Origin of the sequence: Streptomyces sp. NPDC056479, assembly GCF_042795335.1 — a bacterium.
Classification (GTDB): Bacteria; Actinomycetota; Actinomycetes; order Streptomycetales; family Streptomycetaceae; genus Streptomyces.
Genome location: NZ_JBHTRZ010000007.1, coordinates 169,672 through 227,342, shown reverse-complemented (window position 1 = coordinate 227,342; position 57,671 = coordinate 169,672). Strand labels below are relative to the sequence as shown.

Annotated in this window: 43 protein-coding genes (2 of these 43 only partly in view); 24 read left to right on the top strand and 19 right to left on the bottom strand. The window is 70.3% G+C overall.

Annotated elements, in window-relative coordinates; translation table 11 throughout:
* Both ACFQ6S_RS27320 and ACFQ6S_RS27315 read left to right on the top strand, forming a co-directional pair.
* On the top strand, positions 1–423 hold the end of the coding sequence (locus ACFQ6S_RS27320; RefSeq protein ID WP_383415056.1) for an L-serine ammonia-lyase. Its footprint begins 945 nt before the window's first position; 423 of the gene's 1,368 nt are visible here — the last part of the coding sequence; the start codon falls outside the window, past its left edge; it ends in the stop codon at positions 421–423.
* A gap of 94 nt (positions 424–517) precedes the next feature.
* Entirely contained in the window at positions 518–1,075 is a 558-nt protein-coding gene (locus ACFQ6S_RS27315; RefSeq protein ID WP_383415053.1) for a GH25 family lysozyme, read from the top strand.
* A gap of 46 nt (positions 1,076–1,121) precedes the next feature.
* Here the strand turns inward: ACFQ6S_RS27315 and ACFQ6S_RS27310 are convergent, their stop codons facing one another.
* On the bottom strand, positions 1,122–1,340 hold the full coding sequence (locus ACFQ6S_RS27310; protein ID WP_383415050.1) for an EF-hand domain-containing protein: 219 nt from the start codon (positions 1,338–1,340) through the stop codon (positions 1,122–1,124).
* A 123-nt stretch (positions 1,341–1,463) separates the two neighbouring features.
* On the opposite strand from ACFQ6S_RS27310, the gene ACFQ6S_RS27305 reads away from it, so the two are divergent.
* A complete protein-coding gene (locus ACFQ6S_RS27305) occupies positions 1,464–2,111 on the top strand; it encodes a GNAT family N-acetyltransferase (protein WP_383415047.1) in 648 nt (215 codons plus the stop codon).
* 4 nt (positions 2,112–2,115) lie between these two features.
* On the opposite strand, the gene ACFQ6S_RS27300 is transcribed toward ACFQ6S_RS27305, so the two are convergent.
* The 6 genes from ACFQ6S_RS27300 to ACFQ6S_RS27275 form a co-directional block, all read right to left on the bottom strand.
* On the bottom strand, positions 2,116–3,297 hold the full coding sequence (locus ACFQ6S_RS27300) for a hypothetical protein (RefSeq protein WP_383415045.1): 1,182 nt from the start codon (positions 3,295–3,297) through the stop codon (positions 2,116–2,118).
* Between the two features lie 196 nt (positions 3,298–3,493).
* Positions 3,494–4,552, bottom strand: a complete 1,059-nt coding sequence (locus ACFQ6S_RS27295) for a hypothetical protein (protein WP_383415042.1) — start codon at positions 4,550–4,552, stop codon at positions 3,494–3,496.
* A gap of 115 nt (positions 4,553–4,667) precedes the next feature.
* On the bottom strand, positions 4,668–5,171 hold the full coding sequence (locus tag ACFQ6S_RS27290; RefSeq protein WP_383415040.1) for an ATP-binding protein: 504 nt from the start codon (positions 5,169–5,171) through the stop codon (positions 4,668–4,670).
* A 299-nt stretch (positions 5,172–5,470) separates the two neighbouring features.
* Positions 5,471–6,238, bottom strand: a complete 768-nt coding sequence (locus tag ACFQ6S_RS27285) for an enoyl-CoA hydratase/isomerase family protein (protein WP_383415037.1) — start codon at positions 6,236–6,238, stop codon at positions 5,471–5,473.
* 174 nt (positions 6,239–6,412) lie between these two features.
* On the bottom strand, positions 6,413–7,651 hold the full coding sequence (locus ACFQ6S_RS27280; RefSeq protein WP_383415034.1) for an Ig-like domain-containing protein: 1,239 nt from the start codon (positions 7,649–7,651) through the stop codon (positions 6,413–6,415).
* 180 nt (positions 7,652–7,831) lie between these two features.
* Positions 7,832–9,070 (bottom strand): Ig-like domain-containing protein, encoded by a 1,239-nt coding sequence (locus ACFQ6S_RS27275; RefSeq protein WP_383415032.1) that lies wholly within the window; start codon positions 9,068–9,070, stop codon positions 7,832–7,834.
* 156 nt (positions 9,071–9,226) lie between these two features.
* On the opposite strand from ACFQ6S_RS27275, the gene glgX reads away from it, so the two are divergent.
* Both glgX and ACFQ6S_RS27265 read left to right on the top strand, forming a co-directional pair.
* Complete coding sequence (gene glgX, locus ACFQ6S_RS27270) at positions 9,227–11,491, top strand: glycogen debranching protein GlgX (protein WP_383415029.1); 2,265 nt, start codon at positions 9,227–9,229, stop codon at positions 11,489–11,491.
* A 116-nt stretch (positions 11,492–11,607) separates the two neighbouring features.
* A complete protein-coding gene (locus tag ACFQ6S_RS27265; protein ID WP_383415027.1) occupies positions 11,608–13,020 on the top strand; it encodes a sulfatase in 1,413 nt (470 codons plus the stop codon).
* Here ACFQ6S_RS27265 and ACFQ6S_RS27260 read toward each other — a convergent pair whose 3' ends face one another.
* The 4 genes from ACFQ6S_RS27260 to ACFQ6S_RS27245 are packed head-to-tail and all read right to left on the bottom strand — an operon-like array spanning position 13,021 to position 16,600.
* Positions 13,021–13,665, bottom strand: coding sequence for a response regulator (locus ACFQ6S_RS27260; protein WP_383415024.1), 645 nt, complete (start codon positions 13,663–13,665; stop codon positions 13,021–13,023).
* Complete coding sequence (locus ACFQ6S_RS27255) at positions 13,658–14,911, bottom strand: sensor histidine kinase (RefSeq protein WP_383415022.1); 1,254 nt, start codon at positions 14,909–14,911, stop codon at positions 13,658–13,660. The genes ACFQ6S_RS27260 and ACFQ6S_RS27255 overlap by 8 nt, the downstream gene beginning before the upstream one ends.
* Before the next feature lie 25 nt (positions 14,912–14,936).
* A complete protein-coding gene (locus ACFQ6S_RS27250) occupies positions 14,937–15,671 on the bottom strand; it encodes an ABC transporter permease (RefSeq protein WP_383415019.1) in 735 nt (244 codons plus the stop codon).
* On the bottom strand, positions 15,668–16,600 hold the full coding sequence (locus ACFQ6S_RS27245) for an ATP-binding cassette domain-containing protein (RefSeq protein WP_383415016.1): 933 nt from the start codon (positions 16,598–16,600) through the stop codon (positions 15,668–15,670). The genes ACFQ6S_RS27250 and ACFQ6S_RS27245 overlap by 4 nt, the downstream gene beginning before the upstream one ends.
* A gap of 205 nt (positions 16,601–16,805) precedes the next feature.
* Here ACFQ6S_RS27245 and ACFQ6S_RS27240 point away from each other — a divergent pair, with 205 nt between their 5' ends.
* The 8 genes from ACFQ6S_RS27240 to ACFQ6S_RS27205 all read left to right on the top strand — a co-directional run bounded on the left by ACFQ6S_RS27240 (position 16,806) and on the right by ACFQ6S_RS27205 (position 30,938).
* A complete protein-coding gene (locus ACFQ6S_RS27240) occupies positions 16,806–18,590 on the top strand; it encodes an ABC transporter ATP-binding protein (RefSeq protein WP_383415013.1) in 1,785 nt (594 codons plus the stop codon).
* A complete protein-coding gene (locus tag ACFQ6S_RS27235; protein WP_383415010.1) occupies positions 18,587–20,440 on the top strand; it encodes an ABC transporter ATP-binding protein in 1,854 nt (617 codons plus the stop codon). Before ACFQ6S_RS27240 ends, ACFQ6S_RS27235 begins: the two co-directional genes overlap by 4 nt.
* A gap of 33 nt (positions 20,441–20,473) precedes the next feature.
* Positions 20,474–22,189: an ABC transporter ATP-binding protein gene (locus tag ACFQ6S_RS27230; RefSeq protein WP_383415008.1), complete on the top strand. Its 1,716-nt coding sequence runs from the start codon at positions 20,474–20,476 to the stop codon at positions 22,187–22,189.
* 113 nt (positions 22,190–22,302) lie between these two features.
* The gene (locus tag ACFQ6S_RS27225) at positions 22,303–24,054 is read left to right on the top strand and encodes an ABC transporter ATP-binding protein (protein WP_383415005.1); all 1,752 of its coding nucleotides are present in this window, start codon (positions 22,303–22,305) and stop codon (positions 24,052–24,054) included.
* A gap of 75 nt (positions 24,055–24,129) precedes the next feature.
* Positions 24,130–26,160 carry an NAD(+) synthase gene (locus ACFQ6S_RS27220; RefSeq protein ID WP_383415002.1) on the top strand — a complete coding sequence of 677 codons (2,031 nt, stop codon included), beginning with the start codon at positions 24,130–24,132 and terminating at the stop codon, positions 26,158–26,160.
* 272 nt (positions 26,161–26,432) lie between these two features.
* Positions 26,433–28,475 (top strand): M4 family metallopeptidase, encoded by a 2,043-nt coding sequence (locus ACFQ6S_RS27215; RefSeq protein ID WP_383414999.1) that lies wholly within the window; start codon positions 26,433–26,435, stop codon positions 28,473–28,475.
* Positions 28,476–28,686: 211 nt separating this feature from the next.
* Positions 28,687–30,351, top strand: a complete 1,665-nt coding sequence (locus ACFQ6S_RS27210; RefSeq protein WP_383414996.1) for a M4 family metallopeptidase — start codon at positions 28,687–28,689, stop codon at positions 30,349–30,351.
* 71 nt (positions 30,352–30,422) lie between these two features.
* Complete coding sequence (locus tag ACFQ6S_RS27205; protein WP_383414993.1) at positions 30,423–30,938, top strand: DUF1990 family protein; 516 nt, start codon at positions 30,423–30,425, stop codon at positions 30,936–30,938.
* A gap of 43 nt (positions 30,939–30,981) precedes the next feature.
* On the opposite strand, the gene ACFQ6S_RS27200 is transcribed toward ACFQ6S_RS27205, so the two are convergent.
* The gene (locus ACFQ6S_RS27200) at positions 30,982–33,609 is read right to left on the bottom strand and encodes a glycosyltransferase family 1 protein (RefSeq protein ID WP_383414991.1); all 2,628 of its coding nucleotides are present in this window, start codon (positions 33,607–33,609) and stop codon (positions 30,982–30,984) included.
* A 353-nt stretch (positions 33,610–33,962) separates the two neighbouring features.
* On the opposite strand from ACFQ6S_RS27200, the gene ACFQ6S_RS27195 reads away from it, so the two are divergent.
* From ACFQ6S_RS27195 to glgB, 5 genes are all read left to right on the top strand, one after another.
* Entirely contained in the window at positions 33,963–35,165 is a 1,203-nt protein-coding gene (locus ACFQ6S_RS27195) for a S8 family peptidase (RefSeq protein ID WP_383414988.1), read from the top strand.
* Positions 35,166–35,427: 262 nt separating this feature from the next.
* Complete coding sequence (locus tag ACFQ6S_RS27190) at positions 35,428–37,539, top strand: maltotransferase domain-containing protein (protein ID WP_383414985.1); 2,112 nt, start codon at positions 35,428–35,430, stop codon at positions 37,537–37,539.
* The gene (gene treS / locus ACFQ6S_RS27185) at positions 37,536–39,236 is read left to right on the top strand and encodes a maltose alpha-D-glucosyltransferase (RefSeq protein WP_383414982.1); all 1,701 of its coding nucleotides are present in this window, start codon (positions 37,536–37,538) and stop codon (positions 39,234–39,236) included. The genes ACFQ6S_RS27190 and treS overlap by 4 nt, the downstream gene beginning before the upstream one ends.
* Before the next feature lie 83 nt (positions 39,237–39,319).
* Positions 39,320–40,765 carry a maltokinase gene (locus tag ACFQ6S_RS27180; RefSeq protein WP_383414979.1) on the top strand — a complete coding sequence of 482 codons (1,446 nt, stop codon included), beginning with the start codon at positions 39,320–39,322 and terminating at the stop codon, positions 40,763–40,765.
* The gene (gene glgB, locus ACFQ6S_RS27175) at positions 40,762–43,401 is read left to right on the top strand and encodes a 1,4-alpha-glucan branching enzyme (protein ID WP_383414976.1); all 2,640 of its coding nucleotides are present in this window, start codon (positions 40,762–40,764) and stop codon (positions 43,399–43,401) included. The genes ACFQ6S_RS27180 and glgB overlap by 4 nt, the downstream gene beginning before the upstream one ends.
* A gap of 64 nt (positions 43,402–43,465) precedes the next feature.
* Here the strand turns inward: glgB and ACFQ6S_RS27170 are convergent, their stop codons facing one another.
* From ACFQ6S_RS27170 to ACFQ6S_RS27150, 5 genes are all read right to left on the bottom strand, one after another.
* Positions 43,466–45,697, bottom strand: coding sequence for a HelD family protein (locus ACFQ6S_RS27170; RefSeq protein ID WP_383414973.1), 2,232 nt, complete (start codon positions 45,695–45,697; stop codon positions 43,466–43,468).
* Positions 45,698–45,874: 177 nt separating this feature from the next.
* On the bottom strand, positions 45,875–46,189 hold the full coding sequence (locus ACFQ6S_RS27165; protein WP_383414971.1) for a thioredoxin family protein: 315 nt from the start codon (positions 46,187–46,189) through the stop codon (positions 45,875–45,877).
* A 14-nt stretch (positions 46,190–46,203) separates the two neighbouring features.
* Positions 46,204–46,590, bottom strand: a complete 387-nt coding sequence (locus ACFQ6S_RS27160; RefSeq protein WP_383414968.1) for a MerR family transcriptional regulator — start codon at positions 46,588–46,590, stop codon at positions 46,204–46,206.
* 29 nt (positions 46,591–46,619) lie between these two features.
* The gene (locus ACFQ6S_RS27155) at positions 46,620–48,017 is read right to left on the bottom strand and encodes an AAA family ATPase (RefSeq protein ID WP_383414965.1); all 1,398 of its coding nucleotides are present in this window, start codon (positions 48,015–48,017) and stop codon (positions 46,620–46,622) included.
* Between the two features lie 337 nt (positions 48,018–48,354).
* Positions 48,355–49,740 carry a cation:dicarboxylate symporter family transporter gene (locus ACFQ6S_RS27150; RefSeq protein ID WP_383414962.1) on the bottom strand — a complete coding sequence of 462 codons (1,386 nt, stop codon included), beginning with the start codon at positions 49,738–49,740 and terminating at the stop codon, positions 48,355–48,357.
* A 200-nt stretch (positions 49,741–49,940) separates the two neighbouring features.
* Between ACFQ6S_RS27150 and ACFQ6S_RS27145 the strand changes: the two genes are divergently transcribed.
* The 5 genes from ACFQ6S_RS27145 to ACFQ6S_RS27125 all read left to right on the top strand — a co-directional run bounded on the left by ACFQ6S_RS27145 (position 49,941) and on the right by ACFQ6S_RS27125 (position 55,906).
* Positions 49,941–51,821 carry an ATP-binding protein gene (locus tag ACFQ6S_RS27145; RefSeq protein ID WP_383414959.1) on the top strand — a complete coding sequence of 627 codons (1,881 nt, stop codon included), beginning with the start codon at positions 49,941–49,943 and terminating at the stop codon, positions 51,819–51,821.
* A gap of 2 nt (positions 51,822–51,823) precedes the next feature.
* The gene (locus ACFQ6S_RS27140) at positions 51,824–52,522 is read left to right on the top strand and encodes a response regulator (RefSeq protein ID WP_383415859.1); all 699 of its coding nucleotides are present in this window, start codon (positions 51,824–51,826) and stop codon (positions 52,520–52,522) included.
* Positions 52,523–52,681: 159 nt separating this feature from the next.
* Entirely contained in the window at positions 52,682–54,055 is a 1,374-nt protein-coding gene (locus ACFQ6S_RS27135; protein ID WP_383414956.1) for an extracellular solute-binding protein, read from the top strand.
* Between the two features lie 49 nt (positions 54,056–54,104).
* Positions 54,105–55,061, top strand: coding sequence for a carbohydrate ABC transporter permease (locus tag ACFQ6S_RS27130; RefSeq protein WP_383414954.1), 957 nt, complete (start codon positions 54,105–54,107; stop codon positions 55,059–55,061).
* Positions 55,062–55,066: 5 nt separating this feature from the next.
* Positions 55,067–55,906 carry a carbohydrate ABC transporter permease gene (locus ACFQ6S_RS27125; protein WP_383414951.1) on the top strand — a complete coding sequence of 280 codons (840 nt, stop codon included), beginning with the start codon at positions 55,067–55,069 and terminating at the stop codon, positions 55,904–55,906.
* On the opposite strand, the gene ACFQ6S_RS27120 is transcribed toward ACFQ6S_RS27125, so the two are convergent.
* Complete coding sequence (locus ACFQ6S_RS27120) at positions 55,896–56,342, bottom strand: PPOX class F420-dependent oxidoreductase (protein ID WP_383414948.1); 447 nt, start codon at positions 56,340–56,342, stop codon at positions 55,896–55,898. The genes ACFQ6S_RS27125 and ACFQ6S_RS27120 overlap by 11 nt on opposite strands.
* Positions 56,343–56,519: 177 nt before the next feature.
* Here ACFQ6S_RS27120 and ACFQ6S_RS27115 point away from each other — a divergent pair, with 177 nt between their 5' ends.
* Positions 56,520–57,266, top strand: coding sequence for a helix-turn-helix domain-containing protein (locus tag ACFQ6S_RS27115; protein ID WP_383414945.1), 747 nt, complete (start codon positions 56,520–56,522; stop codon positions 57,264–57,266).
* 45 nt (positions 57,267–57,311) lie between these two features.
* On the opposite strand, the gene ACFQ6S_RS27110 is transcribed toward ACFQ6S_RS27115, so the two are convergent.
* Positions 57,312–57,671 carry the final stretch of an ATP-dependent 6-phosphofructokinase gene (locus ACFQ6S_RS27110; protein ID WP_383414942.1) on the bottom strand. The gene runs 666 nt beyond the window's last position, so 360 of the gene's 1,026 nt are visible here — the last part of the coding sequence; its start codon lies off the right edge, out of view; its stop codon occupies positions 57,312–57,314.

The window sequence follows — 57,671 nt, the reverse complement described above, 5'->3', positions numbered from 1 at the left end:
TTCCTGCTGGCCGCGGGCGCGATCGGCATGCTCTTCAAGGAGAACGCGTCCATCTCCGGCGCCGAGGTCGGCTGCCAGGGCGAGGTCGGCTCGGCCTGCTCGATGGCGGCGGGTGCCCTCGCCGAGGTCCTCGGCGGCAGCCCGGAACAGGTGGAGAACGCCGCCGAGATCGGCATGGAGCACAACCTCGGCCTCACCTGCGACCCCGTCGGCGGTCTGGTCCAGATCCCCTGCATCGAGCGCAACGGCATGGCCGCGGTCAAGGCGGTCACCGCGGCCCGCATGGCGATGCGCGGCGACGGCTCCCACAAGGTGTCCCTGGACAAGGTCATCAAGACCATGAAGGACACCGGCGCCGACATGTCGGTCAAGTACAAGGAGACGGCGCGGGGAGGGCTGGCGGTCAACATCATCGAATGTTGACAATTCCACGTCAGGTACGCGTCAGCCGTGCCACGGTGGGGCATACACCCAGTCCAACTCCTCTCCCCCCACCGGCACTTCCGGGAGTCCCCCCATGATCCGCGGCATCGATGTCAGCGCGTACCAGTCCTCCTCCTACGCCACCGACGGCCTCTCCTTCGTCTTCATCAAAGCCACGGAGGGCCGCTCCTACATCAATCCCAAACTCACCGCCCAGACAAAACGCGCCCGCGACGCCGGCCTGGTCGTCGGCTTCTACCACTTCCTCTGGCCCGGCAACCTCTCCGCCCAGGCCGACTACTTCGTCGGCAAGGCCCCCGAGAAGGCGGGCGACATCCTCGCCGTCGACTGGGAGACGACGAGCGAGGGAACACACGCGAGCAACGCGGAGAAGGACCTGTTCATCCGGAAGCTGAAGGAGAAGCGACCGAACAATCCGGTCATTCTCTATGCAAACCGGCACTATTGGCTCAATGTCGACACGACGTCATACGCCGGTGACGGCCTCTGGATCGCCGACTACGTGACCGCGGGCAAGCCCCGCATCCAGGCCAAGTGGCGCTTCCACCAGTACACGGACGACCCGCTGGACAAGAACGTGGCGAACTTCGCCAGCAAGGCCGCACTGCGGGAGTGGGCCGAGAACGCATGACGAAGGGGCGCCCTTCCTCTCAGGGAGGGCGCCCCTTCGTGGGGCGTCACTTGCTCAGGTGGGCCCAGAACTCGTCGAACGACAGGAGCTTGTCGCCGTTGAGGTCGCGGCTCTTGATGATCGCCTCGGCGACGGACTCGGTGACGTTCCAGTCGCCGCCCTGGGCCAGAGCGGACTTGAACTCGGCGGCGGTGATGGTGCCGTCACCGTCCGCATCGATGCGCTCGAACTGCTTGCGTGCTTCCTCGATGTCGATCTGCGCCACCGATCCGCCCCTTTTCGTCGTACCTTGATGTCTTGCTGACGGAAGTCAGATTAACCGGCCACGTGCGCCTCCAGTGCGGCGACCACCGGTCAGTCAGTGGGTGGAGACTCAAGGAGCGCGACGATGACGGCCGTGGCGGAGCGGAGCCTGCGGGACATTCTGGACGCGGTCGCGCGGGGTGCCTTCCCGCCCGCGGACGGCCGTACGACCGTCGTGCCCCAGCCCTCGCCCCGGAACGCGGGCGTCCTCGCTTTCACCGCGCACTCCGTCGTGTTCACCGACGAGGATCCGGCGTGGGTGTACGACACCCTGCACGGCGTGGACTGCGACGCGCTGGCCGCGCCGATGAACCCGAGCTTCCTCGCGGCCCTCATGGAGCGGACGGGGCGCAAGGCCGAGACGATCGACGCGGTCCTGGTCGGTGCCCCGCTGCCCGGCGAACCGCCGCTCGCGCTGCGGGAGATCGAGGACGCGGGCCACCCCCGGATCGGCTACGCCCGCGGCCGGCGCGACGAGGTGCGCGCGTGGGCCGCGGAGGGCGGGGTTCTGGTGATGGGGCGCGGGGTCGCGGGACGGCTGGAGGTGTCGGTCGAGGTGGACGAGGCGGTACGGCACCGGGGGCTGGGGCGGCTGCTGGTGACCGCGGCCCGGCAACTCGTCACCGAGCCGCTGTGGGCGCAGGTGGCACTGGGGAACGCCCGCAGCATGCGGGCGTTCCTGGAGGCCGGGTACCGGCCGGTGGGCTCTGAGGCGTTGCTGCACGCCCGGTAGGCAGTTAGCGGAAGATGCCGGTGTGGCCGAGGGAGTAGCGGCCCGGCTGCGGGTAGACGGCGAGGCCGTGCGGGCCCGCGCCGACGGGGATGCGGGCCAGTTCGGCGCCGGTGCCGGTGTCGATGGCGTACACCTCGGAGTCGTAGCGTCCCGACAGCCACAGCACCTTGCCGTCGGCGGAGACACCGCCCATGTCGGGGCTGCCGCCCTCGGGGAGCTGCCACTTCTTGGTGAGCTGGTTGCGGGTGAAGTCGAAGACGGAGACCGTGCCCTCGCCACGGTTGGAGACGTACATCTCGCGTGAGTCGCGGCTGACGTAGAGACCGTGGCAGCCCTTGCCGGTGGGCAGGAAGCTGGGCGTGGTGAACTTGTCGCCGTCCAGCACCCACATGCCGTGGGCCATCATGTCGGCGATGTAGAACCGCTTGCCGTCGGGCGAGATCTTGACGTCCTGCGGCATGGCGCCGTCGAAGGGGAGCTTCTGCTGCGCGACGACCTTCATCTGCTCGGTGTCGACCTTCAGCAGTTCGCCGCTGAACTCGCAGGAGACGATGAAGTACCGGCCGTCGAGGGAGAAGTCGGCGTGGTTGACGCCGTAGCAGGTGACCGGCTCGGTCTTGATCCGCTCCATGGTGTGGGGGTCACGGAAGACGAGCTCGCGGTCGAGGGAGGCCATGACGATGGCGTACCTGCCGTTGGGGGTGAAGTAGAGGTTGTAGGGGTCGTGGACCTCGACCTCCCTGCCCGCCCTGCCGGTCTTCGGGTCGATGGGGGTGAGGGTGTGGCCGCGGTTGTTGTTGACCCAGAGGGTCTTCAGGTCCCAGGACGGGACGACGTGCTGGGGCTGGCCGCCGACGGGGATGGTCTCGATGACCTCGTACGTCGTCGGGTCGATGACGGAGACGGTGTCCGACTCGCTGTTGGGGACGTAGACGCGGGACGGGAAGTCCTTGACGACCGGGGAGAGCTGGTTCGGGCGGTCGGCGGCGTAGACGTCCTTCGGGTCGAGGACGGGGGGCATGCCGGGGAGGCCCTTGACGGTCTCCTCCTTCACCGGGGCGGGGATGGCGGCCTTGGTACCGCGACGTTCTTCGGCACGGTCCCTGTTCCCGACGGACTCGGTGCCGCAGGCGGTGAGTGCGAGGAGGGCCAGGGTGGTGAGGAGGGGGCGATGTTTGAGGTTCATCGGCAGGTCTTCCGGTGGGGTGTGGCGTTGGCGGGGGGCGGGAGCGGGGCGGGCGCCAATGATCTCGGACCATTTAATGAGGATTGCACGGAAAATCACGAGATTTACCCGATTAGCGCCATTGCGGGTCGTCGACCCACCGCCTCCCACCGCCCCTCGCCCCTCTCCGTCCCATCCCTGGGGGGCGGGGCACGGCTCAGCCGGTCGGGAGGCCCAGCCCGTAGTACCTGACGTGGTATCCGGCCACGTACTCGGCTTCGCCGCCGATGATCAGGTCGGTCGGATCGCTCACCCCTGCCGCCCGTGCCGTCGCCACGAGCATCTCCGCGAGTGCGCGGCCCTTCGGTTCGCCGGGGCCGCCCGCGTCCACCCGCCAGACCGGATCGTCGTCGCCCCAGATCGAGGCCGTGCCCGGGTGCTGGGCGACGGTGCCCCAGCCGAGTGCGGCCGGGTCGACGCCGTCCGGGGCGAAACAGCCGATCGACAGCCGCTCGCCGCACGTCACGTCGAAAAGGATGGGCGCGTCAGAGCCGGTGCGGCCGTAGAACGGCATCCCGACACTGATGCCAAGGGCGGTGGCCTCGGCGGGCAGTGCCCCCAGGAAGTCGCTCAGCGACCGGGTGACGGTCTCCCAGCTACGGGCGGTCCAGCCGCCGGGGAAGCCGAGGCCGGCGTTGGCCCGGTCACGATTGCTGCCGAAGAAGCCGCTGATCGCGTGCTCCTCGCCGATGCCTTGACGCCAGAACCAGTTCTCCGCCGGGTCTGTGGGCTGCAGGACCAGCTCCGGCCCCGACTTCCCGGCGCGCAGCTCCAGGGTGTCGGGCCTGCCGCGCCAGCGCACGAAGGGGGCGCCCCACAGCGGTCCGCTGTCGTAGAAGGGACCCATGTCGCCGTGCGAACCCATGATGGACGGTTCGCCCAGCGCCGTGGTCAATTCCTCCTTGGCGGCGCGGAAGGCGGCGGCCTGCGCCACGGCGTCCGGTGCTGCCGTCGCCAACGGGACCGCGAGTTCCACGTACGACTCGCCGTCGACGTAACGCTCTTCGTATGTGCCGACCGGACGCAGTCGGGCATCGCCCGAGGACCGGCCGGTGATCAGTACAGGCTTGTCCGGCGTGCCGTCCCAGGCCCAGCCGAGCTCGGCCGCCAAGGCCCGGACGCCGTCCGGTGTCCAGTCACCGGTGTCCGCCGCGAGGAGTCGCCGGGCGACTTCCGCGAGGGATGGTCCTTCAGTACTTCCCCGTTGTCCGTTCATGCGCTCATCGTGCCGCATCGCGGCCGGGCGGATTCTGTGGGGGATCCGTGCGGGCAGCTCCGTAGAAGCCGTCGGTCCAGGGGAAGTTGGCCGGCGCGACCGCCGGGGGCTACCGTCAGCGGTCCGCCACCCTCATCTCGAACCACGTCGTCTTGCCGCGCGGCAACAGGTCCACGCCCCAGCGGTCGGAGAGTTTGTCGACCAGGAACAGGCCCCGGCCGCTGATGTCCATCTCCTGGACCGGCATCAGACAGGGCAGGCCGCGGGACGGGTCGCGGACCTCGATGCGGATCCAGCCGCGGCGGCGGCGCATGCGGAGGCCGAAGACGCGGGCGCCGGTGTGACGGACGGCGTTGCCGACCAGTTCCGAGACCAGCAGGACCGCGTCCTCCGTCATCTTCGGAGTCAGGCCCCACTGTCGTAACACCACCACCTGGGTCAGCCGGCGTGCCGTCGCGGCCGACTCAGGGCGGGACGGGAGCGGAACCTCCGCCTCCGTGGGATTGCCGAACAGCTCCAGCGCCTTTGATGCAGCTTCGTCCTCGACCGCCGGCGACCAGCGCGCCGCAGCCGCACGGCCGTTTCCCCGCGGGTGTTCGACACCCTCCAGCCCCGCCATGCCCCCATCATGGCCGTCCGCGGCGCCCGCCGGGGCCGTTCCCGAGGAATACACCCCCCGGAAGACCTCATTCCGCAGCACTCGGTTGGCATATGACTGGGGCAGTTCGGAGCCCTCAACAGCCCACCCGACCTGCGACGAAGGGTCAACTGGCGGCAATCGACGGGCTCCCTCGACAAGACACGCTTAAGGTTGCCTTAAGGCTCCCATAAACCGCCCCATCGAGGGACCCCGGACCGCCCCGGATCAGACACCCCGTCAATTGCAAGTGCTTCGGGTGAGTTTCAAGGGTGAAGTTTTCAGAGGAACTTGGCCTTGCCCGGCCCCTCCTCGACGAAGCTCCGCATCCCCTGCTCCCGGTCCTCCGTCGCGAACAGACCGGCGAACCAGCCGCGTTCCACCGCCAGGCCCGTCTCGATGTCCGTCTCCAGACCCGTGTCGATCGACTCCTTCGCCGCGCGCAGGGCGATCGCCGGGCCCTGCGCCAGCATCGCCGCCCACGCGTGTGCCTCGGCGTAGACCTGGTCCGGCGCCACGACTCGGTCCACGAGGCCCAACTCCCGCGCCTCGTCGGCCTTCACCATGCGACCGGTGAAGATCAGGTCCTTCGCCTTCGACGGGCCGACCAGGCGGGCCAGCCGCTGGGTGCCGCCCGCGCCCGGAATGAGGCCGAGCAGGATCTCCGGCTGGCCCAGCTTGGCGTTGTCCGCGGCGATCCGGTAGTCCGCGCACAGCGCCAACTCGCAGCCGCCGCCGAGCGCGTAGCCCGTCACGGCCGCGACCACCGGCTTCGGGATCCGGGCCACCGCCGTGAACGACTCCTGCAGGGCCCGGGCGCGCAGGACCATCGCCGCGTGGTCCATGGCCTGCATCTCCTTGATGTCCGCGCCCGCCGCGAACACCTTCTCCCCGCCGTAGATCACCACGGCCCGCACGTCGTCACGCCGGGTCGCCTCCTCGGCGAGCTCCTTGAGCCTGTCCTGGGTGGCGACGTCCAGCGCGTTCATGGGCGGGCGGTCGAGACGGAGGGTACCGACACCTTCGGCGACTTCGAGATTCACGGTCATGGAGGCAGGTTAACGGGGACTAACGGCGACCGGTGAGGTGCGGTCAGTCACACCCGGCCGGGGAACTGGGGGTTGCCCCCCAGGCGAGCACAGCACGGGGACCAACGGCGACGGCCCCGGTGCCGTACCTCACATCGAGGTCGTGCACCGGGGCCGTACGCCGTCCTGCGGGAGTTACGCCTTCCACTTCTCCCACGACATGTTCCAGCCGTTGAGGCCGTTCTCCGGAGCCACCGTCGCGTCGGCGGAGTTCTTCACGACCACCACGTCGCCGATCATCGAGTGGTTGAAGAACCACGCGGCCGGGGTGCCCTTGTCCCACGCGCCCTTGACGTCGCGCAGGCCGATGCAGCCGTGGCTGGCGTTGTAGTTGCCGAAGGCGCCGCCGCCCCAGTAGTTGCCGTGGATGAAGGTGCCGGAGTCGGTCAGGCGGGTGGCGTGCGGGACGTCGTCGATGTCGTACTCGCCGTCGTAGCCGACCGTGTCGCCGTTCATCCGGGTCTCGACGAACTTCTCGGTCATGACCATCTGGCCGTTCCAGGTGTCGTACCCGGGCTTGCCGGTGGTGACGGGGATGGTCTTGATGACCTTGCCGTCCTGCGTGACCTTCATCTTCTTGGTCTTCACGTCGACGACCGAGACCTGGTTGCGGCCGATCGTGAAGGTGACCTTCTTGTCCTGCTCGCCGTAGACGTCGGGGCGGCCCTCGACGCCGTCGAGATTGAGCTCGACCGTGACCTTCGTACCGGGCTTCCAGTACTTCTCGGGACGGAAGTCGAGGCGGTCGTTGCCGAACCAGTGGCCCGCGACCTCGACGGCCGGCTCGGTCTTGACGGTGATCGCCTTCTCGACGTCCTCGGGGTTGGTGATGCCCCGGGTGAAGCGAAGCGAGAACGGCATTCCGACGCCGACCTTGGAGCCGTCCTCCGGCGTGAAGCGCCCGAGGAAGGTGTTCTTCGGCGTCAGAGTGGTGAAGTCGGCCTCCTTGGCGGCCTCCAGGCCCGCGGAGTCCTTGGCGACCGCGTGCACCGTGTACTTCGTGGCGGCGGCGAGGTGCGTGGACGGCGTCCACGTGCCCCCGTCGCCGGATATCTTCCCGGCTATCGCGGCGCCCTTGGCATCCTTGACCTCGACCGAAGTCAGCTTGCCCTTGGCCGCGGTCACCTTCAGCGCACCGCTGGTGTCGACGGACTTGGCACCGTCCCCCGGGGCTATGGTCACGACGGCCTGCGACTTCTTGGCCTCCGCCGTGCCGGCGTCGCCGCCCTTGCCGTCGCCGGCACCCGAATCCGATCCGCTGCCCCCGCCGCACGCGGTGACGGTCACCAGCAGCGCAACCGCGACCGCGGACAGCCCCATGCTCCTGCGTCCGCGTCCGTCAACCGACGCCCCCGATATCGGCCGCACGTTCAAAGTCGTACTCCCCTCCCCGGGCCTGGTCCGACCCGCTCCCCCGCGCGTATGCCGCGCGCATCGGCGCATATTAACCACAAGGCCAGGCGCGTCGGCGCCGCGCGTTTGTCACCGTTCCGTTCCAACATCAGCCGAGGGTCGGCCGGTGGGGCACCTCGCCCAACTCACCCCCCTGTCGGATTACTTCACCGCACTGCCTGCCTTCCACTCCTTCCAGCCCATATTCCATCCTCCGAGCCCATTGTCGGGAGCGACCTTTTTGTCATTGCTGTGGACGACCTCGACGACGTCTCCGATCAGGCTGCGGTCGAAGAACCAGCCGGCCGGGGTCTCGGCACTGCCGCCCTTGACGTCCCTGAGACCGACGCATCCGTGGCTGACATTGCTCTGCCCGAAGATCGAGGCGTCCGCCCAGTAGTTGCCGTGCAGGAAGGTGCCGGAGTTGGTCAGCCGCATGGCGTGCGGGACGTCCGGGATGTCGTACTCGCCCTTGCCGTCCTTCTTCTTGAAGCCGACCGTGGCGCCGTTCATCCGGGTCAGTTCGAGCATCTCGGTGACGACCATCTTGCCGTTGTAGGTGGTCATCTTCGGGGCGCCGGCCGTGATCGGGACGCTCGCGAGCAGGTCACCCTCGCGGCGGACCTCCATGGTGTGCTTCTTGGCGTCGACGAGGGAGAGCTGGTGGCGGCCGACGGTGAAGGAGAAGGTCTTGTGCTGGAGTCCGTAGACCCCCCGCGCGCCCTCGACGTCCCGCAGGCGCAGCGCGACGGTGACCTGGGTGCCGGGCTTCCAGTAGTCCCTGGGACGGAAGTCGAGGCGCGACTTGCCGAACCAGTGCGGGCGGATCTCCACGGCCGGCTCGGCGATGACCCGGACGGCGCGTTCGACGGCGGCCCGGTTCGTGATCTCCCGGTTGAACTCCAGGGAGACGATCATTCCGGTGCCGACGGTGGAGCGGTTCTCGGGGGCGACGTATCCGATGAACCGCTTGTCGGGGACGTACGTGGTGAAGGTCGTGTGCCGTGCGCTGCGGCGCCCGTGGCCGTCGGTGGCCACCGCGTCGATCGTGTATCTGGCGGCCAGCGCGAGCCTGGGATCGTCGGGCTCCCAGCGCAGGCCGTCCTTGGAGATGTGCCCGGGCACCGGGGTCTCCTGGGCGTCCTGGGAGCTGACGGCCTTCACCGATTCCAGTCGTCCGCTGGGCACCCGGACGAGCAGTTTGTCGTCGGGGCGTGCGCCCTTGGAGCCGTCGTCGGGTGTGACCCTGATGACGTCCTCGGGTGCCGGTGCCTTGCCCAGCGTGTCGCCGATGCCGCCGTCAGAGGTACAGCCGACGGCCCCGGCCAGCAGTCCTGCCCATGTCAGTACGGCGGCCAACGCGGCCCCCGCGCGCCGCGCGCGCCCTTGTACGTGCCTCACGAAGACCCCAACGACCGGGGTGGCCCTGGGGAAACGTGAGTGCGAGCCAGCGGGTGGGCAGAACCTTGGGAGGACGACGCGACGGGGAGCCGCGGCCAGGGACGACCGCGGCTCTCTTTCCACATGGTGTGGTCCGTGAGCCGTGGGAGGCCACAGGTGTCGAGCGCAGCCGAGCAGGAGGCGGTGGCCGGGGCGGTCGCCGCTGAGGAGGGGCGCCCGGCCGCCGTCGTGAACGGCGTGCGGCACAAGGCCCCTGCCGTGCCCGTGTGGCCGGGCACGCCCGTGCCGCTCGGCGCCCGCTTCCGGGTCGGCCCGGACGGGGTGGCGGGCACCAACTTCGCGCTGTGGGCGGGCGGGGCCGAGGCGGTCGAGCTCTGCCTGTTCGATGAGCAGGGCAAGGAGACCCGGGCCCGGCTGACCGAACTGACGCACGAGATCTGGCACGGCTTCGTGCCGGGTGTGATGCCCGGCCAGCGCTACGGCTACCGGGTGCACGGCCGCTGGGACCCGTGGACCGGCGGCCGCTGGAACCCGGCGAAGCTGCTGCTCGACCCGTACGCCCGGGCGGTGGACGGCGACTTCAGCCTGCCGCCGGAGGTGTACGGGCATGTCCGCGACTGGCCTCAGCAGCATGTCGCGGACACCGTGCGCGACGAGCGGGACTCTGCGCCGTACGTCCCCAAGGGCGTGGTCGTCCACGATGACGACGACTGGGCGGACGACCGCCGGCCGAAGACACCGTGGGCGGACTCGGTGATCTACGAGGTGCATGTGCGGGGGTTCACGAAGCTGCATCCCGGGATCCCGGAGGAACTGCGGGGCACATACGCCGGTCTCGCGCACCCCGCGGCGATCGAGCACCTCGTCAAGCTGGGCGTGACGGCCGTCGAGCTGCTGCCGGTGCACCAGTTCGCGCACGAGGACCATCTGCTGCGCAAGGGCCTGCGCAACTACTGGGGCTACAACTCCATCGGCTATTTCGCCCCGCACGCCGCGTACGCCGCGTCCGGTACGACGGGTCAGCAGGTCGGCGAGTTCAAGCGCATGGTCCGCGCGCTGCACGCGGCCGGCATCGAGGTCATCCTCGACGTCGTCTACAACCACACGGCGGAGGCGGGCGAGCTGGGCCCGACGCTGTCGCTGAAGGGCATCGACAACCGGGGGTACTACCGGTTGCAGTCGGACGCGCGCAGGTACGCGGACTACACCGGCTGCGGGAACACCCTGCACGTCGTCCAGCCGCATGTCCTGCGGCTCATCACCGACTCGCTGCGGTACTGGGTGACCGAGATGGGCGTGGACGGCTTCCGCTTCGACCTGGCCGCCGCGCTGGCCCGCTCCATGCACGACGTCGACATGCTCTCGCCGTTTCTCGCCGTCATCGCGCAGGACCCGGTGCTGCGGCGGGTGAAGCTGATCGCCGAGCCGTGGGACGTGGGGTCGGGCGGCTATCAGGTGGGCGCATTCCCGCCGCTGTGGACGGAGTGGAACGACCGCTATCGCGACGCCGTGCGGGACTTCTGGCGGGGCGCGCTGCCCGACGTGCGGGATCTGGGCTACCGGCTGTCGGGGTCGAGCGACCTGTACGCGTGGGGAGGGCGCCGCCCGTACGCCTCCGTCAACTTCGTGACCGCGCACGACGGTTTCACGCTGCGGGACCTGGTGTCGTACGAGCGCAAGCACAACGAGGCGAACGGCGAGGGCAACCGGGACGGCTCGAACGACAACCGGGCCTGGAACTGCGGTGCCGAGGGCAGGACGGACGACGAGCGGGTACGGGCGCTCAGGCGCCGGCAGCTGCGGAACCTGCTGACGACCCTGCTGCTGTCTACGGGTGTGCCGATGCTGGTCGCGGGCGACGAGCTGGGCCGCACACAGCGCGGCAACAACAACGCCTACTGCCAGGACAACGAGATCAGCTGGCTGGACTGGGGGCTGCTGGCGGAACCGGGCTGGAAGGCGCTGTTCGACCTGACCTCCCGGCTGATCGAGCTGCGGCACCGGCATCCGGTGCTGCGTCGCCGGGCCTTCTTCTCGGGGCGGGCGCACTCGGCCGACGGGCTGCGGGATCTTGCCTGGTTCACCGCGCGCGGCACGGAGATGACGGAACGGGACTGGTACGCGCCCGCCGACACGCTGGGCATGTATCTGTCCGGGCGGGACATCCCGGGCCGGGACGAGCGCGGGGCGCCGATAGTCGACGACAGCTTCCTGGCCGTACTGCACGCCGGGGACCGGCCGGTGAGCTTCATGCTGCCGGGGCCGCCGTGGGCGGAGCGCTACGAGGTCGTCGTCGACACCTCGCGCGAGCAGCAGGCGGAGGCACCGGGGGTGGAGCACCGTGCGGGGGCGGCGATCACGGTGCCGGCGCGGGCGGTGCTGTTGCTGCGGGTCGACCGAGACGGCGTCTCAGGTCATTGAGACAACGGGGCGAGTCACTGCTACAACCTGGCGGGGCATTGAGGCAGCGTTTCAAGGTCATGAAATCCGCGTCGGATTCCTGGTCCTGACGTCGGCGCGCTGATCGACTGACGCACATGCCCGAGATATCCCGCCGTGCCTTCGGTGGTCTCGTCGGCGGCGGTGCCGTGACCGCCGTCGCCGCTGCGACCACCGCCGCCGAGGCCGCCGCAGCCGCCCCCGCCGAGCACCCCTTCAAGGCCCGCCCCGCCGCCTCCGGCAAGCGCCCCAACCTCCTCGTCATCCTCGGCGACGACCTGGGCTGGGCCGACCTCTCCTCGTACGGCGCCCCGCACATCAGGACCCCGAACCTGGACCGGCTGGCCCGCCAGGGGGTGCGGTTCACGAACGCGTACTCCGGCTCGGCGACCTGCTCCCCGACCCGGTTCAGCCTGTACACCGGGCGGTACCCGGGCCGTACGCCGGGCGGTCTCGCGGAGCCCATCGCCAGCAGGACGCAGGGCCTGGACCCGAACCACCCCACCCTGGCCTCCCTGCTGAAGAAGGCGGGATACGCCACCGCGCTCATCGGCAAGTGGCACTGCGGCTGGCTGCCCGACCACAGCCCCACCAAGTCCGGCTGGGACGAGTTCTTCGGCAACTTCGGCGGCGTCCTGGAGTACTTCTCCAAGCTCGGCCAGCTCGGCGCCTACGACCTCTACGAGGGCGACGCCGAGTACAAGGACCTGCGCTACTACACGACCGTGCTGACCGAGCGGGCCGTCGAGTACGTCGGCCGGGACCACGACAGGCCCTGGCTGCTGAACCTGAACTTCACCACCCCGCACTGGCCCTGGCTCGCGGAGGGCGACGAGGAGACCGGCGCCGAGATCGAGGCGAAGATCCGGGCCGCGAAGAGCCAGGCGGAGGTCGGCAGGGCGCTCAACCACTACGACGGCGGCTCGGTCGAGAAGTACACGCAGATGGTGGAGAGCCTGGACGCGGCCGTCGGCGAGGTGCTCGACGCCCTGCGCCGGTCGGGGCAGGAGGACAACACCGTCGTGCTGTTCGCCAGCGACAACGGCGGCGAGCGCTACTCCTACAACTGGCCGCTCAGCGGCGAGAAGTTCGTGCTGCTGGAGGGCGGCATCCGGGTCCCGTCGATCCTGCGCTGGCCCGCCCGCGTCGACGGCCGGCAGGTCAGCGACGAGCCGGTCTTCTCCCCCGACTGGACGGCGACCCTGCTGGAGCTGGGCGGAGCGCGGCCCGACCCGGCGTACCCCCTGGACGGCACCAGCCTCGCGGGCTACCTGCTGCGCGGCAGGGAGCTGCCGGAGCGGGACCTGTTCTGGCGGGTGCGCGCCAACCGGGCCCTCAGGCGCGGTGACTGGAAGTACTACCGGGACGAGAAGGGCACCGACCACCTCTACGACCTCGGCGCCGACCAGCGCGAGCAGGCCGATCTGGCACCCGACAGGCCGGAGCTGCTCGCGGAACTGAGGGCGTCCTGGGAGCGGATCGCCGCCGGTCTGTTGCCCTACCCCGGTTAGCTAGCCGAGGATTCCCCGCTCGTACGCCGTCGCGACCGCCGCCGCGCGGTCGTTCACGCCCAGCTTGGCGTACAGGTGGGTGAGGTGGGTCTTCACGGTCGCCTCGCTGATGAAGAGCTCGCGGGCGATCTCCCGGTTGGAGGTGCCCTTGGCGACCAGGGCCAGCACCTCGCGCTCGCGGGCGGAGAGGGGCTCGTTTCCGGGGGCCTTGGGGGTGCGGACGGCGGAGACCAGCCGGGAGGCGACGGCCGGGGAGAGGACCGTACGGCCCTCGGCGGCGGCCCGGACCGCCGTGAACAGCTCGTCGCGCGGGGCGTCCTTCAGCAGATAGCCCGTCGCCCCCGCCTCGATGGCGGGGAGGGTGTCGGAGTCGGTGTCGTACGTGGTCAGCACGAGGACCTTGGCGCGGGCGCCGGTGCGGGTGAGGTGGGCGATGGCCCGGACCCCGCCGCCGCCCGGCATGCGCAGGTCCATCAGGATCACGTCGGGGTCGAGTTCACCGGCCCGCTCCAGGGCCTCCTCGCCGCTCGCCGCCTCGCCGAGCACGACGAAGCCGGGCGCGGACTCGAACATGCCGCGCAGACCGTCCCGTACGACGGGATGGTCGTCGACGATCAACAGGGAGATGGCCGCCTCGTCACTCATGGCGCACCAAAGGTACGCGAGCCGACAGGGCGGTGCCCCGTCCCGGTTCGGACTCGACGGCGAGGCAGCCGGCCACGCGCTCGGCGCGGGCGCGCATGCCCGCCAGGCCGAAGCCACCGCTGCTGCTGCGCTCGGGAAGGGCCAGCGGGTCGAAGCCCCGGCCGTCGTCGCGGATGTCGAGGATGACCTCGTCGCCGAGGAAGGAGAGGGTGACGCCCACGCGGGTCGCGCGGGCGTGCCGGGCGGCGTTGGAGAGGGCCTCCTGGGCGATCCTCAGCAGCGTCGCCGAGATCTCGTCGTGGAGCTGCTCGGTCGTGCCGGTGGCCGTGAACTCGGCGGGGACACCGGTCCGTTCGGTCCATTCGGCGACCGTGCTCTTCAGGGCCTGCGGAAGTCCGTCGTTCTCCAGGGCCACGGGGGCGAGGTTGTGCACCGAGCGGCGGGCCTCGCCGAGGCTGTGGCGGGCGAGGGCCGAGGCGCGGTCGAGGTGGGAGCGGGCCGTGGGCAGGTCGGGGGCGTTCGCGACGACCTGGAGCTGGGCGATGATGCCGGTCAGGCCCTGGGCGATGGTGTCGTGGATCTCGGCGGCCAGCCGGCGGCGCTCGTCGGCGACGCCGGCCTCCCGGGCCTGGAGGAGGAGTTGGGCGTGGAGGGCGGCGTTCTCCTCCAGTGCCTGCTGCAGGGCCGCGTTGGTGCGTTCGAGCTCGCCGATGGTCTCGGCCCGGGCGCGGGAGCGTTCCTCCTGCTGGTGGGTGAGGTGGCCGACGACCGTCAGGATGACGTTGTTGACCACCAGGAGCGCGGCGAACAACGCCCACTGCACCGGCTCGTGGAACGGCAGCCCGCCGGCCTGCGAGCCCGAGACGGCGATCGAGCAGGCGAACGGGCCGATCCACCGCAGCCGCCGGCCGGGGAGCAGCTCGTCGGAGTCGAAGTAGCCGGTGACGGCGTAGAACGCGAAGAACGGATTCAGCCAGGTGAGCGCGAAGCCGAGCGCCCAGCGCACGCCGTAGTACACCGTGCCCGCGGTCGAGGGGGCGGGGCGGGTGCGGCTCGCCCGGCCCCACCACAGCTGGAGGGCGAACCCGGCGGCCACCAGCACCGCGACCGTGTTCCGCTCCGCCGTGCCCGGCGTCAGTTCGGCGGTGGCGACCGCGAGCAGGGTGGCGACCGCGAGCATCCCGTAGGGCCCCTTGCTGCGGATGAGCTCCCAGCGCCGCTCGATGTCGGTGTCCGCCGCGGTCATGCCTCCAGTCTGCACGGCCGTCCGCCTACTCCCAGCGGAACCAGCGCGCGGCCGCCGCCGACAGCGCGACCGACCAGAGCGCCATGACGCCGAGGTGGTCCCAGCCGGGCCAGTCGCCCGCCGTGGCCTGGTTCAGGGCCTGGGCGGCGGCGCCGAACGGAGTGAACCCGACGATGTCGGCCATCAGATCGGGCATCGCCTGCACCGGCAGCCACACGCCCGCGCAGAACAGCATCGGGAAGAACACCGCGGTCCCCACGGCACCCGCGATCTTCACCGTCCCGGACACCGCCGAGATCACCGACCCCAGGGCGAGCGCGACGAGGACCGCGAGAACGAGCGCGAGCAGATAGCCGTAGGGCTGTCCGGGCAGTCGTACGTCGTAGGCGAGCCGTCCGACCGCGAGGGCCAGCAACGCCGAGAGCACCGCGGCCAGGGCGTGCACCAGCATCTGCGCGGACAGCAGCGCCGACGGCCGTACCGGGGTGGTGGACATGCGGCGCAGGATGCCCTGTTCCCGGTAGCCGGTCAGGCCCACCGGCATCGACTGCACTCCGGCGACGATCATGCCGACCAGGACGGTCACGGGTACGTAGGTGTCGACGATGCGCAGGCCGTCGAGCCCGTCCTGGGGCTCGCGGAAGGCGGGAATGGCGCCCAGGATCGCCAGCAGCACCGGCGGGAAGACCAGGATCCAGAAGAGGCTGCCCGGTTCGCGGGCGAGCAGACGGGCCTCGGTGCGCAGTACGGCGGTGTTCATGGCGTGGTCTCCGGCACGGTCGGATCGGGCGCGGTCGTCTCCGTCAGGTCCAGGAAGGCGTCGTCCAGCGTGGCGTCGCTGACACGCAGTTGGTGAGCGGTGATGCGGTGGCGGGCGAGCAGGGTGATGACGGCGTTGACCGTCTCGTCGCTGCCGGCCAGGGTGATCCGTCCGTCCTTGTGCTCGAGGGAGGCGAGCGCGGGCAGCGCGTTCAGCTCGTCGTCGTCCAGCGGTTCGGACGGCGTGAAGGAGATCACCGTGGCGCGCGCGGAGCGTCGGATCAGCCCGGCCGGGGTGTCCAGGGCCGCGATCCGGCCCTTGTCGATCACGGCGATCCGGTCGCAGAGGCGCTGCGCCTCCTCCATGAAGTGGGTGACGAGCAGGACGGTGACGCCGTTGTCGCGGATGTCCTCGATGAGCTGCCAGGTGTCGCGGCGGGCCCGTGGGTCCAGGCCGGTGGTGAGCTCGTCCAGGACGACGATCCGGGGGTTGCCGACGAGGGCGAGCGCGATGAACAGGCGCTGCTTCTGGCCGCCGGAGAGCTTGCCGAACCGGGTGCCGAGCCGGTCGGCCAGGCCCAGGCGTTCGGCGAGCGGGCGCCAGTCGGCGGGGGCGGGGTAGAAGGAGGCGTACAGCTGGAGCGCCTCGCGCACGGTCAGCTTCTCCTGCAGGCGGCCCTCCTGGAGCTGGGCGCCGAGGACCTGGGAGACCCGGTCGTGGTCGGCGACGGGATCGAGGCCGGTGACCCGGACCCGGCCCGCGCCGGGGACGCGCAGGCCCTCGACGCACTCCACGGTGGTGGTCTTGCCGGCGCCGTTCGGGCCGAGGATGCCGAAGATCTCGCCCTCTTCGACGGCGAAGGAGACACCGTCGACCACGGTGCGGCCGCCGTAGGACTTGCGCAGCTCGGTGACTTCGATGACGGACATGGCATCAGGGTCGCGGCGGGGCGGGGTCCGCCACATCGGCCGTCGCGCTCGAAGACACATCCTCCGATCGGTTGATGGCGGAGGTACGACCGGCCGCCGCGGCTGTACGACCCCTCGAACACGCAGGTCGTAGGACCAGCGACCGAACCCGGACCGGCCAAAACTCGGTGGGCAGTGTCAGTGGCGATCCGTAGGCTCGCTGCTGATGGTGACGACACGTGCAACCGCCGAGGACAGGTCCGAACGATCCGCCGTGCGTACGCTGCTGCGCCTGTGGCCGTATGTACGGCCGGTGCGGGTGCGTTGGTTCACCGCCGCGGGTGTGGCGGTCCTGGCCTCGTGTCTGTCGCTGGTCATTCCGCTCGTCCTGAAGTGGATGGTGGACGGGCCGGTCGCCGACCGGGATCCGGCCGGGGTGTGGCTCGGGGCGCTGTATCTGCTGCTGCTCGGGCTCGGGGAGGCGTTGCTGTTCGGGCTGCGGCGCTGGCTGGTGGCGCGCCCGCTGGCGGGGGTCGAGGCGGGGATGCGGGCGGATCTGTACCGGCATCTTCAGCGGCTGCCGGTGGCCTTCCACGACCGGTGGGCGTCGGGACAGCTGCTGTCCCGGGGCACGACCGATCTGATGCTGGTGCGTATGTTCCTCGCCTTCCCGCTGACGTTTCTGCTGGTCAACGGCGTGACGATCCTGGTCGGCGTGATCATCATGCTGCTTCAGGACTGGACGCTGGGGCTGGTGATCCTGATCCCGGCCGTGCCCGTGATGGTCACCTGCGTGATCTTCGAGAAGCGGTACGCCGAGGTGGCGCGGCGTGCGCAGGACCAGGTCGGCGACCTGACGACGGTCGTCGAGGAGAGCGTGCTCGGGATCCGGATCATCAAGGGGTTCGGGCGGCACCGCAGTCAGGCGCGGGCGTTCCGGGAGCTGTCGGGCACCCTGCGCGGCACGGAGCTGCGCAAGGCGCGGCTGCTGGCGACGATCTGGGCCGTCATCGTGACGCTGCCGGAGGTCGCCATCGGGGCGGCGCTGGTGCTGGGCGCGGTGCAGGTGGCGGACGGGGAGCTGTCGGCGGGCACCCTGGTGGCGTTCCTGTCGACGGCGCTGGCGCTCCGATGGCCCGTGGACTCGATCGGGTTCCTGCTGGCGATGAGTCAGGAGGCGGCGACCGCGACGGAGCGGTACTTCGAGGTCATGGACGCGGTGCCGGAGGGGCATGCGGTCTCGACGGCTCGGCAGGACCGTACGGACCGCGGACTCCGGTTCCACGACGTGCGGTTCCGCTACCCCGACGCCCCCGGGGACTCCCCACCGACTCTCGACCGCATCGACCTGCACATCCGCCCCGGCGAGTCCATGGCCCTGGTCGGCGCGACGGGCAGCGGCAAGACGACCCTGACCGCTCTCGTCCCGCGTCTGCACGAGGTGACGTCCGGCCGGATCACCCTCGACGGTCAGGACATCACCGCGATGACCCGCGAGGAGCTGCGCTCCCTCGTCGCTGTCGCCTTCGAGGAGCCCACCCTCTTCTCAGCCGGTGTCGCCGAGAACGTGCTCATGGGCGCCGCGGACGGGGCGGGAGAACCCGAGTTGGAGCGGGCGCTCGCCGTCGCGCAGGCCGCCTTCGTGCACGATCTGCCGCACGGCACCGGGACCCAGGTCGGCGAGCAGGGCCTCAGTCTCTCCGGCGGCCAGCGGCAGCGCCTCGCGCTCGCGCGCGCGGTCGTCGGCCGGCCCCGGTTCCTCGTCCTCGACGACCCCCTGTCGGCCCTCGACGTGCACACCGAGGCCGCGGTCGAGGCCGCCCTGCGTGAGGTGCTCGCGGAGACCACCGCCCTGATCGTCGCCCACCGACCGTCCACCGTGCTGCTCGCGGACCGCGTCGCCCTGCTCTCCGACGGCCGCATCAGCGCCGTCGGCACCCATCACGAACTGCTGCGCAGCAACGCCGAGTACGCCCACCTGATGGCCGGGACCGAGGAGGCCGACCGATGACGGCGACCACCGCCACCGCACCGGACAAGGAAGAGCCGGCCAAGGAACCCGCAAGGGCGGACGACCCCTTCGACCACGACGTCCTGCCCACGCCCCCGGGCGCCACCGCCACCCTTCTGCGCTCCCTGCTCACCCCGATGAGGGCCCGCGTCACCGTCACCACCCTCCTGTTGCTGCTCCAGCAGGCGGCCGTGCAGGCGGGCCCGCTGCTGGTGGCGTACGCCATCGACACGGCCGTACCGGCGTTCCGGCGCGACGATCTCGGGCCGCTGATCGCGGTCGGGGTCGGCTATCTGCTGTGCGCGCTGGTCTCGGGCACCCTCCAGTACGCGTTCATCCTGGCCTCCGCCCGGGTCAACCAGGATGTGCTGCTCGATCTGCGCGGCCGGATCTTCCGCCATGCCCAGGCCCTGAGCGTCGACTTCCACGAGCGCTACACCTCGGGGCGGCTGATCTCCCGCTCCACCACCGACGTGGAGTCCCTGCGCGAGCTCCTGAACGAGGGCCTTCAGGAACTCGTCACCGTCATCCTGTCCTTCGTCTACATCTCGGCGATGCTGCTCTGGCTGGACCTCGGTCTCGGCGCGTTCGCCGTGGCCTCGTTCGTGCCGCTGTATCTCCTGGTACGGCTGTATCAGCGGCGCGCCGGGCGGGTGTACCGGCTGCGGTCCACCGCCATCGCTGCCGTGATCGTCAAGTTCGTCGAGACGATGAACGGCATCCGCCCGGTGCGGGCCTTCAGGCGCGAGGCCGCCAACGACGCCGACTTCCGGGTCCTCAACACCCGGCACGAACGGACGAACGGCGACGCGCTGCTGGAGATGGCCCGGTACGTCGTCGGCTCCCGCATCGTCGCCAACACGGCCGTCGCCGGGATCGTGCTGTGGGGCGCCTACCGGGTCGCCGGCGGCACGCTTGCCCTCGGGGTGCTGGCGGCGGCCGTGCTGTATCTGCGGCGGCTGTACGACCCGATCGACCGGCTCGGCATGTTCCTCAACTCGTACCAGTCGGCGGCGGCCTCCCTGGAGAAGATCGCCGGACTGCTGGCCCAGACGCCGTCCGTGCCGGAGCCGTCCACACCCGAGCAGCTCCCGGCACTCCGCTCGGAACACCCCGGCCGGGAGGTCGTCTTCGACGGCGTCCGGTTCGGCTACCGCACCGGCGGCGAGGTGCTGCCCCGCTTCGACCTCACGATCCCGGCCGGGCAGACGGTCGCCGTCGTCGGCTCCACCGGCGCCGGCAAGTCGACGCTCGCCAAGCTGCTCGCCCGGTTCTACGACCCCTCCGACGGCCGGGTCCTGCTGGACGGCGTCGACCTGCGCGAGCTGGCCGTGCCCGAACTGCGGCGCGGGGTGGTGATGGTGACGCAGGAGGCCTTCCTGTTCTCCGGCACGGTCGCCGAGAACATCGCCATCGGACGCCCCGACGCCACCCGCGAGGACATCGAGCAGGCAGCGAAGGCCATCGGCGCGCACGACTTCATCAGCTCCCTGCCCGACGGCTACGACACCGACGTACGCAAGCGAGGCGGCCGCATCTCGGCCGGTCAGCGCCAACTCGTCGCGTTCGCGAGGGCGTTGCTCGCCGACCCGGCCGTGCTGATCCTCGACGAGGCGACCAGTTCCCTCGACATCCCCGGCGAACGGGCCGTGCAGCGCGCGATGTCGACGGTGCTGCACGGGCGTACGGCCGTCGTCATCGCCCACCGGTTGTCCACCGTCGAGATCGCCGACCGGGTCCTGGTCATGGAGCACGGCCGGATCGTCGAGGACGGCACACCGGCCGAACTGATCGCCGGGACAGGCAGGTTCGCGGATCTGCACCGGGCGTGGCGGGACAGTCTGGCGTAGCGGCAAGGCGGAACAGGACGGGAACGGGGAACGATGATCGACGCGTACGAGGATCCGGGCGAGCCCGACTGTCGCGGCGGATGGTGGTATCTGTGGTGGCTGGTCATGCGCCAGATGACGCGGTCCGTGGTCGGGGCGCTGATCTCCAGTGTGTGGATGGTGCTGCTGGCGGCGACCCCGTACCTGATGTCCCGTGCCGTCGACGACGGGCTGACGGGTGGTGACTACGGTGCGTTGGCGGGGTGGACGGGTGCGCTGTTCGCGGTCGGGGCGTTCAACGCCTGGCTGAGCATCATGCGGCACCGCACGATGACGCGGGTGCGGATGGACGCCAACTTCCGCACGGTCAAGGTGCTGGTCGGACACGCGGTACGACTGGGCGCCACGCTGCCGCGCCGGATCGGGGCCGGGGAGGTCGTCACGATCGGCGTGGGCGACGTCCAGACCATCAGCCAGTCCCTGACCGTCGTCGGCCCCGGGGTCGGGGCGATCGTCGCCTATCTGGTGATCGCCGGGCTGCTGGTGTCGGTGTCGGTGCCGATCGCCGTCGTGGTGCTGCTCGGGATGCCGCTGGTCGGCGTGATCGTCGGGCCGCTGCTGGGGCGGCTGCAGGCGACGGAGACGCAGTACCGGGAGCGGCAGGGGGTTCTGACCGCACGGATCGCCGACCTCGCGGGCGGGCTGCGCGTGCTCAACGGCCTCGGCGGCAAGGGCCTGGTCGCCGACGCCTTCCACCACGACTCGCAGCGGCTGCGGGCGCAGGGCTACCGGGTCGGGGCGGTGACCAGTTGGGTGCAGGCGCTCGGGGTGGGGCTGCCGACGCTGTTCCTGGCCGTGGTGACCTGGCTGGCGGCGCGGCTGGCCGCCCAGGGGGAGATCACCGTGGGCGAGCTGGTGTCGGTGTACGGCTATGTCGCGGTGCTGGTGGGGCCGGTGGCGTTCTTCATCGAGTGCGGTTACCAGGTCAGCCGTGGAGTGGTGGCGGCGCGGCGGGTCGTACGGTTCCTGCGGCTGGAGCCGATGGCGGACACCGGCACACGGGACGCGCCGGCCGAACCTGCGGTGCTGTGCGACCCCGAGTCCGGGGTGCGGGTGCCGCCTGGCCGGCTCACCGCACTGGCCGCGGCGCTGCCCGCCGACGCCACGGCCGTCGTCGACCGTCTCGGCCGCTACGTCCCGTCGGCGGCGACCTGGGGCGAAGTGCCTCTGAGCGAGATCGCGTTACCGCAGGTCCGGACGCGCATCCTGGTCGCCGACCACGAGGCCGACCTGTTCGCGGGCACGCTGCGCGAGCTGGTGGCCGCCGGGTCCGCGGACCTGGACGAGCGGGCGATCACACGAGCGGTGCACACGGCGGTCGCCGAGGACATCGTCCGTGGTCTCCCCGACGGCCTCGACACCCCGATCGACGCCCAGGGCCGCAACCTCTCCGGCGGCCAGCGCCAGCGCGTCCGCCTGGTCCGCACACTGCTGGCGGACCCGGAGGTGCTCCTGGCGGTGGAACCGACGTCGGCACTGGACGCCCACACGGAGGCACAGGTCGCCGAACGCCTGCACACGACGAGGCGGGGCCGTACGACGCTGGTGACGACGACGTCCCCCTTGGTCCTGGACCGAGCGGACACGGTCCACTACTTGGTCGACGGCAAGGTGGCGGCAACAGGCACCCACCGAGAACTGCTGGACGGAGAGCCGGGATACCGAGCCCTGGTGGCCCGGGACGAGAACGCCGAGGAGCTGACCAGGTGACGCAAACTCAGCCCACCTCAGGAGCGCGGGCCCGTGTCGATAGGCGGCTCCGCCGCGGGGACGACCAGGCCACATCACACCCGCACCCGGCAGACCACCCCAAGTCCCGCGCCATGAGCCGCAATTCGCTTCCCATCGCCGAACGGCAAGACGTCCGCCGGGCCACCGTCCGCCTGATCCGAGCCGACGCCAGATCATTCACCGCCGTACTCGCCCTGAACGCGGCCGCAGCGATCGCCGGCCTGGCCAGCCCCTGGCTGGTGGGCCGCATCATCGACGAGATCCGCGCCGGCCACGGCGTCACGGTCGTTGACAAACTCGCCCTGGCCATCCTGATAGCGGCAACAGCCCAGCTGTTGCTGGCCCGCTGGGCCCGCTACGTCGGCCACCGCTTCGGCGAACGCATCCTCGCCCGCGTCCGCGAGGAGTTCGTGAACCGCACGCTCGCGCTGCCCGCGTCGGTCGTGGAACGGGCCGGCACCGGGGACCTGACCGCGCGCGGCACCGCCGATGTGGCGACCGTCGGCACCACCCTGCGCGACGCCGGGCCCGAACTGCTCATCAACTCCGTTCAGGTCCTGTTCCTGCTGGGCGCGGTCTTCGCGCTGGACCCCCTGCTCGGTGCCTGCGCTCTGATCGGCCTGGCCGGTCTGTGCCCGGTGCTGCGCTGGTATCTGCGCCGCGCCCGTGCCGGGTACCTCGCCGAGGGGGCGGCCACCTCGGATGTCGCGGAGGTCCTCGCGGCGACCGCGTCCGGCGCCCGCACGGTGGAGGCACTGCGGCTGGAGCGGCGGCGCGTGGCGGCGAGCCGGGACGCGCTGGAGACATCCCGCCGGACCCGCCTGCACACCCTCTTCCTGCGCACGGTGTTCTTCCCGTCGGTCGAGATCGCCTATCTCGTCCCCGTGGCGACGGTCCTGCTCGTCGGCGGGGCCCTGCACGCGCAGGGCACGGTCAGCCTGGGCACGGTGGTCGCGGCGGCGCTGTATCAGCAGCAGATGGCCGGTCCGCTGGACGAGATCCTGATGCGGGTCGAGCAACTCCAGAGCAGCGGCGCCTCGTTCGCCCGCGTGGAAGGCCTGGCACGGGCCCCGCAGGCCGCGGCGGCCGACTCACCGACACCCGCCGACGACCGGATCGACGTGACCGGAGTGCGCTACGCCTACGACCGCGGCGGCGAGGTCCTCGGCGGCGTCGACCTGACCGTGCGGCCGGGGGAACGCCTCGCGGTGGTCGGCCCGTCCGGCGCCGGCAAGACGACCCTGAGCAGGCTGCTCGCGGGGGTGGACGCGCCGAGCGCCGGCTCGGTGACGGTCGGCGGAGTCCCGGTCGTCGCGCTCGGCCCGGAGCAGCTGCGCCGCCAGGTCGTCCTCGTCACCCAGGAGCACCACGTCTTCCTCGGCACGGTCCGCGACAACCTCCGTATCGCCGAGCCGTCCGCCACGGACGAGGACCTGTGGGCCGCCCTCACCGCGGTCGGCGCGGACACCTGGGTACGGCGGCTGCCCGACGGCCTCGACACGGCGCTGGGCGACGGAGGTCGCGCCACGGACGGCTCACAGGCCCAGCAGCTGGCCCTCGCCCGCGTGGTGCTGGCGGACCCGCACACCCTGATCCTCGACGAGGCGACGGCCCTGCTCGACCCGGCCACGGCCCGGCACACCGAGCGCGCCCTGGCGGCCGTGCTCCAGGGCCGTACGGTCATCGCCATCGCGCACCGTCTGCACACCGCGCATGACGCCGACCGCGTGGCGGTGATGGAGAACGGCCTGCTCACCGAGCTGGGCACGCATGACGAGCTGGTCTCGGCGGACGGGGCGTACGCGTCGCTGTGGCGGTCCTGGCACGGGGAGTGGCCCGCCTGAACAGGCGATCTATGCTCGATGCCGTAGGAGATCCCTGGCACGCTGAAGCAAGCCACAGTAGAAAGCCGCAGTCCATTGAACTTCTGGTCGATCTACCAGCACGGCTTCGCGCGGGTCGCCGCGTGTACGGGCCACACCGTCATCGCGGACCCGCGCGCCAACGCCGAGGCGGTCCTGCGGCAGGCGCGCGCGTGCGCTCAGGAGGGCGTCGCGGTCGCCGTCTTCCCCGAGCTGGGCCTGACCGGCTACTCGATCGAGGACCTGCTGCTCCAGGACGCGGTGCTCGACGAGGTCGAGGAGGCGCTCGGCACGGTGGTGGCCGGGTCGGCGGAGCTGCTTCCGGTGCTGGTCGTCGGCGCTCCGCTGCGTCATCGCCATCGGATCTACAACTGCGCGGTGATCGTGCACCGCGGCCGGATCCTCGGCGTCGCACCCAAGTCGTATCCGCCGAACTACCGCGAGTTCTACGAGCGGCGGCAGATCGCGTCCGGCGAGAACGAGCGCGGCGGGACGATCCGGGTCGGCGGCGCGGAGGTGCCGTTCGGTGTGGACCTGCTCTTCGAGGCGGAGGACGTCCCCGGGCTGGTCCTGCACGCGGAGATCTGCGAGGACATGTGGGTGCCGGTGCCGCCGAGCGCGGAGGCCGCGCTGGCCGGCGCGACCGTGCTCGCCAACCTCTCGGGCAGCCCGATCACGGTCGGCCGCGCCGAGGACCGTCGGCTGCTGTGCCGCTCGGCGTCCTCGCGCTGCCTGGCGGCGTACGTCTACTCGGCGGCCGGTCTGGGCGAGTCGACCACGGACCTGTCCTGGGACGGCCAGACCATGATCTACGAGGACGGCGTGCTGCTGGCCGAGACGGCCCGCTTCGCGTCCGACGACCAGTACGCCGTCGCCGACGTGGACCTGGACCTGCTGCGGCAGGAGCGGAACCGGATGGGCACGTTCGACGACAACCGCCGTACGCACGCCGGGCGGACCGGTGACTTCCGGCGGGTGGGGTTCCGGCTGGACCCGCCGATGACGGATCTGGGGCTGAAGCGGCGGGTCGAGCGCTTTCCGTTCGTGCCCGCCGACGCCGACCGGCTGGCCCTGGACTGCTACGAGGCGTACAACATCCAGGTCGCGGGCCTCCAGCAGCGGCTCGGCGCGATCGGCGGCCCGAAGGTGGTCATCGGGGTGTCCGGCGGCCTGGACTCCACGCACGCGCTGATCGTCGCCGCCCGGGCGATGGACCGCGCCGGGCGCCCGCGCAGCGACATCCTGGCCTTCACCCTGCCCGGCTTCGCCACCAGCGACCACACCAAGGACAACGCGCACAAGCTGATGAACTCGCTCGGCGTCACCGCGGCCGAGCTGGACATCACGCCGACCGCGCGGCTGATGCTGCAGGAGATGGGCCACCCGTTCGCGTCCGGCGAGCCGGTGTACGACGTCACCTTCGAGAACGTCCAGGCGGGTCTGCGCACCGACTACCTGTTCCGGCTCGCCAACCAGCGCGGCGGCATCGTGCTCGGCACCGGCGACCTGTCGGAGCTGGCGCTCGGCTGGTCCACGTACGGCGTGGGCGACCAGATGAGCCACTACAACGTGAACTCCGGTGTGCCGAAGACCCTGATCCAGCATCTGATCCGCTGGGTCATCGGCAGCGAGCAGTTCGACGAGGAGACCGGCGGGACGCTGGCCGCGATCCTCGGCACGGAGATCAGCCCGGAGCTGGTGCCGGGCGAGGAGATGCAGTCGACCGAGTCGAAGATCGGGCCGTACGCACTGCACGACTTCACGCTCTTTTACGTTCTGCGGTACGGCTTCCGGCCGTCGAAGATCGCCTTCCTGGCCTGGCACGCCTGGCACGAGGCGGACGCGGGTGCCTGGCCGCCCGGGTTCCCCGAGGCGAAGCGGGTGGCGTACGACCTGGCCGAGATCCGGCGCTGGCTGGAGGTCTTCTGCCGTCGCTTCTTCGCATTCGCACAGTTCAAGCGCTCCGCGATGCCCAACGGTCCGAAGGTCTCGGCCGGCGGCTCGCTCTCCCCGCGCGGCGACTGGCGCGCGCCGTCCGACGGCAACGCGGCCGCGTGGCTGCGCGATCTCGGCCGGATCGACGATTGAGCTGTCTGGTCCGTTTATCGAACGTGAACTCCCGGACAACGAACGATTTCCGGCCAAGTTTCTGACGCGGTCCTGACAGAAACCGCAACCACCTGCCACTCTTCCCACGGCCGCGACACAGCAACCCCACAGCACCGTCACACGACGGTGCCCGCGGCCGAACTCCGCACGCGCACGTCGTTCTGCGTACCACCCCGAACTGCCCGGACGGCCCACCCGCCGACCGGTCTCCCCTGGCCGCGTGATCCGCGGCCGCGCAGAAGGAGTCAGTGTTGAGAGACAGTTCCTCCCACAGACGCGCCCCCCACACGACGCATCGCCGGGCCGCCGCAGTCGCCCTGGTCGGCGTCTCCGCCCTGATCGCCGCCGCCGTCCAGACGGGCGCCGCCACCGCAGCCCCGGAGAAGGCACCGTCGGCCGCGGGCAAGGTCATACCGGGCGCCGAGTCCGTCAAGCTCTCCCCCGCCCAGCGCGCCCAGCTGATACGCGAGGCCAACGCCACCAAGGCGGACACCGCCAAGGACCTGGGCCTCGGGGCCAAGGAGAAGCTGGTCGTCCGTGACGTCGTCAAGGACGGCAACGGCACGGTCCACACCCGCTACGAGCGGACCTACGACGGCCTGCCCGTCCTCGGCGGCGACCTGGTCGTCGAGACCACGAAGTCCGGCGCGACCAAGGACGTCGTGAAGGCGACCCGAGCCGCCATCAAGCCGGCGACCACCACCGCCGCCGTCCCCGCCGCCAAGGCGGAGAAGCAGGCGCTGGCCGCCGCGAAGGCCGAGGACGCCAAGAGCCCGGACGTCAACAAGGCGCCGCGCAAGGTGATCTGGGCCGCCAAGGGCACGCCGACCCTCGCCTACGAGACCGTCGTGGGCGGCCTCCAGGAGGACGGCACCCCCAGCGAGCTGCACGTCATCACCGACGCCGCCACCGGCGCCAAGCTGTACGAGTACCAGGCCATCGAGACCGGTACCGGCAACACGATGTACAGCGGCACGGTCACGCTCGGCACCACGCAGTCGGGGTCGACGTACAACCTGACCGACGGTGCGCGCGGCAACCACAAGACGTACAACCTCAACCGCGGCACCTCGGGCACCGGCACGCTCTTCTCCGGTCCCGACGACGTGTGGGGCAACGGCAACCCGTCCAACCTGGAGACGGCGGGCGCGGACGCCCACTACGGTGCCGCGCTGACGTGGGACTACTACAAGAACGTGCACGGGCGCAGCGGCATCCGGGGTGACGGCGTCGGCGCCTACTCCCGGGTCCACTACGGCAACAACTACGTCAACGCGTTCTGGTCCGACAGCTGCTTCTGCATGACCTACGGCGACGGCTCGGGCAACACCCACCCGCTGACGTCCATCGACGTGGCCGGCCACGAGATGACCCACGGTGTCACCTCCAACACCGCGGGCCTCATCTACAGCGGCGAGTCCGGCGGTCTGAACGAGGCGACCTCCGACATCTTCGGTTCGACCGTCGAGTTCTACGCCAACAACGCCTCCGACGTCGGTGACTACCTCATCGGCGAGGAGATCGACATCAACGGCGACGGCACCCCGCTGCGCTACATGGACAAGCCGAGCAAGGACGGCGCGTCCAAGGACAGCTGGTACTCGGGCATCGGCTCGGTCGACGTGCACTACTCGTCGGGCCCCGCGAACCACTTCTTCTACCTCCTGTCGGAGGGCAGTGGCACCAAGACCATCAACGGTGTCACCTACAACTCGTCCACCTCGGACGGCCTTCCGGTCACCGGCATCGGCCGGGACAAGGCGGAGAAGATCTGGTTCCGCTCGCTGACCACCAAGTTCACCTCGAACACCAACTACGCGGCCGCCCGCACCGGCACCCTCGCGGCGACCGGTGAGCTGTACGGCACCACGAGCGCCGAGTACAAGGCCGTGCAGGACGCCTGGGCCGGCGTCGCCGTGGGCACCCGCCCCGGGGGCGGTGGCGGTACGTCGTTCGAGAGCGGCACCGACGTGTCGATCCCGGACAACGGGGCGGCCGTGACGTCGCCGATCACGGTGTCCGGCCGGACCGGCAACGCGCCCTCCAACCTCCAGGTCGCCGTGGACATCGTCCACACCTACGTCGGTGACCTCAAGGTGGATCTGCTCGCCCCCGACGGCACCGCGTACACGCTGAAGGGCTACGGCACCGGCGGCAGTTCGGACAACCTCAACACCACGTACACGGTGAACGCGTCCTCCGAGGTCGCCAACGGCGTCTGGACGCTGCGGGTCCAGGACAACGCGGCCATCGACACCGGCTACATCAACAGCTGGAAGGTCACCTTCCCGTAGGCCCGTTCGCGGTCTGCCTCTGACAGGGCGCCGTCTCGGTGGGTTCAACTCCCGCCGGGACGGCGCCCGTTCACGTTTCTGAAACATTCACCGTTCAGTCAAATTTTGGCCAACATCACCGAGCACTCCTGACATGTACGCGTCCCAGGTGTCACGCTTCCTCCACCCGCCGCACCAGCACCAATGCACCTCCCCCACAAAAGGAGCTCGTGTGACCCCCCTCTACGCGCGTCGCAAGCGCACCACCCTGGCCATCGCCACCTCCGTGGCCGCCGGGGCACTCCTCACCACCGCCCTGACCACCGGTGGTTCGGCCGCCGCTGCCCCCGCGGGCGCCGGCACCAAGGCCGCCCCGCTCGCCGCACCGGTCGCGCTCGCCCCCGCGGCCCGCACCACCCTGATCAAGGACCAGCAGGCGAAGGCGGCCGACACCGCCGACGAGATAGGCCTCGGCGCCCAGGAGAAGCTGGTCGTCAAGGACGTCGTCAAGGACGCCGACGGCTCGGTCCACACCCGCTACGAGCGCACCTACGCGGGCCTGCCCGTCCTCGGCGGCGACCTGGTCGTCCACGAGTCGGCGGCGGGTGCGAGAAAGGGCGTGACCAAGGCGACGAGCGCCACCATCAAGGTCGCCTCGCTCAAGCCGGCCATCACCGCGGCCAAGGCCGAGGGCCAGGCCGTGAAGCTGGCCAAGGCGGCCGGCTCGGAGAAGACCTCGGCCGACCAGGCGGCCCGCAAGGTGATCTGGGCGGCGAACGGCAAGCCGACCCTCGCCTACGAGACGGTCGTCGGCGGCCTCCAGGACGACGGCACCCCGAACGAGCTGCACGTCATCACCGACGCCGCCACCGGCAAGAAGCTGTTCGAGTACCAGGGCATCGAGACCGGCAGCGGCAAGAGCCTGTACTCGGGCACGGTCACCCTCGGCACCACCAAGTCGGGCTCGACGTACCAGCTCTACGACACCACGCGCGGCGGCCACAAGACGTACAACAAGGCCCGCAGCACCAGTTCCTCCGCCGGAACGCTGTTCACCGACGCGGACGACACATGGGGCACCGGCACGGCCTCCAGCTCCTCCACCGACCAGACCGCCGCCGTCGACGCGGCCTACGGCGCGCAGGAGACCTGGGACTTCTACAAGAGCACCTTCGGCCGCAGCGGCATCAAGAACGACGGCAAGGCGGCGTACTCGCGCGTCCACTACGGCAACGCGTACGTCAACGCGTTCTGGGACGACAGCTGCTTCTGCATGACGTACGGCGACGGCGAGGGCAACACCAACCCGCTGACGTCGCTGGACGTGGCCGGCCACGAGATGACCCACGGCGTCACGTCGAACACGGCGGGCCTGAACTACTCGGGCGAGTCGGGCGGCCTGAACGAGGCCACCTCCGACATCTTCGGCACGGCGGTGGAGTTCTACGCGAACAACTCCAACGACGTCGGTGACTACCTCATCGGCGAGGAGATCGACATCAACGGCGACGGCACCCCGCTGCGCTACATGGACAAGCCGAGCAAGGACGGCGGATCCAAGGACAGCTGGTCCTCGTCGCTGGGCGGCCTGGACGTCCACTACTCCTCGGGCCCCGCGAACCACTTCTTCTACCTCCTTTCGGAGGGCAGCGGCGCGAAGACGATCAACGGGGTGAGCTACAACTCCCCGACGTCCAACGGCTCGACGGTCACGGGCATCGGCCGCGCCAAGGCCGCCGCGATCTGGTACAAGGCCCTGACCGAGTACATGACGTCGACGACCAACTACAAGGCCGCCCGCACGGCGACCCTGAGCGCGGCGTCCGCCCTGTACGGCTCCACCAGCACCGAGTACAAGACGGTGGCGGCCGCGTGGTCGGCCATCAACGTGAGCTGACGCGCACACAGTCGTAAAGGGCGGCACCCGGGACGAAGGCATCCCCGGGTGCCGCTCTACGCTTGGGCCCCATGTCCTTCACGTACGACGACGTCGGCGCGACCCGGGAGAACGGCTTCTGCCCTCCCGGCTTCCACCCCCTGCACGTACGCACCCGCATCGGCGAGGGCGAGGACGTCTTCCGCAGAGCCGCCGAAGCGGTCATGACCTGGGAGATGCACCGCGAGCTGGGCGTCGGCATCGACGCCTCCTCCGAGCGCGCGGCCCCCGAGGTGGACGTCACGGTCACCCTCGCCGGCCTCATCAAGGCCCCCTGCCGGGTCGTCTGGACGGTCGAGGAGTACCGCCGCATCGGCTGGGCGTACGGCACCCTCCCCGGCCATCCGGAGTGCGGTGAGGAGGCGTTCCTCGTGGAGCGCACGGGGGACGGCACGGTCTGGCTGACGATAAGGGCCTTCAGCCGCGCGGCGAAGTGGTACACCCGAGCGGGCGGGGCGGCGACACGCGGCTTGCAGCAGGCGTATGCGCGGCGGTGCGGGGCGTCGTTGCGGCAGCTCTGCGAGCGGGAGTTCAAGGAGGAGTACTGAGAAGCAGCCGCCTCCTTGAAGACGCCCCGACCCCGTCAGAGCGTCACCGCAGCAACACCCCGGCCCCCTCCCCCAAGTCCTCAGAAGGCACCGCCACCAACCCCAGCTCCGCGCTCGACGCCAGCAGTCGATGTGCCGGAAGAATCCGGACCGTGTATCCGTACGGCCCCGTCCGGTCCAGGGACAGCGGGCCCTCGTACGTCCAGCGGCCCTCCGTGTCCGGGCCCCCCGTCGGCTTCAGGGGGACCGTCGACGCGTCCGCGATGCGGTCCTCCGAGTCGACGCGGCCCGAGACGGCCTGGACCTCCACGTCGTCGGGGGCGAGGTCGCCGAGGCCGACGCGGACGTGGAGGGTGAGGGTGCTGCCGAGTTCCGCCGTGGCCGTCACCGTCGCCACGGACGTCTCCACGTGGTCGACGCTCACGTCGTGCCACGCCGAGCGGACCCGTGCCTTCCAGCCTGCCAGTTCGCGCGCCGAGTCCGCCGTCATCGCGCGGTGGGCGTGCGCGGCGGGCGTGTAGAGGCGTTCCACGTATTCGCGGACCATCCTGCCCGCCAGGACCTTCGGGCCGAGCAGGGTGAGGGTCTGGCGGACCATTTCGATCCAGCGGTCCGGCAGGCCGGCCTGGCCGTGCTCGTAGAAGCGGGGGGTCACCCGCTGCTCCAGCAGGTCGTACAGCGCCGCCGCCTCTATGTCGTCCCGGCGGTCCGGGTCCGTGCCGGTGCCGTCCGCCGTGGGGATCGCCCAGCCGAAGTCGGGCTGGAACCACTCGTCCCACCAGCCGTCCAGGACGGACAGGTTGAGGCAGCCGTTCAGGGCCGCCTTCATGCCGGAGGTGCCGCAGGCCTCCAGCGGGCGCAGCGGGTTGTTCAGCCAGATGTCGCAGCCGGGATAGAGCTTCTGGGCCATCGCCATGCCGTAGTCCGGGAGGAAGACGATGCGGTGGCGGACCCGCGGGTCGTCCGCGAACTTCACCAGCTCCTGGACCAGACGCTTCCCGCCGTCGTCGGCCGGGTGCGCCTTGCCCGCCACCACGATCTGGATCGGGCGCTCCGGGTGCAGGAGCAGGTCCATCAGACGGTCGCGGTCCCTGAGCATCAGCGTCAACCGCTTGTACGACGGGACCCGCCGCGCGAATCCGATCGTCAGGACGTCCGGGTCCATGACTCCGTCGATCCAGCCCAACTCCGCCGTCCCGGCGCCGCGTTGGCGCCACGACGCGCGCAGTCGCTCCCGCACCTCCAGCACCAGCTGCTCGCGCAGCACCCGCCGCAGCTCCCAGACGTCCTGGTCGGGGATCTCCCCCACGGCGTCCCAGCGGTCCGAGCCGCCGACGGTCATCGCGTCCTCGGTGCGCTGGGCGCCGATCTGGCGGGCGCCGAGGCGGAACACCTCGGGGGCGACCCAGGTCGGGGCGTGGACGCCGTTGGTGACCGAGGTGATCGGGACCTCGTCGGGGTCGAAACCCGGCCACAGACCCGAGAACATCTCGCGGCTGACGTTGCCGTGGAGGAGCGAGACGCCATTGGCGCGCTGGCCCAGGCGCAGGCCCATCACCGCCATGTTGAAGAGGTTCGGTTCGCCGCCGGGGTAGGTCTCCATGCCGAGCTGGAGGATGCGTTCGACGTCGATGCCGGGGAGCTCGGCGGCGGGGCCGAAGTGGTGGGCCACCAGCTCGCGGTCGAAGCGGTCGATGCCGGCCGGGACGGGCGTGTGCGTGGTGAAGACCGTGCCGGCACGGACGGCCTCCAGGGCCGCGTCGAAGTCCAGGCCGTCCCGCTCGCACAGCTCCGCGATGCGCTCCAGGCCGAGGAAGCCCGCATGGCCCTCGTTGGTGTGGAAGACCTCGGGGGCGGGGTGACCCGTCAGACGGCAGTACGTCCGCACCGCGCGCACCCCTCCTATGCCCAGCAGCATCTCCTGCAGCAGCCGGTGTTCGCTGCCGCCGCCGTAGAGCCGGTCGGTCACCCCGCGTTCGCCGAGGTCGTTCTCCTCGACGTCCGAGTCGAGCATCAGCAGGGGGACGCGGCCGACCTGGGCGAGCCAGACACGGGCGTGCAGCGACCTGCCGCCGGGCAGGGCCAGGGAGACCTGGGCGGGGGTGCCGTCGGGCTCCTTCACAAGGGCCAGCGGCAGCTCGTTGGGGTCCAGGACCGGGTAGTGCTCCTGCTGCCAGCCGTCCCGGGACAGGGTCTGCCGGAAGTAACCGTGCCGGTACAGCAGCCCGACGCCGATGAGCGGGACACCGAGGTCGCTGGCCGCCTTGAGATGGTCGCCGGCCAGGATGCCGAGGCCGCCGGAGTACTGGGGCAGGGCGGCCGTGATGCCGAACTCGGGTGAGAAGTAGGCGACGGCGGCCGGGAGTTCGGCGGACTGGTGCTGGTACCAGCGGTCGCCGGTGACGTAGTCGTTGAGGTCACCGGCGACTGCCGTCAGCCGGCGCAGGAAGTGGCGGTCCTCGGCCAGCTCCGCGAGCCGTCCGGGCGACACGCTGCCCAGCAGCCGTACGGGGTCGTTGCCCGAGGCGGCCCAGCGCTCGGGGTCCACGGACTGGAAGAGGTCGCGGGTCTCCGCATGCCAGGACCAGCGCAGATTGCGCGCCAGGTCGCTGAGGGGCCGGAGGGGTTCGGGGAGGACAGGTCGGACGGTGAATCGACGGATCGCCTTCACGGTTCACCTCGGGCAGCGCGTGGCAGGGGGCCCACGGCGGTGTGGGTCCCGTCATCGCCCCCGACGGTATCGGTATGCGGGGCTTCGTAACCACAGTGCGTTCTTTCGGTCATCACTGACGGTGACTGGTTGTCAAGCAGGAGGGAAGGGAGCACGTACGTCCGAAAAACACCGCAACCACACCGCAGCCTTTACAGATCCGCCATGGACGATATGGCCGATTCCGCCCCCGTAGGCCTCCTTGTGGCGACTTCTCACATCACGAGAGGGTGACAGATGGCGTACCGGCCACACCGGGTGCACCCGGCGAACCACGGCCGCCGTGCGCCGAGTTGAGGAGGGGAACTCACACCATGGCACGGACGCGCACACGGCGTCTGCGCCGGGCAGGCGGGCTGACCGCGGTGACCTGTGTCGCCGCGCTTTCGGCCACCACCATGCCCGCGCACGCCGCACCGGAGGGGCAGATACTCGGCGCCGGAGAACCCGGCTCCGTCAGCGGCAGTTACCTGGTGACACTCAAGGGGGAAACGAAGGCTCCGTCGGCGGCCGGAAAAGGCCTGGCCGAGAAGTACGGGGCGAAAATAAGCCACACCTACGGCACGGTTCTCAACGGCTACGCCATCCGGGCCAACGAGAGACAAGCCAAACGGCTCGCGGCCGACCCCAGGGTCGCCTCGGTCGTCCAGGACACGCGCGTGACCCTGGAGCACACCCAGAAGAACCCGCCGTCCTGGGGCCTGGACCGCATCGATCAGGCCAATCTTCCGCTGAGCAAGAGCTACACCTGGCCCGAGTCCGCGGGCGCCGGGGTGACGGTGTACGTCATCGACACCGGCATCCGCATCTCGCACAAGGAATTCGGCGGCCGGGCGAGCCATGGCTGGGACTTCGTCGGCGACGACAGGACGGCGAGCGACGGCAACGGACACGGCACCCATGTCGCCGGCACCATCGCGGGCCGGCAGTACGGCGTGGCCAAGAACGCCAAGGTCGTCGCCGTACGCGTTCTCGACAATGCCGGCGGCGGCAGCACGGCCGATGTCATCGCGGGCATCGACTGGGTGACCAAGCACGCGAAGAGGCCGGCGGTCGCCAATGTCAGCCTCGGCGGCTACCGGAACTCCCAGCTGGACGCGGCTGTACGCAACTCCATCGCGTCCGGCGTCACCTACACGGTCGCGGCGGGCAACGACGGGCTGCCGGCGGGCCTGTACTCCCCCGCGGCGGTGAAGGAGGCCATCACCGTCGGGGCCATCGACAAGCGGGACGCGAGGGCGGGCTTCTCCAACTTCGGCCCGGTCCTGGACCTGTTCGCCCCGGGTGTCGGGATCACCTCGGCCGCGTACGCGAGCGACACCGGCACGGCCACCTACTCCGGTACGTCGATGGCGTCGCCGCACGCCGCGGGGGCGGCCGCGCTCTATCTGGCCGGCCATCGCAAGGCGTCGCCCGCACAGGTCGCCAAGGCGCTCACGGCGCGGGCCGCGTCCGGCAAGGTCTCCGGCCGCGGGCTCGGCTCACCGAACAAACTCTTGCAGGTACCGGGCTCGTAGCGGCCTCTTCACGCCGAGTTGCGAACACCGGCCCCGTTCCTCAGGAACGGGGCCGGTCTTGTGCGTAGACATACGCGTGAGTAGTTAACAAAGTGCCGGATTGCCCACCCGAATAGGGTGGGAAGGCTCCTCCGGTACACCCCACCCGTGCGCCCCCGGGCGCACACCCCACGCGGCGGAGCCGCATATCGACACAGCACCACGCAGGACCAACCTCCCCACAGCCATCCGCCCACCCAAGTTGACGCGGACAGGAGCGGTCATGCCCGCCATGCACCACCAGTCGTCCTCACCCCCGACGCCTCGCACCGACGCACCCCCAGCCCCCCGCGCCACCGCCGCCGACCCAGGACCGCCGGCTCCGGAGCGACCCTCCGCGACCGACACGGCCGGCGGCGTCGGGCGCATACCGGTTCTCGACGTCCGCCCGATCGTCCAGCGCGGGCGCCGGCCCGCGAAGGCGGTGACCGGCGAGAGCTTCGAGATCTCGGCGACCGTGTTCCGCGAGGGCCATGACGCCGTGGCCGCCAATGTCGTGCTGACCGACCCCGCCGGCCGTCCCGGGCCATGGACGCCGATGCGTGAACTCGCCCCCGGCACCGACCGCTGGGGCGCCGAGGTCACCGCCGGCGAGCCGGGCCACTGGACCTACCGGGTCGAGGCATGGGGCGATCCCGTCAGCACCTGGCGGCACCACGCCCAGATCAAGATCCCGGCCGGAATGGACACGGAGCTCGTGCTGGAGGAGGGCGCGCGACTGTACGAGCGCGCCGCCGCCGGTGTGTCCGACAGCGAGGGGCGGCAGGTGATCGTCGCGGCCGTCGAGGCGCTGCGGGACGAGAACCGGCCGGCCGCCTGGCGGTTGGCGGCGGCGCTGACGCCCGACGTCGATGCCGTGCTGGGGCGTTGTCCATTGCGGGATCTGGTCACGGCGTCGGATCCGCTGCCGCTGCTGGTCGAGCGTGAACGCGCCCTGTACGGCTCCTGGTACGAGTTCTTCCCCCGTTCCGAGGGCACCCCCGCCCGCCCGCACGGAACCTTCGAGACCGCCGCCCGACGGCTGCCCGCCATCGCCGCGATGGGCTTCGACGTCGTCTACCTCCCCCCGATCCACCCCATCGGCACCACCTTCCGCAAGGGCCGCAACAACACCCTCTCCGCCGGCCCCGACGACGTCGGCGTGCCCTGGGCCATCGGCTCCCCCGAGGGCGGCCACGACGCCGTCCACCCCGACCTGGGCACCCTCGACGACTTCGACCGCTTCGTGGCCAGGGCCGGCGAACTCGGCCTGGAGATCGCCCTGGACTTCGCCCTGCAGTGCTCCCCCGACCACCCCTGGGTCGACAAACACCCCGAGTGGTTCCACCACCGCCCCGACGGCACCATCGCCCACGCCGAGAACCCGCCGAAGAAGTACCAGGACATCTACCCCATCGCCTTCGACGCCGACCTCGACGGCCTGATCACCGAAACCAGCCGCGTCCTGCGGCACTGGATGGACCACGGAGTGCGGATCTTCCGGGTCGACAACCCGCACACCAAACCCGTCCTGTTCTGGCAGCACGTCATCGACGGCATCAACCGCACCGACCCCGACGTGATCTTCCTCGCCGAGGCCTTCACCCGCCCCGCGATGATGCACACCCTGGCCCAGACCGGCTTCCAGCAGTCCTACACCTACTTCACCTGGCGCAACACCAAACAGGAACTCACCGAATACCTCACCGAACTCTCCGGCGAGGCCGCCTCCTACATGCGCCCCAACTTCTTCGCCAACACCCCCGACATCCTGCACGCCTACCTGCAGACCGGCGGCCGCCCCGCCTTCGAGGTCCGCGCCGTACTCGCCGCCACCCTCTCCCCCACCTGGGGCATCTACAGCGGCTACGAACTCTGCGAGAACACCCCCCTGCGCCCCGGCAGCGAGGAATACCTCGACTCGGAGAAATACCAGATCCGCCCCCGCGACTGGGAAACCGCCGAACGCCAAAAACGCACCATCACACCCCTGCTCACCCGCCTCAACGCGATCCGGCGCGAGAATCCGGCCCTACGGCAACTGCGTGACCTCCACTTCCACGACGCGGACCAGGAAGCGGTGATCGCGTACTCGAAACGGGAGGGTTCGAACACGGTTCTGGTGGTCGCCAACCTCGATCCGCACCACACCCAGGAAGCCACGGTCTCGTTGGACATGCCGCAACTCGGCCTGGAATGGCACGAGTCGGTGCCGGTGCGCGACGAGCTCACCGGCGAGACCTATCACTGGGGCAGGGCCAACTATGTGCGCCTCGAGCCGGGCCGCGCGCCCGCGCACATCTTTCGTGTTCTGCGACCGTCCTCCCCGCAGATCGGAGGGTCACCCACAAAATGATCGTCAACGAGCCCGTTCAGGACACCTTCGAGGACACTCCTGCCAAGGATCGTGATCCCGACTGGTTCAAGCGCGCCGTCTTCTACGAGGTCCTGGTCCGCTCCTTCCAGGACAGCAACGGCGACGGCGTCGGCGACCTCAAAGGCCTCACCGCCAAACTCGACTACCTGCAATGGCTCGGCGTCGACTGCCTGTGGCTGCCGCCCTTCTTCAAGTCACCGCTCAAGGACGGCGGCTACGACGTCTCCGACTACACCTCCGTGCTGCCGGAGTTCGGGGACCTCGCCGACTTCGTGGACTTCGTGGACTCCGCCCACCAGCGGGGCATGCGGGTCATCATCGACTTCGTCATGAACCACACCAGCGACCAGCACCCGTGGTTCCAGGAGTCCAGAAAGGACCCCGACGGCCCCTACGGCGACTACTACGTCTGGGCCGACGACGACAAGGCCTACGCCGACGCCCGCATCATCTTCGTCGACACCGAGGCCTCCAACTGGACCTTCGACCCGGTCCGCAAGCAGTACTTCTTCCACCGCTTCTTCTCCCACCAGCCGGATCTGAACTACGAGAACCCGACCGTGCAGGAGGAGATCCTCTCGGCGCTGAAGTTCTGGCTGGACCTTGGAATCGACGGCTTCCGACTGGACGCGGTGCCGTATCTGTATGCCGAGGAAGGCACGAACTGCGAGAACCTTCCCGCGACCCACGAGTTCCTCAGGCGGGTGCGCAAGGAGATCGACGCCCAGTACCCGGACACGGTGCTGCTGGCGGAGGCCAACCAGTGGCCGGAGGACGTCGTCGACTACTTCGGCGACTACTCCAGCGGCGGCGACGAGTGCCACATGGCGTTCCACTTCCCCGTCATGCCGCGCATCTTCATGGCGGTGCGCAGGGAATCGAGGTACCCGGTCTCGGAAATCCTCGCGAAGACCCCGGCCATTCCCTCCGGCTGCCAGTGGGGCATCTTCCTGCGCAACCACGACGAGCTGACCCTGGAGATGGTCACCGACGAGGAACGCGACTACATGTGGGCGGAATACGCCAAGGACCCCCGCATGCGCGCCAACATCGGTATCCGCCGCCGGCTGGCACCCCTGCTGGACAACGACCGCAACCAGATCGAACTCTTCACCGCCCTGCTGCTGTCGCTCCCCGGCTCGCCGATTCTCTATTACGGCGACGAGATCGGCATGGGCGACAACATCTGGCTCGGCGACCGCGACGCCGTCCGCACCCCGATGCAGTGGACCCCGGACCGCAATGCCGGTTTCTCGTCGAGTGATCCGGGACGGCTGTATCTGCCGACCATCATGGACCCGGTCTACGGCTACCAGGTGACGAATGTCGAGGCGTCGATGTCCTCGCCGTCCTCGCTTTTGCACTGGACCCGCCGAATGATCGAGATCCGCAAGCAGAACCCGGCGTTCGGACTCGGCTCGTACACCGAACTGCAGTCGTCGAATCCGGCCGTGATCGCGTTTCTGCGCGAATACGAGGACGATCTCGTCCTGTGCGTCAACAACTTCTCGCGGTTCGCGCAGCCGACGGAACTCGATCTGCGCAGGTTCAACGGCCGACATCCCGTCGAACTGTTCGGCGGGGTGCGATTCCCGGCCATCGGTGAGCTCCCGTACTTGCTGACCCTCGGGGGCCACGGCTTCTACTGGTTCCGGCTGCGCAAGGACGCCGCCTGAGAGCCCGGCGGGGCGGTTTCCACCGCCCCGCCCGGGGCACGCAGAAGTAACACCCCGACCCCCCGGGGAAAGGACGCGACGCCATGTCGGAAGCCGTCACCCGTACCGTCACCATCCCGCCCGGCCTCCTTGCGTCACTGGATCCACTGCTGCGGGAGTGGCTGCCACGGCAGCGCTGGTTCGCGGGCAAGGGACGTCCGGTCACCGGATTCACGTTGGTCGCGGCCACCGAGCTGCTGCCGCCCGGCGGCAAACTGGGCCTGTACCACCTGCTGGTGCGCGCCCATCAGCCCGTCGCCCCCGTGCCGGGCGCCCCCGAGCAGCCCGCCGACTGCTACCAACTCGTCATAGGCGAGCGCGAGGCGCTGCCGCCGCGGCTGGCGCCCGCGCTGATCGGACACGTGGCCGAGGGCCCGCTCACCGGACGCACGGTGTACGACGCCCTCTACGACCCCCGTCCCGCCGATCTGCTCCTCGAGGCCCTGCGCACCGGGGCCCGCATCGGCGCGCTGCGCTTCGAACGGGACGGGAGCCAGGAGATCCGGTCCGCTCTGGTGCCGCGCCTGGTCACCTCCGAGCAGTCGAACTCGTCGGTCGTCTACGGCGATACGTTCATCCTGAAGCTGTTGCGCCGCGTCGTGCCCGGCGTCAATCCCGACCTGGAGCTGCCACTGGCGCTGGCCGGCGAGGGCTGCGACCGGGTACCCGCGCCGACGGCGTGGTTCCGGGCCGAGCTGGGCGGCGAGTCGTATGTCCTCGGCGTGCTCCAGCCCTTCGTGCAGGGCGCGGCGGACGGCTGGGAGCTGGCGCTGCGCGAGCTGGCCAAGGGCGAGGACTTCGCCGCCGAGGCGCGGGCACTGGGGCGCGCGACCGCCGAGGTGCACATGGCGCTGGCGCGTACGCTGCCTACCGTGAGCCTGGGCCACACGCAGGTGCAGCAGCTGGTCGACGGCATGGTCGAGCGGCTCGACGCGGCCGCCCAGGCGGTGCCCGCGCTACGGCCGTACGCGCCCGGTCTGCGCTCCGCCTTCGAGGCGCTGGCCGAACTCGCCGCCGAGGGCTGCACCTGGACCGCCCAGCGCATCCACGGCGACCTGCACCTCGGGCAGTGCCTGCGCTCGCCCGGCGGCCGGTGGTGGCTGATCGACTTCGAGGGCGAGCCGTCGAAGCCGCTGGCCGAGCGGCGGATGCCACAGCCGCCGGTACGGGACGTCGCCGGGATGCTCCGCTCCTTCGACTACGCCGCCCATTCCGCCGAACTGCCGCTGCCGGGCTGGGCCGAGGCCTGCCGGGCCGCGTACTGCACCGGCTACGCGCAGGTCAGCGGCTCCGATCCGCGGACCGAACCGGTGCTGTTGCGTGCGTACGAGACCGACAAGGCGATCTACGAGGTCGTCTACGAAGCCCGGCACCGCCCGGACTGGCTCCCGGTACCGATGTCCGCGATACACCGCCTCGCCAGCGACGCCGGCACACCCACTTCCTCCACTCCCCCCGCTCCACCTTCGCCTAGGAGGCCCCGCCCGTGACGCCCCGCACCACTCCCTCCAGCGGTTCGGAACCCGAGAACACGGCCGAGCAGTCGGTCCAGAAGACGAGCGTCGCCAAAAGGGCGACGACCAAGGCCGCGGAGGCCGCGGAGGCCGTGAAGAAGGGGACGGCGAAGAAGGCGACGGCGAAGGCGGCCGGAAAGAAGAAGGCTGCCACGAAGAAGACTGCCGAGAAGAAGGCCCCTGCGAAGAAGGTCCCGGCAAAGAAGGCATCCGCCGAGAAGACAGTCACGAAGAAGGCCACAGCGAAGACCGCGGTGGCCAAGGCCACGGCGTCGAAGGGCACGGCTTCCAAGGGCCCGGCGTCGAAGAGCACCGCGACCAAGAAGGCCGCCGCCAAGAAGATTCCTGCGCAGAAGGCGGCGCAGAAGAAGATCCCGGCACAGAAGGCGGTCCCGAAGCCGGACCGGCCCATGGAGGTCGCCGTCTCCCCGGCCCTGGACGCCGGCGAGCGCGACCGGTTCCTGTCCGGCACCCACCACGACCCGCATTCCGTCCTCGGCGCACATCCGGTCCCCGGCGGCGTCGCCTTCCGGGCCTTCCGGCCGTACGCCCTGTCGGTGACCGTCGTCGCCGGCAGCCTGCGGGCCGAACTGCACGACGACGGGGACGGCTTCTTCTCGGGACTGCTGCCGCTGCGGGAGGTGCCGGCGGGTTACCGGCTCCTGGTGGCGTACGAGGGGTCGGTCCAGGAGACCGAGGACGCCTACCGTTTCCTGCCCGCGTTGGGCGAGCTCGATCTGCATCTGATCGGCGAGGGGCGGCACGAGGAGCTGTGGCGGGCGCTCGGTGCCGAGCCGATGACGCACCAGGGCGTGACCGGCACCCGGTTCACGGTGTGGGCGCCGAACGCCCGGGGTGTGTCCCTGGCCGGCACCTTCAACTTCTGGGACGGCACCGGGTATCCGATGCGCTCGCTCGGCGGCACCGGCGTCTGGGAGCTGTTCGTGCCCGACATCGGCGAGGGCGAGCTGTACAAGTTCGAGATCACCCGGCCGGACGGTTCGAAGACGCTGCGCGCGGATCCGCTGGCCCGCCGGACCGAGGCCCCGCCCAACACGTCCTCCGTCGTGTACGCCTCGCAGCACGAGTGGGGCGACGCGCAGTGGCTGGAGCGGCGCACGTCGGTGCCGGCCCATGAGGCGCCGTTCTCGGTCTACGAGGTCCATCTGGCGTCCTGGCGCCCCGGGCTGACGTACCGCCAACTGGCCGAGCAGCTCCCGGCGTACGTGAAGGACCTGGGCTTCACGCATGTCGAGCTGATGCCGGTCGCCGAGCATCCCTTCGGCGGCTCGTGGGGCTACCAGGTCACCGGCTTCTACGCGCCCACGGCCCGGCTCGGCACGCCGGACGACTTCAAGTACCTGGTCGACGCCCTGCACCAGGCCGGGATCGGCGTGCTGATGGACTGGGTGCCGGCGCACTTCCCGCGCGACGACTGGGCGCTGGCCGAGTTCGACGGGCGTCCGCTGTACGAGCACGAGGATCCGCTGCGGTCCGCGCACCCCGACTGGGGCACGCTGGAGTTCGACTTCGGCCGGCGCGAGGTGCGCAACTTCCTTGTCGCCAACGCCCTTTACTGGTGCGAGGAGTTCCATATCGACGGGCTGCGGGTGGACGCGGTGGCGTCCATGCTGTACCTGGACTACTCGCGCGAGCCGGGGCAGTGGGTGCCGAACGAGCACGGCGGGCGGGAGAACCTGGACGCGGTGGCGTTCCTCCAGGAGATGAACGCCACCGTGTACCGCAGGGTGCCGGGGGTCGTGACGATCGCGGAGGAGTCCACGGCCTGGGACGGCGTGACGCGCCCGACGCATGTGGCGGGCCCCGGCGGCTTCGGCGGGCTGGGCTTCGGGCTGAAGTGGAACATGGGCTGGATGCACGACTCGCTGGAGTACATGGCCAAGGAGCCGGTGCACCGCAAGTACCACCACAACGAGATGACGTTCTCGATGGTGTACGCGTACAGCGAGAACTACGTCCTGCCCATCTCGCATGACGAGGTGGTGCACGGCAAGCGCTCACTGGTGTCGAAGATGCCGGGCGACTGGTGGCAGCAGCGCGCCGATCACCGGGCGTATCTCGGCTTCATGTGGGCCCATCCCGGCAAGCAACTGCTCTTCATGGGGCAGGAGTTCGCGCAGGGCGCCGAGTGGTCGGAGGCGCACGGGCCGGACTGGTGGCTGCTGGATCCGGCGTACGGGGCGGAGCCCGACCACCGCGGGGTGCGGGACCTGATCCGCGATCTGAACACGGTCTACCGCCACACGCCGGCCCTGTGGCAGCGCGACACCGATCCGTCCGGCTTCCAGTGGGTCGTCGGCGACGCGGCGGACGACAACGTCTTCGCCTTCCTGCGCCACGACGCGGAGGGCGCTCCGCTGCTGGCGGTGTCGAATCTGTCGCCGGTGGTCCGGCACGACTACCGGCTCGGGGTGCCGGAGGACGTCCCTGCCTGGTACGAGGCGTTGAACACCGACGCGGCGAGGTACGGGGGCGGCGACGTCACGAACCCCGACGCGATCAAGCCGGAGCCGCAGAGCTGGCACGGCCGCCCGGCGAGCATCCGGCTGACGCTGCCACCGCTGGCGACGGTCTGGCTACGCCCCGCCTAGCGGGGAGGAACTGCGCGACCAGCCGCCGACGGCGGTTGGTCGCGCAGTCCGCCCGGCACCCACGTCACCCCGACAGCGGTGAACCCTCGGCCAGGCCCCGCGGCAGCCGGCCCGTGTGCAGCACCCCCAACCGCTGAGTGGCGCGGGTCAGCGCCACGTACAGGTCGCTCGTGCCGTACAGCCCCGGCTCCACCACCAGCACCGAGTCGAACTCCAGGCCCTTGGACTGCCGCGGGTCGAGGAGTACGACGGTCTGCGTGAGGTCGGGCTCCGCGCCGGCCGTCACCCCGTCCAGGCGGGCCGCCAGCCTGCGGTGCAGGTGGCGCGGTGCGATGACGGCGAGACGGCCCTCGGTGGGGGTCAGTTCCCCGACCGCCTTGGCGACGGCGTCCGGCAGGTCGTCGGTCGCGCGGACCCAGGGCCGTACCCCGGTCGAGCGCACCGAGCTCGGCGGCTCGAAGTCCGGGTTCTCCGCCCGTACGACCCCCGCCGCCAGCTCCATGATCTCGACCGGCGTGCGGTAGTTGACGCCCAGGCGGGTGTGCTCCCAGCGGTCCTCGACGTACGGCTGAAGGATCTTTCCCCACGAGCCGACGCCCGCCGCCTCCGCCGTCTGGGCCGGATCGCCCACCAGCGTCATCGAGCGGGTCGGGCTGCGCCGCATGAGCAGCCGCCAGGCCATCGGCGACAGCTCCTGCGCCTCGTCGACGATGATGTGCCCGAACGCCCAGGTCCGGTCGGCCGCCGCCCGCTCGGCCGCGCTGCGGTGGTCGTCCTCCTCCTGGCGCTCGGCGAAGCGCTCGGCGTCGATGATGTCGTGCGCGGAGAGGATCTCGCTGTCCTCGTCCTGCTTGTCGTCGAACTCGTAGGTACGCGAGGCGTACGACACGTCCAGCACGCCCTGCGCGTACGCGACCTGGGTCTCCCGCTCGTGCTCCGCACGCGCCCGCGCCAGCCGGTCGTCCTCGCCGAGCAGTTCGGCGGCCTCGTCCAGCAGCGGTACGTCCGCCACGGTCCACTGTCGCGTCACGGGCCGGCGGATGGCGGCGGCGTCCTCGTCGGACAGATGGCCGACGGGGTCGGCGAGGAAGTCGGCGACCAGGCGCTGCGGGGTCAGCCGCGGCCACAACTGGTCGATGGCCGCCCAGACTTCGGGGTTCCCGGCGATCTCGTCGCGGATCTGGGTGACATCGCTCGCGTCGAGGAGGCTGCTGCCGTCGAACGGGTCGGTGCCGACACGCTCCGCGTACAGCTCGGTGAGCGTGTTGAGGATGTGCCCCTCGAAGTGCTCGCGCGCCGCGTTGTGCTGGAGCTTCGCGGCCCGGGTGCGCTCGCGGGCGACCCGTACGAGATCGTCGTCGAGCATCAGTATCTCGCGGTCGTGCTCGATCGCGATCACCGGATCGGGCAGCGCCTGCCAGTCGCGTACGACTTCGGCGAGCACGTCGGCCATGTCGGCCCGCCCCTTCACCGCGGCCGCAGCGCGCGTGTCGCTCGCCGTCGCCCGCACACCGGGGAACAGCTCGCCGACCGTGGCCAGCAGCACGCCCGTCTCGCCGAGCGAGGGCAGGACCTCGCCGATGTAGCCGAGGAAGGCGGGATTGGGGCCGACGATCAGGACCGCGCGCCGGGCGAGCAGTTCGCGGTGTTCGTAGAGAAGGTACGCGGCGCGGTGCAGGGCGACCGCCGTCTTGCCGGTGCCCGGACCGCCCTCCACCACCAGCACCCCGCGGTGCGGCGCCCGGATGATCTCGTCCTGCTCGGCCTGGATGGTCTGCACGATGTCGCTCATCCGGCCCGTGCGCGCGGAGTTCAGCGCGGAGAGCAGCACGGCGTCACCGGTCGGGTCCTCGTGGCCGGTCCGCTCCTGGTCCCCGAGGTCGAGGATCTCGTCGTGCAGGTCGGTGACCGTACGGCCGCTGGTGGTGATGTGCCGCCTGCGCCTGAGCCCCATCGGGGTGTGACCGGTGGCCAGGTAGAAGGGGCGGGCGACATCGGCGCGCCAGTCGATCAGGATCGGCGTGCGCTCGGCGTCCTCGGTGCGCAGACCGATCCGGCCGATGTGGTGGCTGACACCGGAGGCGAGGTCGATCCGGCCGAAGCACAGCGACCCGTCCACGGCGTTCAGCGCGGCGAGCAGCCCCGCGCGCTCGGCGACCAGGATGTCCCGCTCCAGCCGGGCCTGCATGGGCGTGTTGCCCTGGGCGAGCGCATCCGTCACGGAGGTCTCGGTGTCACCGCGCAGCGCGTCCACGCGTACGTACAAGCCGTCGATGAATTCCTGCTCGCGACGCAATTCATCGTCTTGAAATTCGGTGTTTGACAATTCCGCTCCCGCCCGGATATACTGTGCTCACTGAACTTCTTCGCGACTCAATCCTCTTGAAGTCACGAACCATTGAATATACGCAAAGAAATCCCCCGAGCGCAATTGCTCGAGGGATTTTTCTGTATTCCGGAGAGACCGGCCGGATCAGAGCACGTCGGACAGTTCCTCCAGCAGCCGCCGCTTGGGCCGCGCCCCCACCATCGCCTTCACGGGCTCACCGCCCCGGAAGACCATGAAGGTCGGCATCGACAGCACCTTGTAGGCGTTCGTGGTCAGCGGGTTGGTGTCCACGTCCAGCTGCACCACCTTCAGCCGCTCCCCCTCCTCCGCCGCCAGGGCACTGAGCACCGGCCCCATCTGCCGGCACGGCGGGCACCAGTCGGCGGTGAACTCCACCAGCACCGGCAGCTCCGCTCCGATCACCTCCGCCTCGAAGTCCGTGTCCGTCACCTCGGTCACGCCTGCCGCCTTGATCACAAGTCCTGCCCTCCCAGTTCGCACAGTGGTGGTTCCCCTTCGGCCGCCGCCAGCCGCAGGCCGATCTTGGCCCGTACGGCCTGCAGCTCGCCGATCAGCGCGTCGAGCTCGTCCAGCTTGCGCCGGTAGACCGCGAGCGAGGCGGGACAGGTGTCGCCCTCCGGGTGCCCGGCCCGCAGACAGTCCACGAAGGGCCGGGTCTCCTCCAGGTCGAACCCGAAGTCCTGCAACGTCCTGATCTGCCGCAGCAGCTTCAGGTCGTCCTCGTCGTACGTCCGGTACCCGTTGCCGCTGCGCCGCGCGGGCAGCAGCCCCCGCGACTCGTAGTAGCGCAACGTGCGCGTCGTGGTCCCGGCCCGTGCGGCCAGCTCGCCGATTCGCATGTGTACGAACGTAAGCCTTGACGCCGACGTCAGGGCAAGCGTCCCGGGTCCGGTGCCTCGGAGTCCCGTACGCCCAGCAGGCGGCGGGTGAGGCGGTCCTGGTCGGAGAGGAGTTCGTCGAGGGCGGCGCGGACGTCGTCCGGCCGGGTGCGCGGGGACTCGTGCTCGGCCGCGATCAGTACGGAGCGCCGTACCAGCTCCTTGGTGAACGAGGCCGTCGTGCCCTCCGTACGGGTCACCACCTCGTCCGCGATCTCCTTGCCGAGGCCGAGGCCGGAGCCGTAGAGGTCGAGAAGGCGGGCGCGGCCCTCGGCGTCGGGCAGCGGGATCTCCAGGGCGAGGTCGACGCGGCCGGGGCGCTGGATCAGGGCCGGCTCCAGCAGGTCGGCACGGTTGGTGGTGAGGAGGAAGGCGACGTCGGCGTCGTCGCCGAGGCCGTCCATCTCATTGAGGACCTGGAAGAGCAGGGGCTGGTCGCCACCGCCGTAGTCACGGGCCTCGGCGATCAGGTCGCAGTCCTCCAGGACGACGAGCGCCGGCTGGAGCATCCGGGCCAGGGCGCAGGCGGGGGCGATGGCGGAGATGCCGGTGCCGGCCAGGATCACCACCGTGAACTGCGGGAGGCGGGAGAGCAGATAGCGGATCGTGTGGGTCTTGCCGGTGCCGGGCGGGCCGTAGAGCAGCAGTCCCCGGCGCAGGTGCTGGCCCGCCGCGCGCAGCTGCTCACGGCGTCGGGCGACGCCCATGACCTGGCGTTCCAGGCGTTCGAGCAGGCCGGTGGGCAGCACGATGTCGTCGCGGGTGAGCTCGGGCCTGCGGTGGAAGCGGAACGGGCCGAGACCGCGCCCGAACTCAGAGCCCTCGAAGGACAGGACCTGGCCGCGGAAGACGTTGTGCTCGCGTACGAGGGTGTCGAGCCCGGCGAGCAGAGCGTCCGCGAACTCCTTGTCCCGCGCGAGGACTTCGACCTCCACCTTGTTGCGTCCGTACTCGTCCTGCGGTCCGCGCAGCAGCACCGCGAAGCGTTCGTCGCCGTCCCGGCCGAGGTAGAACCCGCAGGAGACACAGGCCAGTTCGACATCGGGCGCGACGGGGAGGTGGGCGTAGTCGACGGCGCCGATCACGAAACGGTCGTAGCGGTCGGCCGCGTCGAGGATGTCGCCGAGGGTCAGATCGCCGTGGTGCTGGGCGCCGCGCAGCCCGATCAGCTCGAAGGAGCGGGCGGGGTCGGCGCCGAACCAGCGCTCCAGGGCGAGGTGGACGTTGGGCAGGTCGTAGGGCGCGTAGGCCGCCTTGACCACCGGTCGGTCGCTGGGGGTGGAGCCGAGGTGGGCCATCAGCCGTGTGCTGAGGTTACGGCCGTCCTCCTGGTCCTTGCGCGACGCGCGGGCGACCGCCGTCAGGAACTCGTAGAAGAGATCGTTCACTTGGTCGATCGAGACGGCGGATGTATCCCGGTCCTGCGTGGGGGGTGATGCTTCGCGCTCGCGTGCGAGGGGTGACGCCTCTTCCGCCATGCCCGCCTCCTGGTGGTCAGCCCGGATCAGGGCCTCCAGCGTGCGGCTCGGCGACCGGCGGGTCAAAGGATTTTGGGCGGCCGGGGGCGAACGGTCCGTGGCCGGGGGTGACCGGGCGGCTGAGAGACGGGGGAGCAACTCAGCCGCCCGGAGCGGGATGGCCGGACGCCCGGCCCCGGTTCAGGCGGGGCCGGACATCCGGAGCGGGTGGGGGCCGAAGGTTCCTTCGGCCCTCCCGGAGGCGCGCTCAGGCCTTGGCGAGTTCCTTCTCCCCGCCCTGCTCCGGCACCTCGGCCGGCGCCGCGGCGTGGTCGTCCAGGAGCGTCTTCTCGTCGAACGGGATCTCACCGGCGAGCACCTGGTCGACTCGCCCGCGGTCGATCTCCTTCGTCCAGGTGCCGATCAGCACCGTGGCGACGGCGTTGCCCGCGAAGTTCGTCAGTGCGCGGGCCTCGCTCATGAAGCGGTCGATGCCGACGATGAGACCGATGCCGTCCACCAGGGCGGGCTTGTGTGACTGGAGGCCGCCCGCGAGGGTGGCCAGACCCGCGCCCGTCACACCGGCCGCGCCCTTCGAGGCGACCAGCAGGAAGAGCAGCAGCGGGATCTGCTCGCCGATCGACATCGGCGTACCCATGGCGTCGGCGATGAACAGGGACGCCATGGTCATGTAGATCATGGTGCCGTCGAGGTTGAAGGAGTAGCCGGTCGGGACGGTGATGCCGACCACCGGCTTGCTGACACCCAGGTGCTCCATCTTCGCGATGAGGCGCGGCAGCGCCGACTCGGAGGAGGAGGTCGACAGGATCAGCAGGAACTCACGGCCCAGGTACTTGAAGAACGTGAGGATGTTCAGGCCCGCGACGATCCGCAGCAGCGTGCCGAGCACGATGAAGACGAAGAGGAAGCAGGTGACGTAGAAGCCGAGCATCAGCACGGCGAGGCTCTTCAGCGCGTCCAGACCGGCGGAACCGGTGACGGCGGCGATGGCGCCGAAGGCACCGATCGGCGCGGCCCACATCACCATGGCGAGGATGCGGAAGACGAGCCGCTGGATGTGCTGCACACCGCGCAGGATCGGCTCCCCGGCCGAGCCCATGGCCTGGAGCGCGAAACCGGCGAGCAGCGCGACGAGCAGGGTCTGCAGGACCGACTCCGAGGTGAAGGCGGAGACGATCGTGGTCGGGATGATGCCGAGCAGGAACTCGGTGGTGTCCTTGGCCTCGGCATCGACCTGCGCGTGACCGGCGTCCTTGATCGCGTCGGTGACCGCGAGGCCGGTGCCCGGCTCCAGGATGTTGCCGACGACGAGGCCGATGGCGAGCGCGACCAGCGACATCGCGAGGAAGTAGACCAGCGCGATACCGCCGACGGCGCCTACCTTGGCCGCCTTCCGTACCGAGCCGATGCCCAGGACGATCGTGCAGAAGATGATCGGCGAGATCATCATCTTGATCAGCGCCACGAAGCCCGTACCGATGGGCTTCAGCTCGACCGCGAAGTCGGGGGCGGCGAGACCCACGGTGATACCGAGGGCGACCGCGATGATCACCGCGATGTAGAGGTAGTGCGTGCGGTCCCGTTTGGCGACGGGTGCGGCAGGTGCCGTATCGGGGGAACTGGCGGCGGCCACGGCTGCCCTCCTTGACGTCTTCGTCGGTTTTGTCACCGGCGTGCGGCTCACGTCCGGGGTGGGGGGGGTCACTGATCGGCTGCCGAGCCCCGGGGGACGGGGTCGTCTTTCAGCGATGCGGTGACTATCTCCCGCGGTGTGAGGGCGGTCACCCTTCCGTTCATTTAGTTCACAATCAGCCAGCGAGGCAGACTGACGACATGCGCATCCCCGCCCCGCGACCCCGCAGCCTGGCCGGCCAGCTCTTCGCCATGCAGGCCGTGCTGATAGCGGTGCTCGTCGCCGGGTACGCGATCTTCACCTACGTCAGCGACACCGGCCAGGCCGAGGACGCCGCCGGTCGTCAGGCCAAGGCGGTGGCGCAGTCGATCGCCGACGCGCCGTCCGTGCGGGAGGCGATCCGCACCGCGGACCCGACGGCCGAGCTCCAGCCGTACGCGCTGCGTGTCCAGCGGGACGCCGAGGTCGACTTCGTCACGATCATGAACCCCAAGGGCATCCGCTGGACGCACCCGGACGAGAACCAGATCGGCCAGCACTTCCGCGGGCACACCGCGCGGGCGTTGCGCGGGGAGCCCTTCACCGAGACGTACACCGGCACGCTGGGGCCGTCCGTGCGGGCGGTCGTGCCGATCTACGACGGGGGACGGGATCCGGCGCACATCGTGGGGATGGTCAGCGCCGGCATCCGGGTCGAGGCGATCAGCAAGCGGGTGCAGGACCAGCTGACGGCGCTGATCGGGGTGGCGGCCGGGGCACTGGCGCTGGGCGCGATCGGGACGTACGTCATCAACGCGCGCCTGCGGCGGCACACCCACGGCATGAACGCGGCCGAGCTGAGCCATATGCACGACTATCACCAGGCCGCGTTGCACGCGGTGCGTGAGGGGCTGCTGATGCTGGACGGGCAGTTCCGGGTGGCGCTGATCAACGACGGCGGGCGGGAGCTGCTCGGGGTGGCGGGTGACGTGGTGGGGCGGTCGGTCGCGGAGCTCGGGCTGCCCGCCCCGCTCACCGGGGCGCTGCTGGCGTCGGAGCCGAGGGTGGACGAGGTCCATCTGACGGCGGAACGCGTGCTGGTGGTGAACACGTCCCCGGTGTCCGGCGGCGAGCGGCGCGGCACGATGGTGACCCTTCGCGATGTGACCGAACTCCAGTCCCTGATGGGCGAGTTGGACTCCGAACGGGGCTTCACGCAGGCCCTGCGCTCGCAGGCGCACGAGGCGGCGAACCGGCTGCACACGGTGGTCTCGCTGATCGAGCTGGGCCGCGCCGAGGAGGCGGTGGAGTTCGCGACCGCCGAGCTGGAGCTGGCACAGGCGCTGACCGACCAGGTCGTGGCGGCGGTGAGCGAGCCGGTGCTGGCGGCACTCCTGCTGGGCAAGACGGCACAGGCCAACGAGCGGGGCGTGGAACTGGTCGTATCGGAGGACAGCCGGCTGGACGACGGCCTGCTGCCGGACTCCCTGCCCGCCCGGGACCTGGTGACCATACTGGGCAACCTGATCGACAACGCGGTGGACGCGGCGCAGGGAAGCGTGGGGGCACGGGTGACGGTGACGGCGTACGCCGAGAGCGAGGAACTGGTGCTACGGGTGTCCGACACCGGCACCGGTGTGGACCCCGCGCTCGCCGAGACGGTGTTCCAACGCGGCTTCTCCACGAAGCCGGCCGGGCCAGGGGGCCGGGGTCTGGGCCTGGCCCTCGTACGTCAGGCCGCGATCCGGCACCAAGGGGTGCTTTCGGTGACGGAGGCCGACGGGGGTGGGGCGGTGTTCGAGGTGCGGTTGCCGTTGGCGGAGGGGGCGGTTTCGGGGAGTGGGGCCGCTGCGGGGGGCCGGGTGCCTCCGACGGGCGGGGCCTCATCGGCAAGCGAGGCTGCCCCGGCGGACGGAACCACCCCGGCAGACGGACCCGCATCAACAAGCGGAGCCGCCCCACAAGGCAGCCCCACACCGGCAAGCACACCCGCCCCGCCAAGCGTCCCCGCCCCGGAAGGCCAAGCCCCCTCCCCCGGCGGCACGCCCCCGGCTCCCGGCGCCGTGTCCGACGGTGCGGTCGTTTCGAGAGGTGACGTATGACGATGGCGGGCGAGCCCGAGATTCGGGTTCTGGTCGTGGAGGACGACCCGGTCGCGGCGGACGCGCATGTGATGTACGTCGGGCGGGTGCCCGGGTTCGTCGCGGTCGGCAAGGCGCACACGGGCGCGGAGGCGCGGCGCGCGCTGGATCGCACGCCGGTGGATCTGCTGCTGCTCGACCTGCACCTGCCGGATGTGCACGGACTGCAACTGGCGCGGTCGCTCCGGGCGGCGGGACACCACGCGGATGTGATCGCGGTGACGTCGGCACGGGATCTGGCCGTGGTGCGCGAGGGCGTGTCGCTCGGCGTCGTGCAGTACGTACTGAAGCCCTTCACCTTCGCGACCCTCCGCGACCGCCTCGTGCGATACGCCGAATTCCACGCGGCGGTCGGCGAGGCGAGCGGACAGGACGAGGTGGACCGCGCCCTGGCGGCACTGCGGGCGCCGGGTCCTGCCGCCCTGCCGAAGGGGCTGAGCGCGCCGACGCTGGAGCGGGTGACCGAGGCGGTGCGGGACGTCAAGGAGGGGCTCACGGCGGCTGGGGTCGCCGAGGCCGTGGGAATCTCGCGGATCACGGCCCGGCGGTATCTGGAGCATCTGGTGGAGGCGGGGCGGGCCGAGCGGGCCCCGGTGTACGGGCAGGTCGGCAGGCCGGAGTTGGTGTATCGGTGGGTGCCGGGGGCAGGGATGGGCCGGTAGGAACGGCCGAACGCTCCACCACCTGGGCATCGTCCGGAACACCGACCACCGCCCGCCGAACGCCAATCCGCCGCACACGCATTGACCTGACTAGACCACTCCTCTTAGGTTCACCGGGCAGACAACCCCAGGCCACAACGCCGTAGGCCCCAGGAGGTCATGCCCGTGCGCCCCACCGCCACCCTCCCCACACTCCTCGCCCTCACCCTCGCCGCCGGCACTCTCACCGCGTGCGGTGGCGGCTCCGGCAGTGACCCGGACACCGTGAAGGTCTCCTTCAAACAGTCCACGGACAACTCCATCAAGGTGATGGACACCTACCTCGCGGACATCAAGAAGCAGTTCGAGAAGGCGAACCCCGGCAAGAAGGTCGAGTTCGTCCCGATCAAGGCCCCGGACTCGGAGTACTACACCAAGCTCCAGCAGATGCTCCGCTCCCCCAAGACCGCCCCGGACCTGGTCTACGAGGACACCTTCCTCATCAACTCGGACATCACCAGCGGGTACTTGAAGCCCCTCGACCCGTACCTCGCCAAGTGGCAGGACTGGAACCGGTTCATGGACACGGCGAAGGCCGCGGCCAAGGGCGAGGACGGCAAGACGTACGGCGTCCCGGACGGTACGGACACCCGGGGGCTGTGGTTCAACAAGGACGTCTTCAAGAAGGCCGGCCTGCCCGCCGACTGGCAGCCGAAGACCTGGAACGACGTCCTCGACGCCGCCCGCACCGTCAAGGACAAGGTCCCCGGCGCCATCCCGCTGAACGTCTACACGGGCAAACCCGTCGGCGAGGCCGCCACCATGCAGACCTTCGAGATGCTGCTCTACGGCACGAACGACGGCACGACCGACCCGCTGTACGACAAGTCGTCCAAGAAGTGGGTGGCCGGCAGCGAGGGCTTCAAGGACGCCCTCACCTTCGTCGAGACCGTCTACAAGGAGAAGCTCGGGCCGGACGTCTCCGATGCCCTCGATCCCAACGTCATGACCCGGGTCCGCGGCGAGTGGCTCCCGCAGGGCAAGCTCGCCATCGCCCTCGACGGCTCCTGGCTCCCGCAGGACTGGCTGGCCGGCAGCGGCCACGAGTGGCCCGAGTGGTCGGACGAGCTCGGTCTCGCCGCGATGCCCACGCAGAACGGCCAGGCCCCGGGCAAGGTGAGCATGTCCGGCGGCTGGACCTGGTCCATCCCGGCCAAGGCGGGCAACCCCGACCTGGCCTTCGAGTTCATCAAGACGATGCAGACGAAGGCGAACGCCCAGAAGTGGTACATCGCGAACTCCGGCATCGCGGTCCGCGAGGACGTCGCGGACGACCCGTCGTACACCGAGGCCCAGCCCGGCATCAAGTTCTTCACGGATCTCGTGGCCAGCACGCACTACCGCCCCGCCTTCCCGGCGTACCCGAAGGTCTCCACCGCCGTACAGGAGGCGATGGAGGGCGTGACGACGGGTGACATGTCGGTGGAGGACGCGGCCAAGGGGTACGACGAGGAGCTGAAGTCGGCGACGGACGACCAGGTGATCGAGAAGTGAGGGACGGCGAGGACCATCGAGAAGTGACGGACGCCGAGAGCAACCGCCCATGACCGCCGAAGCACCGCAAGCGGCGACGGGCCCGAGGGACGCCAAGTCCCCTTCGGGCCCGCCGGCTTCGAGTCCCCCGGCCCGCCCGTCGGCTCCGCTGCACCGCACGCTCGCCCGAGCCCTGCCCGTCTCCCCCGCCGTCGTCCTGCTCCTCCTCTTCCTGGCCGGGCCCATCGCCTACTGCGCCTGGATCGCCTTCACCGACCTCCAGCTCACCGGCCAGGCCGAGGAGTCGTTCGTCGGCTTCGACAACTTCCGTACGGCGTTCGGCGACGAGGCGTTCCTCAACGCGGTCTGGCTCACCCTCGTCTTCACCGTGGTCTCGGCCCTGGTCGGCCAGAACACCCTCGGCCTGGGTCTGGCCATGCTGATGCAGCGCTCCTCGAAGCCCGTCCGCACGTTCACCGGCGGCATCGTCATCACGGCATGGGTCCTGCCGGAGGTCGTCGCCGGGTTTCTGCTGTACGCCTTCTTCCGCCGCGAGGGGACCCTGAACGCCATCCTGGACTGGCTCCATCTCCCGTCCCAGAACTGGCTGTTCACCCTGCCGATCCTGGCGGTGTCGTTCGCGAACGTATGGCGGGGGACGGCCTTCTCGATGCTGGTCTACTCGGCGGCCCTGAACGAGATCCCCAAGGAGATCACCGAGGCGGCTCAGGTCGACGGCGCCGGTGGCTGGCGCCGCATGTGGCACATCACGCTCCCGATGATCCGCCGCTCCATCGGCACCAACCTCATGCTCATCACCCTGCAGACGCTGTCCGTCTTCGGCCTGATCTGGGTGATGACCAGGGGCGGGCCGGGCGGCAAGAGCCAGACGCTCCCGCTGTTCATGTACGAGGAGGCGTTCCAGAAAAGCATGATCGGCTACGGCACGGCGGTCGCGCTGCTGCTCCTGGTGGTGGGGTCACTGTTCTCGGTGGTCTATCTGCGTCTGCTGCGAACGGAGGTCTGACGCGCATGCCCCGGACTCTGACGAAGCGCAGGACCAGGCACCGTCTGGCCGCCGACGCCGGCCTCCTCGTGCTGGCCGCCGCGTTCGTGCTCCCGCTGGCGTGGGTGGTCCTCTCCGCGCTCGACCCGCACGCCAACCTCCAGGTGAAACTCCCGGACGGCCTCACACTGGACAATTTCGACGCGGTCCTGACCCCGGAGATCACCTTCACCCCGCTGCTCAACAGCCTGCTCCTGTGCGGCGGCGGAACGGCCCTGACGGTCGGGTGCGCGGCGCTCGCCGCCTACCCGCTGTCCCGCTTCCGCTCGCGCTTCAACCGCCCGTTCCTGCTGTCGGTCCTGTTCGCGACGAGCCTGCCGATCACGGCGATCATGGTGCCGGTGTACGCCCTGTTCGTACAGGTGAACCTGATCGACACCATGCAGGGCACGATCTTCTTCTTCGCCGCCTCCCAACTGCCGTTCGCCATCTGGCTGATGAAGAACTTCATGGACGGGGTGCCGAAGGAGCTGGAGGAGGCCGCCTGGACGGACGGGGCGTCGTCGCTCCAGTCGCTGGTGCGGATCGTGCTGCCCCTCATGGGACCCGGAGTCGCCGTCGTCACGGTCTTCTCCTTCGTGATGATGTGGGGCAACTTCTTCGTCCCGTTCATGCTCCTGCTCACCCCGGACCAGATGCCGGCCGCCGTCAGCATCAACGAGTTCTTCGGGAACCGGGGGATGGTGGCGTACGGCCAGCTGGCGGCGTTCTCGATCGTCTACTCGACACCGGTGATCCTGCTGTACGTGCTGATCGCCCGGCGGCTCGGTGGAGGATTCGCGCTGGGCGGGGCGGTCAAGGGGTGACGTCCGGCAGCACCCCCGCCCGGAACGCCTCCACGCCCACGACCCTGCGCACCCGTACCGGCTCGATCAGCAGCATCACCCGCCGCTCTCCGGGCAGCAGCCACGGATAGCGCTCCTGACCGATGTACTTCTGCGTGAGCCGGTCCATCGCCCGTTCCGCCGTCTCTCCCTCCACGAACCGGACGACCCGCCCCCGGATCTCGGCGCGGTCGTAGGGGTTCTCCGGGTCGTGGTGGGACAGCGAAACGTTGGGATTGAGCCGCAGGTTGTCGACCTTCACACGCCCCATGGAGGTGTTGACCATGACGTACTCGTCTTCGTTGTCCGCCCACATGGGCGAAACCTGCGGCAGCCCGTCCGGGCCGACGGTCGCCAGATGCCAGAAGTTCGGCGCCAGCAGACGCTCGCGAATATGCCCGTTGAGCTTGCCGTTCACCGTCGGTCACCGCCTTCCGGGGCCGCCACCGTGACGTCCCGCCGCCATCCTCGCCGTCACCCCCCGCGGTCGACAGACGATCTTCAGCCAGCGACGAACCCGTCAGTAGCCGTAGCTTCCTACAATCCGTGATCCTGGCCGAACAGACCGTAGTCACTGCACTCCGCCCGCCCTACGTTGTGGCGCGTGCACCGACCGCCAGCTCAACCGAACCAGCCACCCAACCGCTCCAGCAGCCGCAATCCGCCCACTCCCCCGTTCAATGCCCCCGCCGCCCGCCGGCTGCGCGCCGCGCTCAGCATGGGGCCCGAGCACGTCGCCTACGGCATGCGGACCTCGTACGGACTCCCCTACGTCACCGAGGACCTCGTCATCGCCTGGGAGCGCGAGCTCACCGCCCCCAACAGCAGCGAGCTCACCGCCCTCGCGGGTGTGCTGTGGTGCTCGCCGGGTGAACTGCTCGGCAAGCCGCGCACGCTGCGCGAGCACCGCATCGCCCGCGGCCTGGCACCCGAGGACGTGGCCCGTGCCGTCGGGCACGACGTCGTCGGGTATCTGCGCATGGAGGAGAACGACGACTGGCGCGGCACCGACCGCCAGTCCGCCTCACTCGCCGACGTCCTCGGTCTGACGCTCCCCGACTTCATCACCGTCACGGGCCGCGAGGCCCGGCTCGCCGAGCTGCTGCGCAGTGCGGTGACGACACGCTGGCAGGCGTATGTGCGCCCGGTCGGCAAGATCGCGCCCCTGGACCGGCGGCTGCTGGAGACCGCCCTCCAGGAACTGCACCGCAGCTACCAGGGGCAGATGACGGCCACGCTCAGCTGGGGCGGCGGCAGCGGTGACTCCAGCGCGGCCGGCCGGGAGTTCCTGGACCGGATCGTGGAGCAGTTCTGGCAGACCGTCCAGGGGAGCACCGGCTGAGCTCTTCCGCTGGGCGAAACCTGTGAGCGGAGGCGCGGCCCTCGGCTAGAACACGGACTCCGCCTCGTCCATGCGGTCCTTCGGCACCGTCTTCAGCTCGGTCACCGCCTCGGCCAGCGGCACCATCACGATGTCGGTGCCGCGCAGCGCGGTCATCCTGCCGAACTCGCCGCGGTGCGCGGCCTCCACCGCGTGCCAGCCGAAGCGGGTGGCGAGGACGCGGTCGTACGCGGTCGGCGTGCCGCCGCGCTGGACATGGCCGAGAATGACCGGCTTGGCCTCCTTGCCGAGGCGGCGCTCCAGCTCGAAGGCGAGTGCGGTGCCGATGCCCTGGAAGCGCTCGTGGCCGAACTGGTCGATCTCGCCCTTGTCGTAGTCCATGGTGCCGTCGGCGGGGTGGGCGCC

What these genes read in the sequence shown, in the direction of transcription:
- ACFQ6S_RS27315 (WP_383415053.1), top strand. Translation starts at nt 518, where the DNA reads ATGATCCGCGGCATCGATGTCAGCGCGTACCAGTCCTCCTCCTACGCC.
- ACFQ6S_RS27305 (WP_383415047.1), top strand. Translation starts at nt 1,464, where the DNA reads ATGACGGCCGTGGCGGAGCGGAGCCTGCGGGACATTCTGGACGCGGTC.
- ACFQ6S_RS27300 (WP_383415045.1), bottom strand. Translation starts at nt 3,297, where the DNA reads ATGAACCTCAAACATCGCCCCCTCCTCACCACCCTGGCCCTCCTCGCA.
- ACFQ6S_RS27295 (WP_383415042.1), bottom strand. Translation starts at nt 4,552, where the DNA reads ATGAACGGACAACGGGGAAGTACTGAAGGACCATCCCTCGCGGAAGTC.
- ACFQ6S_RS27290 (WP_383415040.1), bottom strand. Translation starts at nt 5,171, where the DNA reads ATGGCGGGGCTGGAGGGTGTCGAACACCCGCGGGGAAACGGCCGTGCG.
- ACFQ6S_RS27285 (WP_383415037.1), bottom strand. Translation starts at nt 6,238, where the DNA reads ATGACCGTGAATCTCGAAGTCGCCGAAGGTGTCGGTACCCTCCGTCTC.
- ACFQ6S_RS27265 (WP_383415027.1), top strand. Translation starts at nt 11,608, where the DNA reads ATGCCCGAGATATCCCGCCGTGCCTTCGGTGGTCTCGTCGGCGGCGGT.
- ACFQ6S_RS27260 (WP_383415024.1), bottom strand. Translation starts at nt 13,665, where the DNA reads ATGAGTGACGAGGCGGCCATCTCCCTGTTGATCGTCGACGACCATCCC.
- ACFQ6S_RS27255 (WP_383415022.1), bottom strand. Translation starts at nt 14,911, where the DNA reads ATGACCGCGGCGGACACCGACATCGAGCGGCGCTGGGAGCTCATCCGC.
- ACFQ6S_RS27250 (WP_383415019.1), bottom strand. Translation starts at nt 15,671, where the DNA reads ATGAACACCGCCGTACTGCGCACCGAGGCCCGTCTGCTCGCCCGCGAA.
- ACFQ6S_RS27245 (WP_383415016.1), bottom strand. Translation starts at nt 16,600, where the DNA reads ATGTCCGTCATCGAAGTCACCGAGCTGCGCAAGTCCTACGGCGGCCGC.
- ACFQ6S_RS27240 (WP_383415013.1), top strand. Translation starts at nt 16,806, where the DNA reads ATGGTGACGACACGTGCAACCGCCGAGGACAGGTCCGAACGATCCGCC.
- ACFQ6S_RS27235 (WP_383415010.1), top strand. Translation starts at nt 18,587, where the DNA reads ATGACGGCGACCACCGCCACCGCACCGGACAAGGAAGAGCCGGCCAAG.
- ACFQ6S_RS27230 (WP_383415008.1), top strand. Translation starts at nt 20,474, where the DNA reads ATGATCGACGCGTACGAGGATCCGGGCGAGCCCGACTGTCGCGGCGGA.
- ACFQ6S_RS27225 (WP_383415005.1), top strand. Translation starts at nt 22,303, where the DNA reads ATGAGCCGCAATTCGCTTCCCATCGCCGAACGGCAAGACGTCCGCCGG.
- ACFQ6S_RS27205 (WP_383414993.1), top strand. Translation starts at nt 30,423, where the DNA reads ATGTCCTTCACGTACGACGACGTCGGCGCGACCCGGGAGAACGGCTTC.
- ACFQ6S_RS27195 (WP_383414988.1), top strand. Translation starts at nt 33,963, where the DNA reads ATGGCACGGACGCGCACACGGCGTCTGCGCCGGGCAGGCGGGCTGACC.
- ACFQ6S_RS27190 (WP_383414985.1), top strand. Translation starts at nt 35,428, where the DNA reads ATGCCCGCCATGCACCACCAGTCGTCCTCACCCCCGACGCCTCGCACC.
- treS (WP_383414982.1), top strand. Translation starts at nt 37,536, where the DNA reads ATGATCGTCAACGAGCCCGTTCAGGACACCTTCGAGGACACTCCTGCC.
- ACFQ6S_RS27180 (WP_383414979.1), top strand. Translation starts at nt 39,320, where the DNA reads ATGTCGGAAGCCGTCACCCGTACCGTCACCATCCCGCCCGGCCTCCTT.
- ACFQ6S_RS27160 (WP_383414968.1), bottom strand. Translation starts at nt 46,590, where the DNA reads ATGCGAATCGGCGAGCTGGCCGCACGGGCCGGGACCACGACGCGCACG.
- ACFQ6S_RS27145 (WP_383414959.1), top strand. Translation starts at nt 49,941, where the DNA reads ATGCGCATCCCCGCCCCGCGACCCCGCAGCCTGGCCGGCCAGCTCTTC.
- ACFQ6S_RS27140 (WP_383415859.1), top strand. Translation starts at nt 51,824, where the DNA reads ATGGCGGGCGAGCCCGAGATTCGGGTTCTGGTCGTGGAGGACGACCCG.
- ACFQ6S_RS27135 (WP_383414956.1), top strand. Translation starts at nt 52,682, where the DNA reads ATGCCCGTGCGCCCCACCGCCACCCTCCCCACACTCCTCGCCCTCACC.
- ACFQ6S_RS27130 (WP_383414954.1), top strand. Translation starts at nt 54,105, where the DNA reads ATGACCGCCGAAGCACCGCAAGCGGCGACGGGCCCGAGGGACGCCAAG.
- ACFQ6S_RS27125 (WP_383414951.1), top strand. Translation starts at nt 55,067, where the DNA reads ATGCCCCGGACTCTGACGAAGCGCAGGACCAGGCACCGTCTGGCCGCC.